52 protein-coding genes and 3 pseudogenes (1 of these 55 running past the window's edge) are annotated in these 55,105 nt (G+C 72.8%); 19 read left to right on the top strand and 36 right to left on the bottom strand.

Features of this window, described 5'->3' with window-relative positions:
- Positions 1-118, bottom strand: the 5' portion of a protein-coding gene (locus tag ACOTKD_RS32375; protein WP_424892554.1) for an amidohydrolase. Its footprint begins 1,526 nt before the window's first position; only the first 118 of its 1,644 coding nucleotides appear in the window; it begins with the start codon at positions 116-118; the stop codon falls past the left edge of the window.
- 77 nt (positions 119-195) lie between these two features.
- On the bottom strand, positions 196-639 hold the full coding sequence (locus ACOTKD_RS32370) for an Lrp/AsnC family transcriptional regulator (RefSeq protein WP_030365423.1): 444 nt from the start codon (positions 637-639) through the stop codon (positions 196-198).
- 208 nt (positions 640-847) lie between these two features.
- Here ACOTKD_RS32370 and ACOTKD_RS32365 point away from each other — a divergent pair, with 208 nt between their 5' ends.
- Positions 848-1,225, top strand: coding sequence for a hypothetical protein (locus ACOTKD_RS32365; RefSeq protein WP_364899967.1), 378 nt, complete (start codon positions 848-850; stop codon positions 1,223-1,225).
- 54 nt (positions 1,226-1,279) lie between these two features.
- On the opposite strand, the gene ACOTKD_RS32360 is transcribed toward ACOTKD_RS32365, so the two are convergent.
- Positions 1,280-2,452, bottom strand: coding sequence for an acyl-CoA dehydrogenase family protein (locus tag ACOTKD_RS32360; RefSeq protein WP_424892553.1), 1,173 nt, complete (start codon positions 2,450-2,452; stop codon positions 1,280-1,282).
- A 346-nt stretch (positions 2,453-2,798) separates the two neighbouring features.
- Between ACOTKD_RS32360 and ACOTKD_RS32355 the strand changes: the two genes are divergently transcribed.
- The gene (locus ACOTKD_RS32355; RefSeq protein ID WP_424892552.1) at positions 2,799-4,037 is read left to right on the top strand and encodes a glycoside hydrolase family 18 protein; all 1,239 of its coding nucleotides are present in this window, start codon (positions 2,799-2,801) and stop codon (positions 4,035-4,037) included.
- 124 nt (positions 4,038-4,161) lie between these two features.
- Here ACOTKD_RS32355 and ACOTKD_RS32350 read toward each other — a convergent pair whose 3' ends face one another.
- From ACOTKD_RS32350 to ACOTKD_RS32340, 3 genes are all read right to left on the bottom strand, one after another.
- Positions 4,162-5,019: an ABC transporter ATP-binding protein gene (locus tag ACOTKD_RS32350; RefSeq protein WP_424892551.1), complete on the bottom strand. Its 858-nt coding sequence runs from the start codon at positions 5,017-5,019 to the stop codon at positions 4,162-4,164.
- A gap of 22 nt (positions 5,020-5,041) precedes the next feature.
- Complete coding sequence (locus ACOTKD_RS32345) at positions 5,042-6,046, bottom strand: FecCD family ABC transporter permease (protein WP_424892608.1); 1,005 nt, start codon at positions 6,044-6,046, stop codon at positions 5,042-5,044.
- A 78-nt stretch (positions 6,047-6,124) separates the two neighbouring features.
- Entirely contained in the window at positions 6,125-7,189 is a 1,065-nt protein-coding gene (locus tag ACOTKD_RS32340; RefSeq protein ID WP_424892550.1) for an ABC transporter substrate-binding protein, read from the bottom strand.
- Between the two features lie 303 nt (positions 7,190-7,492).
- On the opposite strand from ACOTKD_RS32340, the gene ACOTKD_RS32335 reads away from it, so the two are divergent.
- A complete protein-coding gene (locus ACOTKD_RS32335) occupies positions 7,493-8,203 on the top strand; it encodes a PIG-L deacetylase family protein (RefSeq protein WP_424892607.1) in 711 nt (236 codons plus the stop codon).
- Between the two features lie 20 nt (positions 8,204-8,223).
- On the opposite strand, the gene ACOTKD_RS32330 is transcribed toward ACOTKD_RS32335, so the two are convergent.
- From ACOTKD_RS32330 to dhaL, 3 genes and pseudogenes are all read right to left on the bottom strand, one after another.
- Complete coding sequence (locus ACOTKD_RS32330) at positions 8,224-9,384, bottom strand: PP2C family protein-serine/threonine phosphatase (protein WP_424892549.1); 1,161 nt, start codon at positions 9,382-9,384, stop codon at positions 8,224-8,226.
- Between the two features lie 155 nt (positions 9,385-9,539).
- A complete protein-coding gene (locus ACOTKD_RS32325) occupies positions 9,540-10,040 on the bottom strand; it encodes a PTS-dependent dihydroxyacetone kinase phosphotransferase subunit DhaM (protein ID WP_424892606.1) in 501 nt (166 codons plus the stop codon).
- Positions 10,014-10,634: pseudogene (dhaL, locus tag ACOTKD_RS32320) on the bottom strand (dihydroxyacetone kinase subunit DhaL); the annotation flags it as partial. The gene ACOTKD_RS32325 and the pseudogene dhaL, both read right to left, overlap by 27 nt.
- A gap of 336 nt (positions 10,635-10,970) precedes the next feature.
- Between dhaL and ACOTKD_RS32315 the strand changes: the two are divergent.
- Complete coding sequence (locus ACOTKD_RS32315) at positions 10,971-11,543, top strand: esterase/lipase family protein (RefSeq protein ID WP_424892548.1); 573 nt, start codon at positions 10,971-10,973, stop codon at positions 11,541-11,543.
- A gap of 252 nt (positions 11,544-11,795) precedes the next feature.
- Here the strand turns inward: ACOTKD_RS32315 and ACOTKD_RS32310 are convergent, their stop codons facing one another.
- Together ACOTKD_RS32310 and ACOTKD_RS32305 are read right to left on the bottom strand one after the other, a co-directional pair.
- The gene (locus ACOTKD_RS32310; protein WP_424892547.1) at positions 11,796-12,755 is read right to left on the bottom strand and encodes an L-tyrosine/L-tryptophan isonitrile synthase family protein; all 960 of its coding nucleotides are present in this window, start codon (positions 12,753-12,755) and stop codon (positions 11,796-11,798) included.
- 8 nt (positions 12,756-12,763) lie between these two features.
- Entirely contained in the window at positions 12,764-14,071 is a 1,308-nt protein-coding gene (locus tag ACOTKD_RS32305) for a cytochrome P450 family protein (protein ID WP_424892546.1), read from the bottom strand.
- Positions 14,072-14,306: 235 nt separating this feature from the next.
- On the opposite strand from ACOTKD_RS32305, the gene ACOTKD_RS32300 reads away from it, so the two are divergent.
- The 3 genes from ACOTKD_RS32300 (at position 14,307) to ACOTKD_RS32290 (ending at position 17,661) form a co-directional block, all read left to right on the top strand.
- A complete protein-coding gene (locus tag ACOTKD_RS32300) occupies positions 14,307-14,540 on the top strand; it encodes a hypothetical protein (RefSeq protein WP_424892545.1) in 234 nt (77 codons plus the stop codon).
- 71 nt (positions 14,541-14,611) lie between these two features.
- Positions 14,612-17,173 carry a heavy metal translocating P-type ATPase gene (locus ACOTKD_RS32295; protein ID WP_424892605.1) on the top strand — a complete coding sequence of 854 codons (2,562 nt, stop codon included), beginning with the start codon at positions 14,612-14,614 and terminating at the stop codon, positions 17,171-17,173.
- Complete coding sequence (locus ACOTKD_RS32290) at positions 17,170-17,661, top strand: copper chaperone PCu(A)C (protein WP_424892544.1); 492 nt, start codon at positions 17,170-17,172, stop codon at positions 17,659-17,661. The genes ACOTKD_RS32295 and ACOTKD_RS32290 overlap by 4 nt, the downstream gene beginning before the upstream one ends.
- 196 nt (positions 17,662-17,857) lie before the next feature.
- Here the strand turns inward: ACOTKD_RS32290 and ACOTKD_RS32285 are convergent, their stop codons facing one another.
- Positions 17,858-18,433, bottom strand: coding sequence for a sigma-70 family RNA polymerase sigma factor (locus tag ACOTKD_RS32285; RefSeq protein WP_424892543.1), 576 nt, complete (start codon positions 18,431-18,433; stop codon positions 17,858-17,860).
- Positions 18,434-18,494: 61 nt separating this feature from the next.
- On the opposite strand from ACOTKD_RS32285, the gene ACOTKD_RS32280 reads away from it, so the two are divergent.
- On the top strand, positions 18,495-18,671 hold the full coding sequence (locus ACOTKD_RS32280) for a zf-HC2 domain-containing protein (RefSeq protein WP_424892542.1): 177 nt from the start codon (positions 18,495-18,497) through the stop codon (positions 18,669-18,671).
- 187 nt (positions 18,672-18,858) lie between these two features.
- Here ACOTKD_RS32280 and ACOTKD_RS32275 read toward each other — a convergent pair whose 3' ends face one another.
- The gene (locus tag ACOTKD_RS32275; RefSeq protein WP_424892541.1) at positions 18,859-19,650 is read right to left on the bottom strand and encodes a hypothetical protein; all 792 of its coding nucleotides are present in this window, start codon (positions 19,648-19,650) and stop codon (positions 18,859-18,861) included.
- Positions 19,651-19,924: 274 nt separating this feature from the next.
- Complete coding sequence (locus tag ACOTKD_RS32270; RefSeq protein ID WP_424892540.1) at positions 19,925-20,329, bottom strand: holin; 405 nt, start codon at positions 20,327-20,329, stop codon at positions 19,925-19,927.
- Between the two features lie 125 nt (positions 20,330-20,454).
- Between ACOTKD_RS32270 and ACOTKD_RS32265 the strand changes: the two are divergent.
- From ACOTKD_RS32265 to ACOTKD_RS32255, 3 genes and pseudogenes are all read left to right on the top strand, one after another.
- A pseudogene (locus tag ACOTKD_RS32265) lies at positions 20,455-21,681 on the top strand (GAF domain-containing protein); the annotation flags it as partial.
- A 172-nt stretch (positions 21,682-21,853) separates the two neighbouring features.
- Entirely contained in the window at positions 21,854-23,377 is a 1,524-nt protein-coding gene (gene exaC / locus ACOTKD_RS32260) for an acetaldehyde dehydrogenase ExaC (RefSeq protein ID WP_424892539.1), read from the top strand.
- Between the two features lie 191 nt (positions 23,378-23,568).
- Positions 23,569-23,970 carry a hypothetical protein gene (locus tag ACOTKD_RS32255; protein WP_424892538.1) on the top strand — a complete coding sequence of 134 codons (402 nt, stop codon included), beginning with the start codon at positions 23,569-23,571 and terminating at the stop codon, positions 23,968-23,970.
- Between the two features lie 115 nt (positions 23,971-24,085).
- Here the strand turns inward: ACOTKD_RS32255 and ACOTKD_RS32250 are convergent, their stop codons facing one another.
- Positions 24,086-24,493: a hypothetical protein gene (locus ACOTKD_RS32250; protein ID WP_424892537.1), complete on the bottom strand. Its 408-nt coding sequence runs from the start codon at positions 24,491-24,493 to the stop codon at positions 24,086-24,088.
- A 364-nt stretch (positions 24,494-24,857) separates the two neighbouring features.
- Here ACOTKD_RS32250 and ACOTKD_RS32245 point away from each other — a divergent pair, with 364 nt between their 5' ends.
- Together ACOTKD_RS32245 and ACOTKD_RS32240 are read left to right on the top strand one after the other, a co-directional pair.
- Positions 24,858-25,304, top strand: coding sequence for a hypothetical protein (locus ACOTKD_RS32245; RefSeq protein ID WP_424892536.1), 447 nt, complete (start codon positions 24,858-24,860; stop codon positions 25,302-25,304).
- A gap of 34 nt (positions 25,305-25,338) precedes the next feature.
- On the top strand, positions 25,339-26,376 hold the full coding sequence (locus tag ACOTKD_RS32240) for a hypothetical protein (protein WP_424892535.1): 1,038 nt from the start codon (positions 25,339-25,341) through the stop codon (positions 26,374-26,376).
- 327 nt (positions 26,377-26,703) lie between these two features.
- Here the strand turns inward: ACOTKD_RS32240 and ACOTKD_RS32235 are convergent, their stop codons facing one another.
- The 14 genes from ACOTKD_RS32235 to ACOTKD_RS32170 all read right to left on the bottom strand — a co-directional run bounded on the left by ACOTKD_RS32235 (position 26,704) and on the right by ACOTKD_RS32170 (position 41,779).
- Positions 26,704-27,960, bottom strand: a complete 1,257-nt coding sequence (locus tag ACOTKD_RS32235; RefSeq protein WP_424892534.1) for a hypothetical protein — start codon at positions 27,958-27,960, stop codon at positions 26,704-26,706.
- A 5-nt stretch (positions 27,961-27,965) separates the two neighbouring features.
- A complete protein-coding gene (locus ACOTKD_RS32230; RefSeq protein ID WP_424892533.1) occupies positions 27,966-29,465 on the bottom strand; it encodes an MFS transporter in 1,500 nt (499 codons plus the stop codon).
- Positions 29,462-30,289, bottom strand: a complete 828-nt coding sequence (locus ACOTKD_RS32225; RefSeq protein WP_424892532.1) for a methyltransferase domain-containing protein — start codon at positions 30,287-30,289, stop codon at positions 29,462-29,464. Before ACOTKD_RS32225 ends, ACOTKD_RS32230 begins: the two co-directional genes overlap by 4 nt.
- Complete coding sequence (locus ACOTKD_RS32220; protein WP_424892604.1) at positions 30,286-31,737, bottom strand: amidase; 1,452 nt, start codon at positions 31,735-31,737, stop codon at positions 30,286-30,288. Before ACOTKD_RS32220 ends, ACOTKD_RS32225 begins: the two co-directional genes overlap by 4 nt.
- Before the next feature lies 1 nt (position 31,738).
- The gene (locus tag ACOTKD_RS32215) at positions 31,739-32,017 is read right to left on the bottom strand and encodes a hypothetical protein (RefSeq protein WP_424892531.1); all 279 of its coding nucleotides are present in this window, start codon (positions 32,015-32,017) and stop codon (positions 31,739-31,741) included.
- Positions 32,007-33,515, bottom strand: a complete 1,509-nt coding sequence (locus ACOTKD_RS32210; protein WP_424892530.1) for an aminopeptidase P family protein — start codon at positions 33,513-33,515, stop codon at positions 32,007-32,009. The genes ACOTKD_RS32215 and ACOTKD_RS32210 overlap by 11 nt, the downstream gene beginning before the upstream one ends.
- A 35-nt stretch (positions 33,516-33,550) precedes the next feature.
- The gene (locus tag ACOTKD_RS32205) at positions 33,551-34,543 is read right to left on the bottom strand and encodes an ornithine cyclodeaminase family protein (RefSeq protein ID WP_424892529.1); all 993 of its coding nucleotides are present in this window, start codon (positions 34,541-34,543) and stop codon (positions 33,551-33,553) included.
- Complete coding sequence (locus ACOTKD_RS32200) at positions 34,540-35,805, bottom strand: aminotransferase class I/II-fold pyridoxal phosphate-dependent enzyme (protein WP_424892528.1); 1,266 nt, start codon at positions 35,803-35,805, stop codon at positions 34,540-34,542. Before ACOTKD_RS32200 ends, ACOTKD_RS32205 begins: the two co-directional genes overlap by 4 nt.
- Complete coding sequence (locus tag ACOTKD_RS32195) at positions 35,802-36,761, bottom strand: alpha/beta hydrolase (protein WP_424892527.1); 960 nt, start codon at positions 36,759-36,761, stop codon at positions 35,802-35,804. Before ACOTKD_RS32195 ends, ACOTKD_RS32200 begins: the two co-directional genes overlap by 4 nt.
- 8 nt (positions 36,762-36,769) lie before the next feature.
- Entirely contained in the window at positions 36,770-37,699 is a 930-nt protein-coding gene (locus ACOTKD_RS32190; protein ID WP_424892526.1) for a hypothetical protein, read from the bottom strand.
- Between the two features lie 61 nt (positions 37,700-37,760).
- Positions 37,761-38,609: an HpcH/HpaI aldolase/citrate lyase family protein gene (locus ACOTKD_RS32185; protein WP_424892525.1), complete on the bottom strand. Its 849-nt coding sequence runs from the start codon at positions 38,607-38,609 to the stop codon at positions 37,761-37,763.
- Positions 38,606-39,559, bottom strand: coding sequence for an isopenicillin N synthase family dioxygenase (locus tag ACOTKD_RS32180; RefSeq protein ID WP_424892524.1), 954 nt, complete (start codon positions 39,557-39,559; stop codon positions 38,606-38,608). The genes ACOTKD_RS32185 and ACOTKD_RS32180 overlap by 4 nt, the downstream gene beginning before the upstream one ends.
- Before the next feature lie 13 nt (positions 39,560-39,572).
- Entirely contained in the window at positions 39,573-40,106 is a 534-nt protein-coding gene (locus ACOTKD_RS32175; protein ID WP_424892523.1) for a MaoC family dehydratase, read from the bottom strand.
- A complete protein-coding gene (locus ACOTKD_RS32170; RefSeq protein WP_424892522.1) occupies positions 40,103-41,779 on the bottom strand; it encodes a 2-isopropylmalate synthase in 1,677 nt (558 codons plus the stop codon). Before ACOTKD_RS32170 ends, ACOTKD_RS32175 begins: the two co-directional genes overlap by 4 nt.
- Positions 41,780-42,408: 629 nt before the next feature.
- On the opposite strand from ACOTKD_RS32170, the gene ACOTKD_RS32165 reads away from it, so the two are divergent.
- Together ACOTKD_RS32165 and ACOTKD_RS32160 are read left to right on the top strand one after the other, a co-directional pair.
- Positions 42,409-43,176 (top strand): 2OG-Fe dioxygenase family protein, encoded by a 768-nt coding sequence (locus tag ACOTKD_RS32165; protein WP_424892521.1) that lies wholly within the window; start codon positions 42,409-42,411, stop codon positions 43,174-43,176.
- Positions 43,176-43,625, top strand: a complete 450-nt coding sequence (locus ACOTKD_RS32160; protein WP_424892520.1) for an N-acetyltransferase family protein — start codon at positions 43,176-43,178, stop codon at positions 43,623-43,625. The genes ACOTKD_RS32165 and ACOTKD_RS32160 overlap by 1 nt, the downstream gene beginning before the upstream one ends.
- A 23-nt stretch (positions 43,626-43,648) precedes the next feature.
- Here ACOTKD_RS32160 and ACOTKD_RS32155 read toward each other — a convergent pair whose 3' ends face one another.
- Positions 43,649-44,089, bottom strand: a complete 441-nt coding sequence (locus tag ACOTKD_RS32155) for an Lrp/AsnC family transcriptional regulator (RefSeq protein WP_424892519.1) — start codon at positions 44,087-44,089, stop codon at positions 43,649-43,651.
- Between the two features lie 80 nt (positions 44,090-44,169).
- Between ACOTKD_RS32155 and ACOTKD_RS32150 the strand changes: the two genes are divergently transcribed.
- Both ACOTKD_RS32150 and ACOTKD_RS32145 read left to right on the top strand, forming a co-directional pair.
- Positions 44,170-44,934 (top strand): AzlC family ABC transporter permease, encoded by a 765-nt coding sequence (locus ACOTKD_RS32150; RefSeq protein WP_424892518.1) that lies wholly within the window; start codon positions 44,170-44,172, stop codon positions 44,932-44,934.
- Entirely contained in the window at positions 44,927-45,271 is a 345-nt protein-coding gene (locus ACOTKD_RS32145; protein WP_424892517.1) for a branched-chain amino acid transporter permease, read from the top strand. The genes ACOTKD_RS32150 and ACOTKD_RS32145 overlap by 8 nt, the downstream gene beginning before the upstream one ends.
- 18 nt (positions 45,272-45,289) lie before the next feature.
- On the opposite strand, the gene ACOTKD_RS32140 is transcribed toward ACOTKD_RS32145, so the two are convergent.
- Both ACOTKD_RS32140 and ACOTKD_RS32135 read right to left on the bottom strand, forming a co-directional pair.
- Complete coding sequence (locus ACOTKD_RS32140; protein WP_424892516.1) at positions 45,290-46,783, bottom strand: PQQ-binding-like beta-propeller repeat protein; 1,494 nt, start codon at positions 46,781-46,783, stop codon at positions 45,290-45,292.
- A gap of 113 nt (positions 46,784-46,896) precedes the next feature.
- Positions 46,897-47,571, bottom strand: a complete 675-nt coding sequence (locus tag ACOTKD_RS32135; protein ID WP_424892515.1) for a GGDEF domain-containing protein — start codon at positions 47,569-47,571, stop codon at positions 46,897-46,899.
- A gap of 209 nt (positions 47,572-47,780) precedes the next feature.
- On the opposite strand from ACOTKD_RS32135, the pseudogene ACOTKD_RS32130 reads away from it, so the two are divergent.
- Positions 47,781-48,164 (top strand): annotated as a pseudogene (locus ACOTKD_RS32130) (DUF779 domain-containing protein); the annotation flags it as partial.
- Positions 48,165-48,196: 32 nt separating this feature from the next.
- Here the strand turns inward: ACOTKD_RS32130 and ACOTKD_RS32125 are convergent.
- The 4 genes from ACOTKD_RS32125 to ACOTKD_RS32110 form a co-directional block, all read right to left on the bottom strand.
- A complete protein-coding gene (locus tag ACOTKD_RS32125) occupies positions 48,197-50,404 on the bottom strand; it encodes a putative bifunctional diguanylate cyclase/phosphodiesterase (protein ID WP_424892603.1) in 2,208 nt (735 codons plus the stop codon).
- A gap of 245 nt (positions 50,405-50,649) precedes the next feature.
- Complete coding sequence (locus ACOTKD_RS32120) at positions 50,650-51,474, bottom strand: SAM-dependent methyltransferase (protein WP_424892602.1); 825 nt, start codon at positions 51,472-51,474, stop codon at positions 50,650-50,652.
- A gap of 236 nt (positions 51,475-51,710) precedes the next feature.
- Positions 51,711-52,253, bottom strand: a complete 543-nt coding sequence (locus tag ACOTKD_RS32115; protein WP_424892601.1) for a GNAT family N-acetyltransferase — start codon at positions 52,251-52,253, stop codon at positions 51,711-51,713.
- Between the two features lie 173 nt (positions 52,254-52,426).
- Positions 52,427-53,815 carry a peptidase C39 family protein gene (locus tag ACOTKD_RS32110; RefSeq protein WP_424892514.1) on the bottom strand — a complete coding sequence of 463 codons (1,389 nt, stop codon included), beginning with the start codon at positions 53,813-53,815 and terminating at the stop codon, positions 52,427-52,429.
- A 189-nt stretch (positions 53,816-54,004) separates the two neighbouring features.
- On the opposite strand from ACOTKD_RS32110, the gene ACOTKD_RS32105 reads away from it, so the two are divergent.
- Positions 54,005-54,640 (top strand): uridine kinase family protein, encoded by a 636-nt coding sequence (locus ACOTKD_RS32105; protein WP_424892513.1) that lies wholly within the window; start codon positions 54,005-54,007, stop codon positions 54,638-54,640.
- The last annotated feature ends 465 nt before the right edge of the window (positions 54,641-55,105 follow it).

Genomic DNA, 55,105 nt, shown 5'->3' with positions numbered 1-55,105 from the left:
CGACGGCGCCGCGCTCGACGACCATGGCCGTGGCGAACGGGTCGGCGGGGCTGTGCACGTCGCCGTTGCGCAGCAGTACGGTGCGCGGCTTGTCCTGGGATGCGTGGGGCTCGGTCATGGGGATCAGTCTCTCCCACCCGGGGCTCCGCCCCGGACCCCGGTCCGCAGTGGCCGGACGGGCCCGTCACCGGGCGGTCAGCCGACCCTCGGCGGCCGCGCCTCGTACGGCGTCGACAGCACGATCGTCGTCCGCGTGGACACCCCCGCCAGCGACCGGATCCGCGCCAGCAGGTGCTCCAGCTCCAGCGGCGTGGCCACCCGCACCTTGAGGATGTAGTTCTCGTCGCCGGCGACGCTGTGACACGCCTCGATCTCGGGGATCTCGGCGAGCCGGTCGGCGATGTCGTCGGGAGCGCTGGGGTCGAACGGCTTCACCGAGATGAACGCGGTGAGCGGCAGCCCGACCGCCTCGGGGTCGACGACGGCCGCGTAGCCGCGGATGACGCCCCGCTGTTCGAGCCGGCGCACGCGCTGGTGCACCGCCGAGGTGGACAGGCCGGTGGCCTTCCCCAGGTCGGTGTAGCTCATCCGCCCGTCCTTGACGAGCAGTTCCACGATTTCTCTGTCCAGCTCCTCCACGCGGATCAACCTACTGGGTCCGGGCCGGAGCGGCACAGTCGACGGCTCCACGGGGGCGCATGACCACGCACAAAGGCATGTGACGAACAACACAGATATGCACCCGTGTCCTCCGTGATGCGGAGATTACCCGGCTCGTGACGCGGGAAGTGCTTGCTGTGGCCGAGGCCGAGACGCCTGGCCGGCCAATCCGAGGGGGAGAAAGACTATGCCCAGCCTGGAACGCCTGAACGAAGGCGACGGCAGCCCGTACGAGCCCTATGAGGTCGACACCACCACGATGTTCCGGGTGACGTGCCCGGACTGCGCGCGCCCGATCGCGCTGCTCCCCGACGAGGACGTGCTCCCCGAGCACGCGCTGTGCCCCTCGCCGTGGAATCCCTTCGGGCTCACGGTGTGCCCCGGCTCGGGCCGCGCCATGGAGGACGCGGCCGCGGCGGACGAGTCGCCGGACGGCCTGGAGTTCGACGCCGCGCTGATGCTCACGCTGCCGGAGAGCCTGGACTGGCGGACGCAGCCGTTCTCCCACATCGGGGGTCCCGGCTCGCGCCCGGTCCGCGTTCCGGAGATGCGCCGGCCGTCCTGACGCGGGAGCGTCGCCGGCGGGCGGGCCGTGCGGGCCCGTCCGCCGTGCCGGTGCTCAGCGGCTCTCGGGGCCGGCCAGGTGACGGGCGATCACCATGCGCTGGATCTGGTTGGTGCCCTCGACGATCTGCAGGACCTTGGCCTCGCGCATGTAGCGCTCGGCCGGGAAGTCCGCCGTGTAGCCGTAGCCGCCCAGCAGCTGCACGGCGTCGACGGTCACGCGCATCGCGGCGTCGGTGCAGAAGAGCTTGGCCATCGCCGCCTGCCGGGAGAACGGCAGGCCCGCGTCGCGCAGCCGGGCCGCGGCGAGGTAGAGCGCGCGGCCGGCCTCGATCTGGGTGGCCATGTCCGCGAGCATGAAGCGCAGGCCCTGGAAGTCGGCGACCGGCCGGCCGAACTGCCGCCGCCCGGCGGTGAAGGCGAGCGCCTCGTCCAGCGCGGCCTGGGCGACGCCGATCGCGCAGGCGGCGATGCCGAGGCGCCCGGAGTCCAGCGCGGACAGGGCGATCGCGAAGCCCTGCCCCTCCTCGCCGATGCGGCGGGCGTCCGGCACCCGCACGCCGTCGAAGTGCAGTTGGGCCGTCGGCGAGCCCTTCATGCCCATCTTGCGCTCGGGCGCCGCGGCGGACAGGCCGGGGGCGTCGCCGGGGACGAGGAAGGCGGTGATGCCGTGGGCGCCCTCGCCTCCCGTACGGGCCAGCACGGTGTAGAAGTCCGCGATGCCGCCGTGGGTGATCCAGGCCTTGGTGCCCTCGATGGTCCAGGTGTCGCCGTCGCGGGTGGCACGGGTGCGCAGCGAGGCGGCGTCGGAGCCGGAGGAGGGCTCGGAGAGGCAGTACGCGCCGAGGAGGCCGCCGCCGAGCATGCCGGGCAGGTGCTCGGCCTGCTGCTCCTTGGTGCCGTAGCCGGCGAGCGCGTGGCAGGCGAGGGTGTGCACGCTGACGCCGAGGCCCACGGTGAGGCGGGCGGCCGCGAGCTCCTCCAGGACCTGGAGGTAGACCTCGTAGGGCTGGTCCCCGCCGCCGAACTCCTCGGCGTAGGGCAGCGCGAGCAGGCCGGAGGCGGACAGCAGCCGGAAGACCTCGCGGGGGAAGCGCCCGGCTTCCTCGTCCTCGGCCGCGGTGGGTTCGATCTCCCGCTGCACCAGGTCGCGTACGAGCGCGAGCAGGTCGCGGGCCTCCTCGGTGGGCAGCTGTCGTTCCACCGGCTGCGGGCCGTGGTCGGTCATGGCGGCGCTCTCCTCCCTGTCGGGCGCTGCGGCGTAGGGCGCGCAAGGGTGTGGCGCCGTCGCCGGTGATGCCCAGCCGATGATCCCGTGCCGGGTCGCGGCACCGGATGACCTGCGGCTGTGGCGGCTTGGAGTATGCCCGATCGGCGGGCCGACGTCACGGGTTGACAAGTCGCGCACCAGGCACAACGGGCTTGTGACGGAGTCGTGAACGGGGATGGTCCAAACCATTGACCGCACTGGTCCAGACCTTCTATGGTCCTGGACACGCTTAGCGCGTCCATGTCAGTTCATGCCCAGGTCACCCCCGCAGAGCAGCTCTCCCCACCCCCACCGAGGAGAACCGATGCCCGCACGACCGCGTACCCTCCTGGCCGCCTTCGCCGCCGCCGGGGCCCTGATCACCACGACGCTCCTCACCGGTCCGGCGAACGCCTCCCCCGCCGCACCCCCGGCCGCCGGAGCCGACGACACCGCCGCAGGCCGCAAGGTCGTCGGCTACTTCACCAACTGGGGCGTCTACGAGCGCAATTACCACGTCAAGAACATCGAGACGTCCGGCTCGGCCGACCGGCTCACCCACATCAACTACGCCTTCGGCAACGTCGCGGGCGGCAAGTGCGCCATCGGCGACTCCTGGGCCGACTACGACAAGGCGTACGACGCCGCCGGCAGCGTCGACGGCAAGGCCGACACCTGGGACGACGGCGCCCTGCGCGGCAACTTCAACCAGCTCCGCAAGCTCAAGAAGCTGCACCCGGGCCTCAAAGTGGTCTGGTCCTTCGGCGGCTGGACCTGGTCGGGCGGCTTCGGCGAGGCCGCCCGCAACCCGGCCGCCTTCGCCGAGTCCTGTTACGGCCTCGTCAAGGACCCGCGCTGGGCCGACGTCTTCGACGGCATCGACATCGACTGGGAGTACCCCAACGCCTGCGGCCTCACCTGTGACACGAGCGGACGCGAGGGGTTCGTGAAGCTGATGGCCGCGCTGCGCGACAAGTTCGGCACGCGCAACCTCATCACGGCCGCCATCACCGCCGACGCCTCGGACGGCGGCAAGATCGACGCCGTCGACTACGCGGGCGCCGCCCGCTACGTCGACTGGTACAACCCCATGACGTACGACTTCTTCGGCGCCTGGGACGCCAAGGGCCCCACGGCCCCGCACTCCCCCCTCACCTCCTACAGCGGCATCCCGAAGCCCGGCTTCACCACGGATGCCACGATCACCAAGCTCAAGTCCCTCGGCATCCCCTCCTCCAAGCTCCTGCTCGGCATCGGCTTCTACGGCCGCGGCTGGACCGGCGTGACCCGGTCGGCCCCCGGCGGCACGGCCACCGGCCCCGCGAAGGGCACCTATGAGGCGGGCTTCGAGGACTACAAGGTCCTGAAGGCCAAGTGCCCGGCCAACGGCACGGTGGCGGGCACGGCCTACGCCAAGTGCGGCAGCGACTGGTGGAGCTACGACACCCCGTCGACGATCGCCGGGAAAACGGCGTACAAGAACCGTCAGGGGCTCGGCGGCACGTTCTTCTGGGAGCTGAGCGGCGATACGGCGGACGGCGAGCTGATCAGGTCGATCGGCTGACGCCGGGCGCCTCCGGCGGGGGACGACCACCATGCGGCGCCCCCCGCCGGAGCGCTGATCGGCTCCGGCCGCCGGCACGCAAGGCCGGCGCTGTCGGGCGGAAGTCCCGCCGCCGGAGCGGTGATCAGCCCCTTCCGGAAAGAGCGCCGGTGCCGAGCGGGAGGTCCGCCCTGCCCCTGCCCTCCTCGTCCTCCGCACCCCGCCGGAGGCGACCGGGCGTGCGGTGGTCGAAGGCGATCAGGGGATCGCCCGTCAGCGGGTGGTCGACGACCGCCGCCCGGACGCCGAAGACCTCGGACAGCAGCTCCGGGGTCAGCACCTCCCGCGGCGGGCCCGAGGCCACGAGCGCGCCCTCGTGCAGGACGTGGAGGCGGTCGCACAGCGACGCCGCCGCGTTCAGGTCGTGCAGGGACAGCAGCGTCGTGCGGCGCTGCGCGCGCAGCAGGGCCAGGAGTTCGACCTGGTGCAGGACGTCCAGGTGGTTCGTCGGCTCGTCCAGGACCAGCACCTGCGGGTCCTGGGCCAGCGCCCGCGCCAGCAGCACCCGCTGGCGCTCGCCGCCCGACAGCGCCGAGAAGCGCCGCTTCTCCGCCCCGGCGAGCCCGACCCCCGCCAGCGCCGCCGCCACGATCTCCGCGTCGGCGCGGTCCTCGCCCGCGAACGCCCGCTTGTACGGGGTGCGGCCCATGGCCACCACCGCCCGGACCGAGAGTTCGAAGTCGCTGCCGCGCTCCTGCGGGAGCGCGGCCACCCGCCGGGCCGACTCGGCGGGGGTCAGCGACGTGATGTCCGTACCGCCGACCAGCACCCGGCCCGCATGCGGCCGCAGATAGCGGTAGACGGTGCGCAGGACCGTCGACTTGCCGCTGCCGTTCGGCCCGACCAGCCCGGCGATCTCGCCCTCCTCCGCGACCAGGTGCACCCCGGAGACGACCGTCCGCCCGGACAGGGACACCTCCAGGTCCTCGATCGCGATCCTCATTCCGCCCATCCCCTAGCCCCTCTCAGCCTCTCTCCACCAGGCGCCGGTCCAGCAGGTACAGCAGCGTCGGCGCACCGACCAGCGCCGTGACCACGCCCACCGGCAGCTCCTGGTCCGGCAGGGCCGTACGGGCCACCAGGTCGACCACGACCAGCAGGACCGCGCCGAACAGCGCGGCCACCGGCAGCAGGACGCGGTGCGCGCCGCCCACGACCATCCGGCACACGTGCGGCACCATCAGCCCCACGAAGCCGATCGCGCCCGAGACGGACACCAGCACTCCGGTGAGCACGCTCGTCACCACGAACAGCTCGCGCCGCAGCCGCGTCACGTCCACGCCCAGCCCCGCCGCGGTCTCGTCGCCCATCAGCACTGCGTCGAGCGCCCGGGCCCGGGCGAGGAGCGCGGCGAGGCCGAGCGCCACGGCCGCGGCGGGCACGCCGAGCGTGGCCCACTGGGCGCCGCCGAGGGAGCCCATCAGCCAGAACAGCACGCCGTGGGTCTGCTGGTCGTCGCCGGCCTGCAGCACCAGGTAGTGCGTGAAGCCGGACAGGAACTGGCCGATGCCGACGCCCGCCAGCACCAGCCGCAGCGGCGAGAACCCGCCCCCGCGCCGCGCCATCGCCCACACCAGCGCGAACGACGCGAGCGCGCCGGCGAACGCGGCCGCCGAGAGCCCGAGCCCCAGCAGGCCGCCCGCGCCCGCCCCCAGCACGATCGCCGAGACCGCGCCGAGCGAGGCTCCGCTGGAGATGCCCAGCAGGTACGGGTCCGCGAGCGGATTGCGGACCAGGGCCTGGACGGCGGTGCCCACCAGGCCCAGGCCCGCGCCCACCACGGCCGCCAGCAGCGCCCGCGGCACCCGCAGCCGCCACACGATCAGGTCCTGCGTGCCGGGCACCGGATCCCGGCCGCTGATCCCGCGCACCACCGAGGACCACACGTCGGCGAGCGGCACGTCCGAGGAGCCCAGGCACACCGAGGCCGTCAGCCCGGTCAGCAGGGCCAGCCCCAGCACGGCCGCCACCCAGGGCGCCCGCGCCCCGGGCTCGCGCTCCTCCGCCCGGTCCGCGGCGACCGCGGCGGGCGCCCCCACCGGGCCCACCTACTTGACCCGGTCCGGGTACAGCGTGTGCGCGATCTCACGGACGGTGTCCGCGCTGCGCACGCCCCCGATCGTGGTCCGCTCGGAGCCGATGCGCAGGAAGCGCCCCTCCTTGACGGCGGTGAGGTCCTTGGTGGCGGGGAAGTTCTTCAGGAACTCCGCGGCCTCGTCGAAGGCCTTGGCGTTGGCCTCCTCGCTGCCGCGGTTGCGGACGCCGAGCTGGATCCAGTCCGGGTTCTTGGCGACGACGTCCTCCCAGCCCACGGGCTTGAAGTCGCCGTCGCAGCCGTCGAAGACGTTGCGGCCGCCGGCCATGCCGATCACGGCGTTGGCGACCTGCCGGTTGCACACGGCCATCGGCTGCTTGGTGCCCGCGTCGTAGTCGAAGAAGAAGTACGAGGGCCGCTTGTCCGCGGGGACGTCCTTGAGGGCGTCGCGCACCGCGCCCGTCTTCTTCCGCATCTCCTGCACCAGTTCGGCGGCGCGCGCGGAAGTGCCGGTGACCTTGCCGAGCTCCTCGATGTCGGCCTCGACGCCCGAGAGGTCCGTGCGCGGGGTCTTGCTCATCGCCGCGCAGGCCGTCGACTTCAAAAAGACGTGCTTGATGCCGGCGGCCTTGAACTCCTCCGCCGTCGGCGCGTCGCCCATCTTGCCCATGTTCTTCATGGACGAGAACGCGTCGACGTAGAGGTCCGCGCCCGAGCCGAGCAGCTTCTCCTTGGGGATCGCCGTCTTCCCCAGCACCGGCACCTTCGCGGCCCGGTCCGCATACCGGCCCGGCATGGCGCCGTTGCCGGGCGGGAAGCCCGTGCCGGCCGCCTTGTCACCCGCGCCCAGCCACATGAGCAGCTCCAGGCCCGCGGCGTTGCTGGTGACGATCTTCTTCGGCGCGGCGTCGAAGGTGGTCTTCGCGCCCATGCAGTCCGTGACGGTCACCGGGAAGCCGGACCGCGCGCCGGCCCCGGCGTCGTCGGTCTTCTTCGCCTCACCGCCACCGCCGCCACCGCAGGCCGTCGCCGACAGGGCCACAGCGGCCAGAACACCGCACCACGCACGAGGGCGCATCAGACAACTCCAGGAATTTCGGTTTCGCCACGGGCCCGCCGGTGCGGTCCCGGATCAGGTAGTCGGACCACGGGAGCGCCGGGTTCCCGCGTGTCGCGAAGAACTGCGACGTACGCTTCGTCGAACGCCCTGCCGACGGCGCGCGGCGCGCCCCGGGGCGGATCCGACAGGCTGAGGGAGACCGTGATGGCGGATGCGACGGACGTGACGGGTGCGACGGCCACGGCGGGGACGGAAGGTACGGCGCAGGGAACGGCGGAGGCCGCGCCCGGGGCCGTGCGGCCCGCCGGTCAGCTCAAGGAGATGCCCACCGACTGGCGGCGCGCCCTCGCGATCGTCGCCCACCCCGACGACCTCGAATACGGCGCCTCCGCCGCCATCGCCGGCTGGCTGGACGACGGCCGCGAGTGCGTCTATCTGCTGGCCAGCCTCGGCGAGGCCGGAATCGACACCCTCTCGCCCGCCGAGGCCGGCCCGCTGCGCGAGCGCGAGCAGCGGGCGAGCGCCGCCGCCGTGGGGGTGACGACCGTGGAGTTCCTCGGCCACCCCGACGGCGTCATCGAGTACGGCACGGCCCTGCGCCGCGACTTCGCCGCCGCCATCCGCCGCCACCGCCCCGAGCTCGTCCTGACGCTCAACCACCACGACACCTGGGGCGGCACGTACTGGAACACCCCCGACCACCGCAACGTCGGCCGGGCCGTCCTCGACGCCGTCGCCGACGCCGGCAACCGCTGGATCTTCCCCGAGCTCGCCGAGGAGGGCCTCGTGCCCTGGGACGGCGTGCGCTACGTGGCGGTGGCCGGCTCCCCGCAGCCCACCCACGCCGTCGACGCGAGCAGCGGCCTGGAGCGGGCCGTCGCCTCGCTCCTTTGCCACCGCACCTACATCGAGGCGCTGACGAAGGACGACCCGGAGACGTACTGCCGCACGTTCCTGGAGGGCAGCATGCGGGGCGTCGCGGAGCGGTTCGGGGGGCGGCCGGGGGTGTCGTTCGAGCTGTTCAGCCGCTGACGGACGAGCGGGACGGGCCCCTACGGGTCCGTCCCGGGGTACTCCGCCGCCCGCTCCATCACCAGCACCGCCACGTCGTCCTGCAGCCGCCCGCCCGTGTGCGCGTCGAGGTCCGCGCGCAGCCGCCCCAGCAGCTGCGGGGTGGGCAGGGCTGCCCACGCGTCGAGCCGCTCCGCCAGCGGATAGAAGCCGCCGCCCGGCGACCGGGCCTCGGTCACCCCGTCGGTGCAGGCCAGCACCCGGCAGCCGGGCGGCAGGGCGACGCGCTGCGCCGTCCGCGGCGCGGCGGCCAGGTCGCCGAGGCCCAAGGGCAGCCCCGCGTCGGCCGGTTCCAGCTCGCGCACCCCGCCGTCCGCACCGATCAGGTACGGCGCGAGGTGCCCGCAGTCCACGAACACCACCGGCACGTGCCCGTTCACACCGGGGTCGCCCGGGCCCTCCTCCGTGCCGAAGACCAGCGCCGTCACGAACTCCTCCGCCGCCCGCATCCGCGCGTCCTCCGGTCGCCCGCCGTGCCGCTCCGGCTGCAGCCGCGCCTGGTACTCCGCCGACCGGTGGTAGCGGTACAGCCCCTCCTCCATGGCCACCACCCCGCCCTCCAGGTCGCGCCGGTGGTAGGCCGCCTCGCGGAAGGCGGTCAGCACCGCCGCCCCCGCGCCCAGCGTGCCGAGCCCCTTGCCCCGTACGTCACCGATGAGCACGCGCGTCCCGTACGGCGTGTCCACCACCTCGTACAGGTCGCCGCCGACGAGCGCCTCCCGCTGCGAGGACACGTAGAAGCCGTCGACGACCACGCTGTGCGTGCGCAGCGGCAGCGGTCGCAGCAGCGCCCGCTGCGCGGCCTCACCGGTGGCCCGCACGCGCTCCAGCAGGGACTCCGCGTCGCGCCGCAGCCGGGCCACGGCGATGCTCGCGCCGACCATCAGGGCGTTGCCGACGAACGAGCCGACCCGGTTGACGGCCACCTCGCCGCCCACCACGCCGTGGTGCGCCACCATCAGGCAGAAGTCGAGGACGCCGACGAACACCGTCTGCCGGTACGTGCACAGCGCCGCGGCCGTCATCGGGGCGAGGGCGGCGTAGACGTCCAGCCGGAGGTTCGACGGTGTCATCAGGTCGACGGCGACGACGGCCCCCAGGTAGGCCAGGACCAGCGCGAAGGGGAGTCTGCGCGACGACACCGTGGCGGGACCTCCACGCCGGGACGATGCATACGGGGCGATGCATGGGAGACGGCACATAGGGAACGGCACATGGGGGGATTTGTGCCGTTACACCCTGGCATGAGTGATACGCCCTGGCCAACGCTACGATCTGGATGCCGCCGCCTCTTGACTCAGAGTTTGCGGTAGGTGCGGGCGTCGTCCGCCGCGGCGAGCACGGCCGCGAGGTCGCCGCCGGCCGAGGCCGTCACCAGGGCGGCCACCGCGCCCTCCACGAAGGGGGCGTCGGCGATCCGCACGTCGGAGCCGCCGAAGCCGTCGGCGAGCAGCGCCTTGACCGTGAGGACGGCGCTGCCCATGTCGCAGAAGACCGCCACCCCCCGCCCCTGGTCCGCGGCCCCGACCGCCCGGCGCACCAGCTCGGCACTGGTGCCGACCGAACCGTCCGGCAGCCCGCCGGCCGGGGCCGCCGGGGCGGGGTCGCCCGTGCCCGTCAGGGCCTTCGCGAGCTCGGCCGTCGAGGCGGCGACCTCGCGGCTGTGCGAGACCAGCACGATGCCGACCCGGCCCGCGGGCGCGGCCTGCGCCGGGGCCTCGGCGGCCGCGGTCTCCCGCTCCGGCGGCACCGCGCACAGCTCCGGGTCCGTGGCCTCGTACAGCGCCGTCACCAGCATTGCGGACGACGTCGCGCCCGGATCCTGGTGACCGATGCTGCGCTCGCCCAGATAGCTCGCCCGGCCCCGGCGGGCCTGCAGCGGGATCGTCGCCTCGGCGCCCTCACGGGCCGCCCGCGCGGCGGCGTCCAGCGCGGCCACGACGCCCTGCGGCAGTGCGGCGGCGTACGCGTCGGCGGCCGGCTGCAGGGCGTCGACCATCGTCTTGTCCCCGGGCGCCGAGTCCCCGAGCCGCCGCACACTCGCCACGGCGGCCCCGAGCGCCCGCCCCAGCGCCTCGGGTTCAACCACCGCTTCCTCGCCCAGCACCTTCCCCATGCGCCGCAGCACCGTCCCGTACAACGGCCCCGACGCCCCGCCCACGGTGTTCGTCAGATGCACCCCGACGGCCGTCAACAGCGCCCCCGGCGTGGCGGGCGGCTCCGCGGCCACCGCCCCGGCGGCGGAGGTGAACCCGCGCTTGAGGTTCGCGCCGTGATCGGCGTCGCCGATGGCGGCGTCGAGTTCGGTGAGGTACGCCGACTCCGCGACGATCACGCGCGTGGCGCGCTCGAGAAAACGACGGAAGAAGGCGAGGTCGAGCGGGACGGTCATGTGCGGTGACTCCTCGGTGGACGACTCCGTGAACAACTCCGTGAACAGCAGGGCCCGGCCCGGCTCAGCGTAATGTGCGAGCGTCGCCCGCGTGATCGCCCCGGGGGGGCGGGCGTGTGTCCCTCGGTGCCCGGCCGCCGTCGTGGCGCCGGGCGGCTTCCCACGGTGAGGGGCCGGTGGGACAGTGCCGGGTGGTCCGGTCGTGTTCCGGTTGCTCAGGAGGCGTGCTGATGCGGCGGGTTTCCGTGCTCTTGCTGTGGGCGGTCGTGGCCGCTCTCCTTCCGCTCGGCACCGCCCCCCGCGCGGGCGGAACCCCCGCCCCGTCCCGTGATCTTCGTGCACGGGCGCAACGCCGGGCCCGGCGTGTGGGACGGGATGCGGGCGGACTTCGCCGCCGCCGGGTATCCGCAGGACCGGCTGCACGCCTGGTCGTACGACACGAGCCGGTCGTCGAACGAGACGCTCGCCGGGGAGTTCGCCGCGTACGTGGACGGCGTGCTGGCCCGGACCGGGGCGGTGCAGGCGGACGTCGTCACGCACAGCCTGGGCGGCCTGCCCACGCGCTGGTACCTCGCGTTCGGCGGCGGTACGCGCAAGGTCGCGCACTGGGTCTCGCTCGGCGGGCCCAACCACGGCACCGGCCTGGCGTACTTGTGCGCGCTGTGGGACCAAGGGTGCAAGGACATGACACCGGGCTCGTACGTCCTGTCCCGTCTCAACTCCGGCGACGAGACCCCCGGCCCCACGCGCTACGCGACCTGGTGGTCGTCCTGCGACGAGCAGATCGCCCCCGTGTCGAGCACGGCGCTCGACGGCGCGGACAACCATCCGGCGGCCGGGTGCCTCAAGCACAACGATCTGCTCACCGATGACACGGTGTCACAGCAGGTGCTGGCGTTTCTCCGCTGACGGCCCCGGCGAACGCCCGTGGAATGATCACGGTCATGTGGAACCACGGGGGTACGTGCAGGAGCTGCGGCCGAAACGGCCGCTTCCGGCGGGGTCAGTGCCGGCGGTGCCGGCGCGGCGAACGGGCCGAGCTGGCCGTGGACGCCGCGGACACCGCGATCGAGCTGGGAGCCCTGGGCTGGCTGTGGCGCGTGCTCCGGGCCGTGGCGAGGGTGCTGACCGACTGAGCACTCGCCGGACGCCCGGCAGTGGTCACGGGCGTTCCTCGAAGTGGCTCGGGCGGCCCCCGCGGAGGACCAGGCGCCCCAGCCGCTCCGCCTCCGCCCGGTGCACGAGGCGCGCCTCTCCCCCGCGCCCCCGCAGGACCGCCGTGTGCCACGGCGTGGCCCACGCGTCCGCCGCCTCCAGCAGGCGGATGCCGAACTTCTCCGCGCCCGGGCGCTGCGGGTGGATGGACAGGCGGACGGACCGCGGGTGGCGGTCGGCGATGAGGTCGCCCCAGGCGCGGCTGCGCGCGATGACGCCGTACGCGCGGGACCGGCACTCGCGCTGCAGTGCCGAGCGCGTGCCGGCGAAGTCCGCGGTGTCCTCGACGAGGAAGCGGGTGATGCCGCGGTAGAGCCGTGCCGTCTCCTCGTCCCCGCGCACCAGGGCCCGCAGTGCGTCGACCGGCGGCGCGTAGGCCTCCGTCACGAGCCGCCGCTTGGTGTCGTGGTCCAGGTCCCCGTGGACGTCGCGCAGGTCGAAGGTGTCCAGCCGGCCGAGCCCTTCCCCGGCGATCAGGGCGCGCAGTGCGTCGCCGTAGGCGTCGATGTGCTCGTCGGGCACGTGGATGAGGTCTCCGAAGATGTGGCCGTCGGAGCAGATCAGTATCCGCGCACCGGGCGCGTAGGTCTCGCCGATGCGCGCGCAGAGCCGGTCGAGGAAGGCGAGCGAGAGGCGTTCGCCCTCGTCGGGCAGGTGCCCGAGGACCTTGGCGGGGTTGGGGGACTTGCACGGGAAGCCGGGCAGGGTGAAGAGGACGGGCTCACCGGCGTCCGTGAACTGCCGTATCTGGCGCAGCTGCTCCGGGAAGTCGGCGGGGTCCGCGGACCCCGGCCCGGTGGTGCGGTGGTACGGCAGGAGGAGGCGGAGGATGTGCTCCTCTACGGGCGTGGGTGCCGGGACCGAGTGAGCGGATGCCGCCGGAGGGGTCAGGGTGGCCTGGGACATGACCGCGTTCACCCCCGCCCGCGCGGGCAGACGGGCCGGTCGAAGGCGACGGGCAGCTCGGCGGTGCCGCGGCCGAGGACGGCGGGGATCCAGGACAGCTCCTCCTCGGGCACGGCGAGCCGCAGGCCGGGCAGCCGGGCCAGCAACGTTCCGAGGGCCACCTGGAGTTCGATCCGGGCGAGGGCCGCACCGGGGCAGAAGTGGATGCCGTGGCCGAAGGCGAGGTGCGGGCCCTGGGCCCGGTCCAGGTCGAGGGTGTCGGGGTCGGGGAAGCGCTCGGGGTCGCGGTTGGCGGCGCACAGGGAGACGATCACGGAGTCGCCGGCGGGCACCCGCGTGCCGTGCAGGTCCGCGTCCTCGGCGAGGAACCGCCAGGTCGTCAGCTCGAAGGCGCTGTCGAGGCGCATGAGTTCCTCGACGGCGGCGGGCATGAGCTCCGGTTCGGCCCGCAGCCGCGCGAGCGCGTCGGGCCGGCGGAGGAGGGCCACCATCGCGGTGGTGATCTGGTTGGTGACGGGTTCCTGGCCGGCCACCAGCAGCTGGAAGATCATGGAGTCCAGCTCCTCCTGGGTCAGTTCGCCGCCGTCGCGGGCGGCGACCAGCCGGCTCAGCAGCCCCTCGCCGGGCGCGCCGCGGCGGTCGGCGACGACCTCGGCGATGTAGCCCTGGAGTTCGCGGAGCAGCGCCTCGTAGGCGGGCCGCCCGGGGTCCGCGGGGCCGACGGGCGCCACGACCTTGCCCCACTCGCGGCGGAAGCGGGTGGCCAGGTGCGGCGGCAGGCCGATGACCTCGGCGAGGACCTGGAAGGGGAAGCGGGCGGCGAAGCATCGTACGAGGTCGAGGGGCTCGGCGGGGCCGGTGGAGCCGGTGGCCGCGTCCGCCGGCATCGCGTCGACGAGCGCGTCGGCCATCTCCTGGAAGCGGGCCCGCATCCCCTCGACGCGCCGCGGCGCGAAGGCGTCCGTCACCAGGCGCCGCATCGTGGTGTGCTGGGGCGGGTCCTGGTGGAGCAGGTGCACCTGCAGCTGCGAGTGCTGCGGCTCGGGCATGATCGAGGCGCGCTCGCGCCAGCGGTCGTTGCCGCGGTCGTGGTTCTTGCCGAGCCGGGGGTCGGCGAGGGTCTTCTGGGCGGCCTCGTGCCCGGTGACGAGCCAGGCGGTGACCCCGCTGGGGAAGAGGACCCGGTGGATCGGGCCGGCCTCCCGCATGCGCGCGTACAGCGGGTAGGGGTCCCGCTTGTACCCGGGCCCGTAGAGGGGGACGGGATCGGGCAGCTCGGAAGCCTCGGACGGCCGGGGCGGCTCGGGCAGGGACACGGTGAAGGGCTCCTCGCGAAGTCGTGGACCCCTGAGAAGTCGGACGGGCGGCGGGGTGAGTTCCCGCCGGTGCGGCGAAAGTTCGTACGGGTGTCCTGTCGCCTACGGGTTCCGTATCTCCAGGTAGTCGGCCGCGGAGGGCACCTGGTTCCCGCGGACAGAAGGGACAATCCTCACGCGCCGAGAGCCGGTTGCGGGCGGCCGGACGGACCGCGCCGCGTGCCACGATGACCGGATGACCGTTCGTCGTCACCCCCTCAGTCCGTACGGAGCCCTCGCCGGTTTCGTCCTGCTCCTGGCGGCCCTCTTCGGAGTCGCGTACGCCGCCGGCACGGCCGCCGGGCCGGCCGCTCCCGGGATACACCGCACCGGCGGTGGCTCCGGCTCCGGCTCCGGATCGGGTTCCGGCGGCGGGATGGACGGCATGAACGGGATGGGCGGGATGCACGGCACGGGCGGTGGACGGTGAGCACGAGCACGACTGCAACCACGACCACACCCGCTACCGCGACCGCGACCACCGAGCTGATCGTCGGCGGCATGACCTGCGCCGCCTGCGTCGCGCGCGTGGAGAAGAAGCTGGGCAGGGTGGACGGCGTCAGCGCGACCGTCAACCTGGCCACGGGCCGGGCCCGCGTCTCCCACCCCGCCGGGGTCACCGCGGCCGAGCTGATGGCGGTCGTCGAAGGCGCCGGGTTCACCGCGGCACTGCCCGAGCCGGAGGCCGGTTCCGAACCGGAGGACGGCAAGGGCGAGGACGCCGGGATGACCGCCGGCGCGCTCACCCGGCTGCTGATCACGGCACTGCTGTCCGTACCCGTACTCGTCCTGTCCATGGCGCCAGGCCTGCAGTTCCGCAACTGGCAGTGGCTGTGCTTCGTGCTCGCGACGCCGGTCGCCGTGTGGGGCGCGTGGCCCTTCCACGAGCGGGCGCTGCGCGGGCTGCGGCACTCGGCCGCGACCATGGACACGCTCGTCTCGCTCGGCGTGCTCGCCTCCTACTCCTGGTCCGCGTACGCCCTGTTCTTCGGCGGCGCGGGGCGGCCGGACATGCGGATGCCGTTCACGCTGGTGCCCTCGATGGCGGGCGGCACGGCGGACGTGTACCTCGAAGCGGTCGTGGGCGTCCCCCTGTTCGTGCTGATCGGCAGGCTGCTGGAGGCGCGGGCGCGGCACAGCACGGGGTCGGCGCTGCGGGCCCTGGCCTCGCTCGCCGCGAAGGACGTGCTCGTCCGGGACGCGGACGGTAGGGAGCGCCGGGTGCCCGTCGAGCGGCTGCGGGTCGGCGACCGCTTCGTCGTCCGGCCCGGTGAGCGCGTCGCGACCGACGGCGTCGTCGTCGCGGGCAGTTCGGCGCTGGACCTGTCGCTGGTGACCGGCGAGAGCGCGCCCGTGGAGGCCGGTCCGGGCTCGTCCGTCGTCGGCGGCGCCGTCAACTCCGGCGGGCTGCTGGAGGTGCGGGCCGAGGCGGTCGGCGCGGACACCCGGCTCGCCCGGATCGCGAAGCTGGTGGAGGAGGCGCAGGCGGGCAAGGCGAAGGCGCAGCGCGTGGCCGACGCCGTCGCCGGCGTCTTCGTGCCGGCGGTGCTGGCCGTCGCCGTGACGGTGCTCGGCTTCTGGCTGGGCGCGGGCGCCTCGCCGCAGGCGGCGGTCACCGCCGCGGTCGCGGTCCTCGTGGTCGCCTGTCCGTGCGCGCTCGGGCTGGCCACACCCACGGCCCTGCTGGCGGCGACGGGCCGCGGCGCGGGCCTGGGCATCCTGGTCAGCGGGCCGCAGGCGCTGGAGGGGCTGCGCCGCGTGGACACGGTCGTCCTGGACAAGACGGGCACGCTGACGACGGGTTCGATGGCGGTGACGGGCGTGACGGCACGTCCGGGCGGCCTCGGCGCGGAGGAGGCGCTGCGGCTGGCCGCGGCGGTCGAACGCGGTTCGGAGCACCCCGTGGGGCGCGCGGTGTGCGCGTACGTGCGGGGCGCGGCGGGCACGGCCGGGCCGGGGGGTGCGGAGCCGGGAGTGCCACGGGCGGCGGAGACGCCGGGGGCGTCCGCTGCCGCTGCCGCTGCCACTGCGGCGGCATCGGTGGCGGCCGAGACGCCGTCGGCGAAGGCGGCAGGAACGGGCGCTCCGGCAGCCGAAGCCCCGGAGGCGCCGGATGCCGCGGATCGCGCACCGCGTCTCCCGGAGGTCACTGATTTCACCGCCACCCCGGGCAAGGGCGTCGCCGGTCGGGTCGAGGGACGGCTCGTGGAGGTCGTACGCCCGGACACGGCGGCCGGACGCCCGCAGCGTGCGGAGCGCGCGCCCCGCACGAAGGGCCGCACCACCCCGGCAGGGGCCCCGCTCCCCGAGGCGCTGGCCTCGGCCGTGCGCGACGCCGAGCGGGACGGGCGCACCGCGGTCCTGGTCCGCGTCGACGGCACGCCCGAGGCCGTGATCGTCCTCGGCGACACCGTCCGCTCCGGCTCGTACCGCGCCGTCGACCACCTCAAGCGGCTCGGCCTGCGGCCCGTCCTCGCGACGGGTGACAGCGAGGGCGCCGCGCGGGCCGTCGCCGCCGGACTCGGCATCACCGAGGTGCACGCGCGGGCCACGCCCGAGGACAAGGCCGCGCTCGTCCGCGAGCTGCGCGCCCGGGGCCGCCGGGTGGCCGTCATCGGCGACGGCGTCAACGACACGGCCGCGCTGGCCGGCGCGGACCTCGGCATCGCGATGGGCGGCGGCACGGACGCGGCCATCGGCGCCGCGGACGTCACCCTGGTCCGCGAGGACATGGGCGCCCTGGCCGACGCCGTCCGGCTGGCCCGGCGCACGTCCGCCACGGTACGGGCCAACCTCGCGTGGGCGTTCGGCTACAACCTGGTCACGCTGCCGCTGGCGGCGGTGGGCCTGCTCAGCCCGATGGTCGCGGCGGCGGCCATGTCCGTCAGCTCGGTGCTGGTGGTCGCGAACAGCCTGCGGCTGCGCGGCTGGCAGCCGGTGCCCTCGCGGGCGGCGGCCGGCAGGGGCCCGCGGCGCGGCACCACGGCCCCTGGTTCCCGCGGTTCCCACGGTTCCCACGGCCGGCGCGCTGCCGCCCCGGCCTCCTCGCGAGGTGACGCATGAAGCTCTCGGTTCCCTCCACCCTCGCCTCCGCCGGGCGCGCCGCGCTCGTGCCGGTCGTCGCCGGCGCCGTCGCCCTCGGCGGGCTCTGCGCCTGGACGGCCTCGGGCGCGGCGGTCCGGCCGCCGGCCGTCACGGTCGAGGAGGCGCGGGTGCTGCTGCCGCTCGGCCGGGACGACACCGCCGCGTTCTTCCGCGTACGGAACGAGGGCGACGCCGACGACGAGCTCATCGGTGTCGACGCGCCCACGGCCGGGGGCGCGATGCTCAGCCGCACCGTGGTGCGGAAGGGCGCGGGCCACATGGAGATGGTGCGGTCCGCTCCCCTGCCGGGCGGCGGCACGCTGGAGATGTCCCCGCACGGCCTGGACGTCATGGTGTGGGCCCCGCCGCGGCTGAAGCCCGGTGACCGGCTGCCCGTCGTCCTGCGCTTCCGGGCGGCGGGGACGGTACGGGTGGCGGCGGAGGTCGTCCGGCCGGGCAGCCGCTGACGGGTGGGGGTGGCGGGCGGTAGGCGCCCGCCACCCCCTTCACCTTTGCGCACCGCCGCAGCGGCGAAATGTTCCCGCCGTCACGGCGCGGAACCGCAGCGGCGATGGAGCGGCGAGAGTCCGAGCGGCGAGAGTCCGGCGGAATGCGCGGCTTCCGCAACCAGTGCGTTCCGTTCGCGCCGTCCGCCGGAAGGGCCTACGCCGCGACCGGTACGCGCACCGCGTCCCGCTCCGCCGTCTCCAGCTGGCAGATCAGCGACTCGCGGGCCCGCGCGACACGCGACCGCACGGTGCCGACGGGGCAGCCCGCGACGACGGCCGCCTCCGCGTAGGGCAGGCCCAGCATCTGGGTGAGTACGAACGCCTCGCGACGCTCGTACGGGAGCCGGTCCAGCAGCTGCGACAGCGCCACGCCCTCGTCGAAGCCGGGCAGCTGCGCCGTCTGGGCGCGCTCGGCCGCCGACTGCCAGTCGTCGGTGTCCGACACACGCGGGCGCGCCGCGTTGAAGCGCAGCCGGTCGACCACCGTGCGGCGGGCGATCGTCAGCAGCCACGTACGGGCCGACGAACGGCCCTCGAAGCGGGGCAGCGAGCGCAGGGCCCGCAGGTACGTCTCCTGGACGAGGTCGTCCGCGCCCTGCGGGTCGTTGCTGAGCCGTGCGACGTAGCGGCGCACGTCGTTCTGCGTGGCCCGGATGAAGCGCTCGACGGCTTCGCCGTCACCGCCGCGGGCGGCCAGCGCCCAGGCGGTCACCGTCTCGTCGTCACGCACGGCGGCCTCCCGCACGGGGGGTGCCGCACGGGGCAAAAGCGGCACCGGGGACGATGGCGGGGTGCATTGCAGTGAGTTCCGTACCGCCCTGTCCGCCCGCGTCGACGGCGAGGACCTGCCGCCGGGGGTGAGCGGCGCGGCCCTCGACGCGCACCTGCTGGGCTGCGCCGAGTGCCGTGCGTGGGGCGATCGGGCACGCCGGCTGAGACTTCTCGCGGCGCGGTTCGACCTGGGCTGAGGGGGCCGGGAGGGCCGAGGGGGCAGCGGCGGCCGAAGCGGCCGTGGGGGTGGCGGGAGCGGTGTGCCGGCGTGGCACGCCTCCCGTACGGGCAGGGGTCATCGCCCTGTGTCCTTCCTGGGATCCGGGCAGCCCGGTGAGCGGGGCGGGCCCGGTGACGTGATGTGGTGCCGGAGGTCGCCGTCGGTCAGCTGACGGCGACGCGGGCCGGCGGACCACGTCGGGAGAGGACATGCGCGTACAGCAGCTGCCGCAGGCGCTGCGCGGCGCGGCTCCGGCCGGCGCGGACGCGCGGCGGTCCGGAGGGCGCGGGTACGGTGCCGAGGACGACGAGGAGCGGGACGAAGAGGCTGCTGCGGACGGTGCGGGCGACCCGGAAGGCTGCCTGTTCGCCACCGGCGAGCCACATCCCGCAGACGACGGCGACGAGGACGTGCGCGGACCACATGCCGAGGGCGCCGTGGCCGGCGTGCATGGACATGGAGTGGCCGGCCATGCCGCTCATGGAGGCCATGGCGCCGTGCTCCATGCCCATGGACATGGAGTGACCCATGCCCATGCCCATGCCCGTGGCCATGGCGTTGCCGGCCATGTCACCCGCGGAGGTCATGTCGCCCATGGAAGTCATGTCACCCATGGAGGTCATGGCACGGTGATCCACGGGCATGCCCGGGTCCAGTCCCAGCCGGGCGGCCCGGGCCGTGTTCACGGCGACGTTCTGCGCGAGGGCGAAGAAGAAGTGCAGGCCGGTCTGGGCGCCGACGGTGGCGAGCGTGATCAGCAGCGGTCCGCGCTCGCGGCCCGCGAGGAACCACGCTCCGCTGCCCGTGCCGCACAGCGCGACGGCGACGGCCCACCACGGGACCGTCGTGCCGGACATGACCGCGTGGCCCAGGGCAGCGAGCAGCACACAGACCGCTGCGAACACCGCGGCTCGCAGCGCTCGCGGTCCCTGTTCCGGCTGCGGCCCTGCTCTCATGACGTGGACATCGTTGCACCCGCGCCGCGCGGCGCGACGGCGGGGTGCGCACTGACGCCCGTACGACCCCCCGCACGGGCGCACGGGCCCGCCCCGTACCGTCCGCCCGGCGGTACGAGGCGGGTGGGTCGCCGGCTCGGGGGAAGGACCGACGGCCCGGGGTCCCGTCGCTCCATTGGGACTCGCGGAACCAAGTCAAGCGCGGTGCGGGCGGGCGCGGGAGCGTGTGTGCGGGGGCGATCGCGGGTGCGCGGTTCACACCCCGTGTGAACGATCAGCCTCCGGTCGTGCCGGCGGAGCTGTCCGTGGCCTTCGTGGCCTCGCTCGTCTTGGCGGCCTCTGCCGTCTTGGCGGCCTCCGTCGCCTTGGCGGCCTCTGCCGTCTTGGCGGCCTCTGCCGTCTTGGCGGCCTCTGCCGTCTTGCGGGGCTTGCGGCTGCGGCCGCGACCGCCGCCCGGCAGCCAGGCCGCGCTGCCCTTGTCGCCGAAGCGGGTGCCTATCGCGCCCTTGATCACCGAGAGGGCGGCGGGCAGGGCGGCGACGGCCGCGGCCTTGAGGGCGGAGACGTCGGTGAGGTCGAACCCGTCGGCGAGGAGGAGACCGAGGAAGGTAGTGATGTAGGCGGCGGCGGTGCGCTCGAGGATGTCGAGCAGGATTTTCTGCGCTTTCGCTTTCTGCATGACTGTTTCTTCGTCTCTTCCGTTCGTGTCCGATGGGTAAGGGAAGCGTCGTGGCGGCGCGGCCCGCGCCGCAAGCCCCGGAACCGCACGTGAGGAGGGACCAGGTGGCCGATTCCCGGCCGGCGATGGGCTCCGGCGACGACCCTGCCGAGCGCAGCCGTACGGTCCGCGGCGCGCACGAGGAGTTCGTGACCACGGGCACGGTGGGAGCGGGCGTCCGCCCGGTGGTCGCCGGCTCGTGGCGGCGCTCGGCGGCCGCGCTGCCTGCGGCCGACTTCCTCGCGCCCGTCGAGCTGGACGGCGCGGAGCTGGAGGAGTACCGCCGGTCGCACCCGCTGGCCTCCGTCATGCCGCTCTTCAGGGAGCTGCTCGGCACGATCGCCGACGACGGGGCGCACCTGCTCGCGGTCTGCGACGCGTACGGCCGGATGCTGTGGGTCGAGGGGCACCGGGGCGTACGGAGCCGGGCCGAGGCCATGAACTTCGTCGCCGGTGCCCGCTGGGACGAGCGGCACGCGGGCACGAACGCGCCCGGCACGGCCCTCGCCCTCGACCACGCGGTGCAGATCTTCGCCGCCGAGCACTACAACCGCGCGGTCCAGCCGTGGACGTGCGCGGCGGCGCCCGTGCACGACCCGCGGACCGGGCGGCTGCTGGGCGCGGTGGACCTCACCGGCGGCGACCAGCTCGCCGCTCCGCACAGCCTGGCGCTGGTCCGGGCGACCGCGCTGGCGGCCGAGGCGAGACTGGCGGCCGGCGCCGGGCAGGGACCGTTGCTTTCGGCCCTCGGCCGTGACGAGGCGGTCCTGGCGACGGCGGACGGCCGCCGGGTGCACCTGGGCCGGCGGCACAGCGAGATCCTCGTCCTGCTGGCCGCCCATCCGGAGGGGCTGACCGGGGATCAGCTGGCGACGGCGCTGTACGGGGAGCGCCCCGTGCCGCCGGTGACGCTGCGCGCCGAGCTGTCGCGGCTGCGGCGGCTGGTGGGACCGCTGCTCGGCTCGCGCCCGTACCGGCTGTGCGCGCCTGTCGAGACGGACGTCTCGCGGGTGGAGCGGGAGCTGGCGGCGGGCGACGTGCGCGGGGCGCTCCGCTCGTACGACGGGCCGCTGCTGCCCTCCTCCGAGGCGCCGGGGGTGTGCCGGGTGCGGCGGGTGGTGGAGGGGCGGCTGCGACGGGCGGTCCTGAGCTGCGGGGACGCGTGGGCGCTGCAGCTGTGGGCGGACAGCGCGTGGGGCGAGGAGGACCTGGAGGTGTGGGAGAGGCTGCTGGCGGCGCTGCCGGTGAGTGCGCCGCAGCGGGGCGGGGTGGCGGCGGAGGCGCGGAGGTTACGGGAGACGTACGCGGCGGGAGGGCCAGGGGGGGCAGAGGCGGCCGGGGACGCGTCCGGGCGAGGCAACGTTCGCGCAACGTCCCGGGTTCTAGCGTCCTGCCGGTCACTGTCCGCGCCGAGAGCGGACGGCGACGAACCGCACCAGCGAACCGGAACCGAACCGGAAACCGGAAGGGAAGGCGACCGTCTCCATGCCTCGCTATGCCAGCCCCGGCTCCCCCGACGCGGTGGTCTCGTACCGCCCGCGCTACGACCACTGGATCGGCGGCGAATACGTACCGCCCAAGCAGGGCGGCTACTTCGAGAACCCGACGCCGGTGACCGGGCAGCCCTTCACCGAGATCGCCCGGGGCACCGCCGAGGACGTCGAACGCGCCCTGGACGCGGCGCACGCGGCGGCCCCGGCCTGGGGCCGCACCCCCGTGGCCGAGCGGGCCGCCGTGCTGAACCGCATCGCCGACCGCATGGAACAGCACCTGGAGGCGCTCGCGGTCGCCGAGTCCTGGGAGAACGGCAAGCCCGTCCGCGAGACCCTCGCCGCCGACATCCCGCTCGCGATCGACCACTTCCGCTACTTCGCGGGCGCGATCCGCGCCCAGGAGGGCGGCCTGTCGGAGATCGACGCGGACACGGTCGCGTACCACTTCCACGAGCCGCTGGGCGTGGTCGCCCAGATCATCCCGTGGAACTTCCCGATCCTGATGGCGGCGTGGAAGCTCGCGCCGGCCCTCGCGGCGGGCAACGCGGTGGTGCTGAAGCCGGCCGAGCAGACTCCGGCCTCGATCCACGTCTGGCTGGACCTGGTGGCCGATCTCATCCCCCCGGGCGTGGTCAACATCGTCAACGGCTTCGGCGCCGAGGCGGGCAAGCCCCTGGCGTCGAGCCCCCGCGTGGCCAAGATCGCCTTCACCGGGGAGACGACCACGGGCCGCCTGATCATGCAGTACGCCTCGGAGAACCTGAAGCCGGTCACCCTCGAACTCGGCGGCAAGAGCCCGAACATCTTCTTCGACGACGTCTCCGCCGCGGACGACGACTTCCTGGACAAGGCCCTCGAAGGCTTCGCCATGTTCGCCCTCAACCAGGGCGAGGTCTGCACCTGCCCGTCCCGGGCCCTGATCCAGCAGGGCCACTACGCGCCGTTCGTGGAAGCCGCCGTCGCCCGTACCGAACAGATCGTCGCGGGCCACCCCCTGGACACCGCCACGATGATCGGCGCCCAGGCCTCCAACGACCAGCTGGAGAAGATCCTCTCCTACCTCGACATCGGCCGCCGGGAAGGCGCCCGCACCCTCACCGGCGGCCACCGCGCCGACCTCGGCGGCGAACTGGCCGGCGGCTACTACGTCCAGCCCACGATCCTCGAAGGCCGCAACGACATGCGCGTCTTCCAGGAGGAGATCTTCGGCCCGGTAGTGGCGGTCACGCCCTTCGCCGACTTCGACGACGCGATCTCGATCGCCAACGACACGCTCTACGGCCTGGGCGCCGGCGTCTGGACCCGCAACGGCACCACGGCCTACCGCACCGGCCGCGCCATCCAGGCCGGCCGCGTCTGGACCAACTGCTACCACGCCTACCCGGCCCACGCCGCCTTCGGCGGCTACAAACAGTCAGGCATAGGCCGCGAGACCCACAAAATGATGCTGGACCACTACCAGCAGACGAAGAATCTCCTCGTGAGCTACTCCCCGAAGAAGCTGGGCTTCTTCTAGCGGCATAAGAAAGGCGCCTGAACCGGTCATTTGCACATCAGGCGCCTTTCTCCGAGTCTCCATATCCGGTCACCGGAGATACAGCGGGCAACGTCTGCGTGACGACACGTCAGCTCTCTCTGAATTGGCGTCAACAACCCTTTCTCCTCTAGACTTTACTCGCACACCAGCAAAGAGGAGAGGCGCCGTCCATGGGCACCAAATTCATTGAGGTAGACGAAACCCACAAGGGTCAGCCCGGCGTGGAAGAAGGGGTGAAGACGATCGAGGTCGGTGGTCAGACGATCACGACGCCGATTTTCGTTCAGCGGATCGATTTCGATGACCTCGCGCCCGAGGTGACCGACAATCTCACCACGGTCAAGTTCGCCGTGACGGTGACCGAGGAAATGGAGGACCTGACGGGGGAGGTGGATGAGGACGGCTCCCCGGTGACGGAGATCAGGGAAATCCAGGTGCCCAAGTGGCTCGAGATCGACCTGGGGTCCGAGTCCCTGAAGCAGTACGAGGAGGTCATGGCGCCCTTCTTCGCTGCCGCCCGCGAGACCGAGGCGCCGGCCATTCCCGCGCCCCGCAAGCGCCGGAAGAAGTGATCCCGCGGCCCCTCTCCTGTCGCCAGGAGAGGGGCTCCGTCATATCCCCCGGGGCTCGCGCCGCCGGGGGGCCATCGGCTGGGCGTCCTGCGGGGCGCCCAGCCGATGCGGTGTTTTACCAGCTGCCGCCCCACACGGCCCGCGTCCCGGCGGGGCAGGTCAGGCGGAAGTCCCACTGGCCCGAGAAGACCTGCGGGAACAGGTGGCGGCCGTCCGTGCAGTCCACGTACACGTGGTACGAGGTGCCGTTGCACGTCATGTAGAAGTTGCGGCCGCCGTCCGTGCGGCCGTTCCAGCAGTTCGCGGCCAGCTCGCGTTCGGTGGAGCTCGATGCGCGCTGGACCGGGGTGTCCGTCGCCGACGACGCCAGTCCGGCGGTGCTGGTCTTGCTCTGTCCGTCGGTACTGGTCGCCTGGGCTTCGGCGATGTTAGGCACCGGGTCGGCGCCGGCTGGTGCGGCGAGGCCGGCGACCGCCGTGACGGCGATCGCTGCGGCAGCTGCGGCGTTCCTCAGGAACGTCACGTTCTCCTCCGAGTGGTGGCTGTTGACGTGGTACGGGGGGTTCCCCGACCTTTCGGTGACATCGTGGATGATTGCCGCCTCTAGGGGGAGTTGGTCCAGTTTGGGGGGCGCGCGGAGAGAAACGTCCCCAACTGGGCAGGAGCGGGCGCGCCGTTGGGGCGCGCTCCTGCGAAGGAGTGGTCAGCGTCGTTGAGTTGCCCATCCGGGTGAGGGAACGGAGGCCGGGTCCCCGGCCCCAGGGGCCGGAGCAGCTCATTTGACGGGGCCTTAACGGGATTTCGGCCGCTGTGACGGCTACGTCACATACCCCTCGGCCCCACGTTGGTAGCGTGCTTGGGGGCGTATCTATCACTTGGGGGTATGGATGTCGTTCGAGGAGGAATGGGGACGGCTTGTCGCCGAAGCCAAGGCCGAGCACGCCCCGCGCATGCGGCTCGACGGTGCGGGTGGCGGCGCCGGCGGTGGAGGGAAGGGGAAGCTCCACGTGACGGCCGCGTTGCTGCGCGATCGTGCGGACAAGGCGGAGAACAAGGCGGCCAAGGAATTCCGGGAAGCGCACAAGGACGCGGTGTCGAAGACGTCCGACGCTTCGGGGTCGTTGACGGGGTTCGCTTCCAGCGGGGCGTTCGGCGACTTCGCCGATTCCTGGAAGAAGGGGGCCGCTTACGTGGCGGGGCAGATCGGCGGGGAAGGGCTGGCGAAGGCCCTGCGGGCGGCCGCCGACTCGTTCGGGCACACGGACAAGCAGGTGAAGAAGGACCTGCAGGACGCCCGCTCCGCTTACAAGTACAAGCCCGGCGACATCATCTGAGTACGAGTACGAGTACGGGGGGAACCACCGCACCATGTCCTTGAGCTACCGGGACCTCAGGCACGTGAATCTGGAGAAGCTCTCCTCCGCAGTGGGCGCCTGGGGGAAACTGCCCGAACGCGTCCATGGCGCGGGCGAGACCTTCCGCACCCAGGTCGCCAAAGGGCTGCAGGAGTCGGACTGGCAGGGGGAATCGGCACAGGCCGCGTCCACGGCCATCACGGGCCTGTCCTTCCAGCTGGCCAATGCGGAGCAGGAAGCGCACAGCGTCCACGACTTCCTCAACAACTGCCTGGAGTCGTTCCGTTCCGCGAAGAAGGCGCTCGACGACATCGCCACGGAACTGGCCGGCCACGAGCACCTGACCCTGAACGCGGACGACGGTTCCGTCCGCGTGGACACCGGGAAGGTGAAGCCGGAGGACCTGGAGCACCTCCGCAAGGCCTACGAGCCCTCCATCAGGTCCTACAAGGAGCGGACGCGCCAGGCCGTCGAAGACGCCCGGGAGACCGACGAGACGCTGAGCTGGGCGCTGCGGAGCATGAAGCAGAGCTACGACATCGGCTTTCTGCCCACCGCTCCGACCAGCCTCGCGGACGCCCGGCAGATGCGGCGGGAGGAGGGCCGGGAGAGCGACAAGAAGATCTCGCTCAAGCTGCTCTCCGACCAGGAGATCGCGTACAAGATGGAGCACGCGTCGGACGGCAAGTTCGGCAACGGCACGATCAAGCCCGCCGCCGAGTTCCTCGGCTACCGGTCCTGGATGAACAGTGCCGACAGCATCCAGAAGCGGGACTGGGAGAGCGCGAAGACGTATTTCATCGGAGGCACGCCGGCCTACGCGGCGGGCATGGAGGCGTGGCTGATGGAGACCTCCGGCGGCGGAGGGCGGCACCGCAAGCCCACGATGATGAACAAGGCCGGAAAGTTCGGCGGCAAGGTCTTCGGATTCCCCGCCGCCGTCGTCGCCACCGGCCTGGACTTCTACTACACCCCCGCCATGCACGCCTCCGAGCGCCCTGATGCGAAGATCATGGCGCCGAAGGATCCCGGGCGAGTGCACTGGAAGTGAGGCACAGATCGATGCGGCAACGAAACGCTCCGGCCGGCGGGCCGGGTGGCAATCCACCCGTTTCCCACGTGCTCTTCGGGAACCACCGGACCCTCATCATGGGGATCCTGGGCACGATGGCCGGGGTCGTGGGCTCCGTCGGGGGGATTTCCGCCGGAGCCGGAGTACTCGAAATCCTCGGCTTCGCCGGGATCGGGATCCTCGGCCTGGCCCTCGCCGTGGGCTACGTCGTGGTCGCTTCCCGGGCGGGCGCTACCCGGGCAGGTGCTTCCCGGGCGGGCGCTTCCAAGAAGCCGCCCCGGTCACGTCCGTGACGAAGCCCCTCGGCTACACCACGAACGCCCACGTCATCCCCGCGCTGCGCGAACCGTTCACCACCGGTGAGTCCGCTGCGCCCCGCACCACCAGCCCGCTCGTCCGGTCCCCGTAGAGGTACATCCCGAGGACGAGGTGGTACGGCACCGGGGAGCCGTCCGGGCCCGGCAGGCCGACGGTCGAGGCGTGGACGCGGCGCTGGGCGTACCAGGTGGCGTCGTCGCGGGTGAGCAGGTCGCGCAGTTCGTCCGCGGTGTGCTGGTCACCGGCCAGGACGCCCTTGCCGCCGTAGAGGTAGCTGCGCTTGAACACCAGGCGGTCCTTGTCCGCGACCATCGCGTCGATGTCGCCGGGCCCGACGACGGCGGTGTGCGGCACGTACTGCTCGACGGCCGCCAGCTCCTCCGCGGTGAGCAGGTGGTGGTGGGCCGGGTCGCAGAGGAGGGCGAACCAGCGGCGGTGCATCTTCAGTTCGGCCTCGAACATGCAGGAGAGCGTGGCCCCGCAGGCCCGCAGCCGGGCCAGGAACGCGCCGTTGTCCGTGGTGTCGTCGAACGTGACGAGGCGGTGGACCAGGGTGCGGCCGGCCTCGGCGGGCTCCAGCCACTGTGCGGGGTAGGTGAGTTCGTCGTGGTACGCGAGCTCGATGTCGGCCGCCAGGAGGCGGACGTACTGCTGGAGCAGCAGGTGCTGCCCGTACCCCTGCGCCCGGTGCCCCGGCGTGTCGAGGACGACGATGCGGGTGAGGCCGGCGCGCCGGCACTCCGCCACGTACTGCAGGGCGAGCTGCCGGAACGGGGAGATGCCGGTCACCGGCCGGCCGAGGACCTCGGCGTGCAGGTGGGCGGCGTGGTAGGCCTCTCCCCCGCCGACGCCGGAGAAGTGGTTGAGCTCGCAGAACCAGTAGCCGGTGTCGGTGGGGATGATGTCGGCGCGCAGCATGCGCAGTCCGGACGAGGGCAGCGCCGGCCAGTCGACGTGGGCCGCCATCTCCGGCCGGACCTCGAACATGGCCACGAGCTCGTCGGCGGTCAGGGTGGCGCAGAGGTGGGCGAGCACCTTGTCCTGGGCGTCCGCCAGCAGGCGGGTGGCCCGCTCCAGGGCCGCGTGCTCCGCCGCGGCGATGCGGAAGTGGCAGGGCAGCATGGGGACCTTCATGCCCACGTCGCTCAGGAGCTGATTGCCCGCCTGCGCCGCGAGCGCGCGTTCCGGCGATCGGCGTACGTCGTACTGCCCGGCGAGGAACGCCCGGTTGTCTTCAGCGAACACGGAGATCACCCATCGGTGGTGAGGGCCGCGCGCCGTTCCCGGATCCGGCGGAGTGCGTAGCCGGCGACCAGGGAGAGCGCGAGCAGCAGGAGGATCGCGAACGCCACGGCGAACACGTCGTGCAGGGCGAGGCTGCGGCCCGCGTCGTCCGCACCGTCCGGGCCGGTGGCGGCCGCGTGGTAGGCCTCCCGGATCGTCAGGAACGCCGCGCAGCCCGCGGCTCCGACCGATCCGCCCAGGCTGCGCGCCATGTTGAACAGCAGTGAGCCGGATGCCGCCTGATGGGCGCTCAGCGCACGGGTGGCCATCAGGCCGAGCGCGGCGAGCAGCAGGCCGGAGCCGACGGAGCGGCACATCAGCGCGATGACGATCACGACGTAGGGCGGTGAGGAACCGGCGAGGAAGGGCAGCAGCGCGGCCGTCGCGAACATGAGGGCGCCCGTGCAGGACACGAGGTAGGTGTCGATGCGGCGCAGGAGGAGCGGCAGGCCGAGCGCGATGGCGAGCTGCACGGTGCCGCCGTAGAGCGAGACGGTGGCGATGTCGGCGGCGGAGAAGCCGAGCGTGGTCAGGTAGACGGGGATCAGGACGTAGCTGGAGTACACGGCCACGCCGCCGACGACGTTGAACACGCAGCTGGTCAGGAACGGCCGCAGCCGCAGCAGCCGCAGGTCGACGAGCGGGTGGCGGCTCCGCAGCTCCGTCACCACGAACAGGACGGCGGCGACGAGCGCCGCGCCCACGGCGAGGGTCACGACCGCGGAGGAGAACCAACGGCGCTCCTGGCCGGTGTCCAGTGCGTACTGCGTGCAGCCCAGGCCCACCACGGCCGCGGCGACGCCCACGGCGTTCACCTTGCGGCCGAGCGGGGAGGCGTCCGTGCGCATGTGCCGCAGCCCGGGCAGGGCGAGCCACAGCCCGAGCGCGCCGGCCGGCGCGGCCACGCAGTACAGCGCGCGCCAGCTGATCCACTCCCCCAGGGTGATGCACAGGACGGGGGCGAGGACGTACGAGCCGGTGACCAGGATCGAGAACGTCGAGATCGCCTTCGGGTGCTTGTCGCCCGGCAGGAGCACCACGATCGCGTAGTACGCGAACGGCATGATCGCCCCGCTCGCCGCGCCCTGCACGACGCGCGCCACGAGCAGGCTCTCGAAGCTCCACGCGCAGGCGGACAGCAGCGCGCCGGCCACGAACAGGCACACGAGGAGGACGAGATAGGTCCGTGCGGGGAACACCCGGGTGAGGAAGGCGCTCAGCGAGAGGGTGATCAGCTCGGCGGTCGCGTACGCCGAGATCACGAGGGCGCCCTTGGCGAGCGGCTCGCCCATGGTCTCCTGGATGCTGCCCAGCACGGTGCTGGTCATGGCCAGGTCCAGGACGGTCATGGCGGCGGCGATGATGCAGCCGAGGACGGCGCGCCAGGCGAGCGGGGAGGGGCCCGCCCGGTCCCCGGCCGCCGCCGGCCCGCCGAGGGCGGCCCCCGCCGGCTTCGGCTCCGTCACGACCCTCCCTCTGCCCCGGCGGGCTTGCGGCCCCACGCGTACACCGTGATCGAACGGATGTCGGTGAAGCCGGGGTCCGCGCACAGGTCGGTGACCGCGTCGACGTCGGCCTGGGTCAGGAGGCCGGTGCCGACGAGGTACGCGCCCTCCTGCCGGATGTTGGCGGCGGCCAGCGCACCGTAGGGGCCGCGCTCGCCGAGGCGGTTCGCCCGCGTCAGGACCTCGACGTCGCGCAGGCCGGCGCGCGCCAGCTGGGACGGGAGCGTCTGCGCCCACCGGTGCATGTCGGAGCCCTGGGCGGCCCAGCCCGTCTCCAGGGCGCCGAAGAAGCGGCGGACCGGCTCGTGCACCGAGCCCGCCGCCGGCATGAGCAGGGGCTCGCCGAGCGCGAGCCGGCCGCCGGGCTTCAGCCACCGCACGGCCCTGGCGACCAGTTGCTCGCGCTCGGGCAGGTGGCAGAAGGTGAACCGCGAGTGCACCAGGTCGAACGAGCCGGGCGCGAAGTCCAGCTCGCGGATGTCGCCGGTGCGCCATTCGAGGTTGGGGCGGTCGGTGTCGACCAGGTACCGGGTGTCCATGTCGACCGCGAGGACGGAGCCGTCCGGGCACTGGTCGGCGGTCCAGCGCGCGACGGAGCCGGCGCCCGCCCCGATCTCCAGGCACTGCCAGTCGCGGCCGAGCCCGAGCTTTCGCAGCACGGTGCGGGTGTCGGGATCGCCCCACGCCTGGAGCAGCTGCAGCCGCTCGAACTCCTCCGGTGTGTCCTTGCTGAGCGCGCCCGACGCGTAGTCGGTCGCCAGAGCCGCTTCGGTCACAGCACTCATCGGTTCCCCCCGGCGTCGTCGTTGTCCTGCGGTCGCGGACGGCGGTGCCGCTCCCCCAGTTCCGCCTCCAGCACCTCGGCCACGCGGAACACGGTGGCCTCGTCGTGCGCCCGCCCCACGATCTGCAGACCGATGGGCAGCCCGTCCGCGGCGAACCCGATCGGCAGCGACAGCGCGGGATGGCCGGTGACGCTGAAGGGGATCGTCTGCATGTCGTTGGCGAGCTTGGGCGGCGGCCAGTTCTCGGGGAAGTCGCTCCAGCGCGCCGCGGTGGTCTGGCCGCACACGGTCACCAGGACGTCGTGGCGGTCGAACACGGTCTCGTCGAGCCGCCGCTTCAGCCACTGCCGCACGTCCATGGCGCGCAGGTAGTCGGCCGCCGCGATCCCGGCTCCGGGCATGACCCGCTGGTACGTGTAGCGCCCGAACGAGCGCGGCCGGTCGCGCAGGTCGTCCTGGTGGACGGCGAACGCCTCCGCCGCGAAGACGACGCGGCCGCACGCGTTGAACACGTCGTAGGGCGGCAGCGTGACCTCCTCGACCGCCGCGCCGTGGCCGCCGAGCACGCCGAGCGCCCGCTCGATGCCGGTGGTGATCTCCGGCATCGTCAGGGGGTCGTCGGCGTACCAGCCCGGCGAGGTGGCCACGCGCAGCCCGGCGACCCCGCGGCCCAGGGCCGCGGTCCAGTCGTCCACCGGGGCGCCCGCGGTGCGCGGGTCGGCCGGGTCGGCGCCGGCGATCACCTGCAGCGCGGCGGCCGCGTCGGCGACGGTCCAGGTCAGCGGCCCGAAGTGGTCCAGCGTCCGCGACAGGGTCTGGGCGCCGTGGCCGGACACCCGCCCGTACGTCGGCTTGAGGCCGACCGCGCCGCAGTGGAACGCCGGCCCCCGGGTGGAGCCGCTGGTGTCGGAGCCGATGGTGACGCGGGTCAGCCCCGCGGCGACCGCCGCGCCCGAACCCGACGAGGAGCCGCTGGGCACGTGCTCCTCGCTCCACGGGTTGCGGGCGGGCGGGACGGGCAGGTCGAAGCTGGGGCCGCCGACCGCGAACTCGAACGTGGTCAGCTTGCCCAGCCCGACCGCGCCCCCGGCGCGCAGGCGGCGCTCCACCGTGCTGTCCGTGCGGGCCACGTCGTCGGTCCGCAGCCACGAGGCGTTCGTGGTGGGGACCCCTTCCGCGTCGAAGATGTCCTTCAGCGCGTACGGGATCCCGTGCATCGGACCGCGGTCGGTGCCGGCCCGCAGGTCGCGGTCGGCCGCTTCGGCCCGCTCCAGTGCGGTCCGCTCCGTGACGAGGATGAAGGCGTGCAGCGCGGGGTCGAGCCGCGCGATCCGGTCGAGGGCGTGCCGGGTGAGCTCGACCGAGGTGAGCTCACCCGACCGCAGGAGCGCTCCCGCCTCGGGAACGGACAGCTCGTGCAGTGCCGTTGCCTGCCGAGCCGAGGGCATGTCAGGCACCCGGTCTCTCCTCGTCGTTGCCCGTACGGTTGTCCCGGCCGCCCGGCCGGCCGCGGTGGCCGGTGTCCACGCCGCGCAGCAGCACGGTCATCTCCCGCAGCCCCCGGTAGCCGGCCAGGACACCGCCCTTGAGGTCGGCCGGGACGTCGATGCCCAGCCGGCCGGTCAGGGCGTCGAACTCCGCCTCGGCGGCGGACCGCACCGCGGCAGCGGGGTCCACCGCTGCCGCAGGGTCCGCCGCGAGTGCCGCGCCGGCGTCGTCAGTTGCCATCGAGGCCCGGCTCCCGCGGACCCGCCTCGCGCTGGGCGGCGAGCCAGGACTCGACCTCGTGCGACTCGGTCGGCAGCGCCGCGGTCAGCAGGGTGTTGCCCGTGGCGGTGATCAGGACGTCGTCCTCGATCCGCACGCCGATGCCGCGCAGTTCCTCGGGCACCAGCTCGTCGTGCGGCTGCAGGTAGAGGCCGGGCTCCATGGTCAGGACGTGGTTCTCGCGCAGGACGCCGCCGCCGTAGTACTCCGGGCGGGCGTGCCCGCAGTCGTGGACGTCCAGGCCGAGCATGTGCCCGAAGCCGTGCAGCGACCAGCGGCGGTACGCGATCGACGCCGGGTCCATCGCCTCCTCCACGCTGCCCTTGAGGATGCCGAGGCTGCTCAGGCCCTCAGCGAGCACGCGGTTGCAGGTGGCCTGGATCTCGGTGAAGGCGGTGCCGGGGGCCATCTTGGCGAGGCCCGCGGTCCGCGAGGCGTGCACGATGTCGTACACGTCGCGCTGGGCCTTGCTGAACGTGCCGGAGACCGGCAGGACGCGGGTGACGTCCGCGGTGTAGCCGTTGTTGTTCTCGATGCCCATGTCCATGAGCAGGATCTGGCCGGGCTCGACGACGGCGTTGTTGTGCGACCAGTGCAGGATCGTGGAGCGGGGGCCGCCGGCGGCGATGGAGCTGTAGCCGAGGCTGTTGCCGGCGATGCGCGCGCGCCAGGTCATGATGCCCTCGATGTACCGCTCGGGGGTCGGGGCGTCGGGGCGCAGGCGGCGGGCGATGTCCTCGAAGCCGAGGATGGTGGCGTCGACCGCCTCCTGCAGCTGGGCGATCTCCCACTCGTCCTTCTCCAGCCGCAGCTCGGAGAGGACGCTGGCGAGCATGGCGTCGCGCTCGGTGTTCTCGGGCGTGACGGGCAGCGCGCCGCGCTCCATCCCGCCGTCGATGTGCGTGTCGTAGCCGCGCAGGACGCGCACGCGGTCGGAGGTCGCCAGCGACGCGAGCACCGCGGGCAGTTCGCCCAGAGGGCGCGTGGCGATGCCGAGGATGGCGGACTTCTCCTGCGGGGAGAGGCGCCGGCCGTGCCAGATCTCGCCGTCCATCCGGTCCAGGTAGTCGGCGCCGGCCGTGTGGTTCAGGCGGGGCTGTACGTAGAGGACGGCGTCGTGGCCGGTGGCCGTCGCGTGCATGACCAGGACGGCGTGCGGCTCCTGATCGCCCGTCAGCCACAGGAAGTCGCTGCCGGCCCGGAACTCGAAGGGGGCGCCGAAGGTGCGCGAGCGGTGGCTGCCCGTGGGGATCACGAGGGTGTCGCCCGGGAAGGCCGCGGACAGCTGGTCCCGGCGGCGGGCGAGGTGCTTGACGTGCGGGACCGGGGTGAGGTCGAGGTCCTCCTCCTCGCGCCAGCCGGTCGCCATCAGGTCGAGGAACTTCTGCGGGATCCGCGCGTCGTGGGCGCCCGAGATCTCCTCGCGCCCGATGTTCGCCCGGTTCGCCTTGCTTGCCATGCGATTCCCTCCCTTGGTCGGGGGCGTACCGGCGGTCACGGGGCAGCACCCGTCAGCCGGAAACCCTCGAAGTCGTCGCGCCCTGCCAGATGGGCACAAGTGATCAAATCAAGATACGCGCACCCGGTCGAGGCGAAGATCGTCCCCTGCTGCGCGAACTCCTCGGCGCCCGGGGCGAAGAGGGCGTCGAGCTCGATCGCCCCGGCGTGGCTCTCGCCGGCCTCGGCGAGCGCGGTGCGCAGGTCCTCGACGATCACCACGTTGCTGCGGAGCAGCTCGGCGGACACCTCGCGCGACTCGGTGGTGTGGGCCCCCATGCAGTTGATGTGCACGTGGGCGGGCAGCCCGTCCGGGATCGGCAGCGGGCGGACCGAAGTGGTCGCCGTCGACAGGATGTCGGCGCCCCGGGCGGCCTGCCCGGCCGACCCGGCCACGACCACGTCGGTCTTCCGGCCCGCGGCGGCCGCGGTCTCCTCGATGTCGCGGGCGAAGTCCGCGGCGCGGGCCGGGTCGCGGGACCAGACCCGGACCTCGGCGAGGTCGCGCACCGCGGACACGCCGAGGAACTGCTGGCGGGCCTGGACGCCGGAGCCGATGATGCCCAGGACGCGGCTGTCGGGCGCTGCGCACCGGTCCGTCACCAGGGCCGTCACGGCGGCGCACTTGAGGTTGGTGACGGTGTCGCCGTCCAGGGTGCCGAGGAAGCGACCGGTGGAGGCGGAGAACACGGGCACGACCGAGGTGACGGTCGCGCGGCGGCCCGGCACGGGGGACGACACGATCGTCGCGACCTTGTTGACGTAGAGGTCGTGGTCGGGGGACACGGCGGGCATCGAGATGAACTTCGCGCCCGCCGCGTCCTCGACGGTCTCCCGCGGCGGGACCAGCATCCGGCCGACGGCGCCGCTGCGCAGCGCGTCGCGCATGGCCCCGGCCAGGGACCGCACGAGCGCCGTGGACGGCTCGGGGCCGGCCCCCGGAGCCGCGGTCGCCGCCGTGCGGTCCGCCATCCGCATGCAGTCCGTCATGCGGCCCCGTCCAGCACGTCGTCCAGGACGTCTTCGAGGACGGTGACGAAGTCCTCCGTCATGGCGGTGGTCATGTCGCCGCGGAGCATCAGCCGGACGCCGGCCTGACCGCGCGGCACGACCGGGAAGAACATCGCCGAGCAGTAGTAGCCGCGCCGGTAGAGCTCGGTGGAGAGCCGCACCGCCTTCTCGTTCTCGCCGACCGTGACGAACTTGATGTGCGATCCGGTGCCGCGCACGTCGCGGCCCTTCATGCGCCGGTCGAAGGTGGCGATGTTCTCGGCCAGTTGGCGCTGGCGCACGCCGAGCTCCGGGGAGCGGTGGACGGCGATGCTGCCCAGGGTCGTGCCGATGGCGCCGGTGCGCATCCCCTGGGACCAGCCCATCGGGCCGGAGCGGTAGAGGAAGTCGAAGACGCTGGACGAGCCGAGCATGGCGATGCCGCCGGTGCTGCCGAAGGCCTTGGCGGTCGAGGCGACGATCATGGTGCGTTCGTCGAGCTCGCGGAAGACCGAGCGGGCGTAGCCCTCGCCGTTCGGGCCCTGCGTGGAGAGGGCGTGCGAGTCGTCCAGGTAGACGTACATCCCGTACTTCTCCTGCAGGGACTTGATGCCCTCCAGGTCGGCGAGGCCGCCGGTGGAGTACGCGCCCTCGCACACGTAGGCCACGCGCGGGTACTTCCGGCACACGTCCTCGAGGAACTGCATGTCGTTGTGCGGGCTGGTCAGCACCATCGTCTCGTCGGCGACGACCGGCTTGACGAAGTTCATGGAGAAGTGCGCGAACCGGTCGAACACCATGACCAGCGGCTCGCTGTCGGTGAGGTGTCCCGAGGCCAGCAGCGGCAGCACGGCGGCGCTGGTCACGCCGCAGGAGATCGACGGCAGCACGGGCCCGCCGAACAGGCCGGCGAGCTCCTCCTCCAGGCGGTGCGCGGCCTCCAGGCGGATCCGGAACTCGGCCATGGCCAGCCCCGTGATCTGCTCCTCCCGCAGGGCCGCGACGCCGGCCTCGACGACGGTCGGGTGGCTGTTCAGGCCGAGGTAGGAGCAGGAGGAGAGGTTGAGGAACTCGTGCCCGGTGCGGACGTCGCGCAGCCGGTTCTGGCCGTTCGTGGCGTCGACGCGGATGTCGAGCATCCCGTGGTCCCCCGCGAGCTTCCACGCCGCCTCGCCGGCCGGGACCATGCGCTGGTTGTTCCGGAACCGGTGCGGTCCCATCACCGTCTCGGCCTCCGGGCCGGTCACGGTGCCGTCGCTCATGAGTTTCCCTCGTTCCGTGCGCCCTCGCGGGGCGCCGCCGTGCCGGGCTCGCGCAGGAAGGCGCCCAGGCGCGCGAGCGCCTCGCGGGCCTTGGCCAGGCGCGAGTGGTGCAGGTGCCAGACGTGGACCATGCCCGGCCAGACCTCGATGGAGACCGGGGAGCCGGCGGCGGCGAGCTTGGCGGCGAACCGCTCGGAGTCGCTGTGCAGCATCTCCCGCTCGCCGACCTGGATGAGCACCGGCGGGAAGCCGTGGGGGTCGCCGTAGTGCGGGGAGGCGTACGGGGTCTCGGGGGCGGTTCCGTCGAGGTAGGCCTCGGCGACGTCGTCGACCACCGACCGGGACAGCAGCGGGTCGATGTCCTCCTTCGTCGTGAAGGTCTCCCCCGTGCCGGCCAGGTCCGTCCAGGGCGAGACGACGGCGGCGGCCGCGGGCATCGGCAGCCCGCGGTCCCGGGCGGCGAGCAGGGCCGCGAGCAGCAGGCCGCCGCCGGCGGAGTCGCCGGCCATGACGATCTGCTCCGGCGCCCGCCCCTCGTCCAGCAGGGCCGCGTAGACGGCCACCGCGTCCTCGACGGGCGCCGGGAACTTGTGCTCCGGGGCCCTGCGGTACTGCGGGTGCAGGAACGCGCAGCCGGCGCTGCGCGCGGCCTCGGCGACCATGCTGCCGTGGCTGGTCTGCGAGCCGAACACGTAGCCGCCGCCGTGCAGCCAGATCCCGATCCGCGCGGGGTCGGCGTCCGGCGGGGTCAGCACGTACGCGGGCACGCCGCCCGCCTCGCGCTCGGTGACCCGGACGTCCGCCGCCACCGGGGTGCCCCACTGGTCGTAGAACGTGCGGCCCTCGAAGAGGTCCTCGGGCCACTCGTCGGCGTCCAGCAGGTCGAGCAGCGCCGCCAGTTCGGCCTCGTCGGCGGGGCTCATGGCCGGGGCGTCCGGCCGGTGCAGCAGTGACATGGCGTGCCTCACTTGCCGGACGCGGCGGGGCTCTGGGCCGCGAGGGCGGTGTCCACACCACGGTGGTAGCGGTTGTGGTCCGGGGTGTCCAGGTCCGGCACCTCGACCTTCACCTCGGGGATGTCCAGGCGGTAGTGGCGGTACCAGTTGTTGAGGTTCTCGCCGTCGGTGAACTGCAGCTCGATGTGGCGCAGCGGGCGCTTGCCGGGCTTCGCCGGGTCGGCCAGGCGCGGCGTGGAGCCGGCGTGCGCCAGGCCGCCGTCGACCTCGTTGTTGAGGACGACCATGACCATGTCGTCCTTGAGGTCGACGTCCACGGCGACCGCGTGGCGGGCGAGGACGGCCTCGGTGTGCTCCTGCTTGACCGCGACGTTGTAGCTGTGCGGCATGAGCTCGATCAGGTCGGCCGGGTCGACGCCGTTCTCGCGGCAGTACGCGCGGGTGTCGCAGACGATCGGCAGGCCGCCCTCGATGTTCGTGTTGGGGCCGTAGACGTTGCCGATGAACGTCGTGGCGGAGTCGAAGTGGACGCACTTGGTGGTCAGGAACTCGCGCGACTCGGTGTGGTCCGAGTTGGGCGTGAAGCTGGTGTTCTTGTTGAAGCCGTCCACGTCCATGCTCGCGACCTGGTCGTAGCCCATGGGCAGCGGCGAGTACGGGGTGGGGTCGACCGTCGCGGCGAAGGCGCGGAAGACGGCCTCGAAGTAGTCGCGCGCGGCGGCGGCGTCGGCCTCCTCGTGGATGTCCAGGCCGTGCCGGGCGAGCAGGGTGCTCGCGCCGTGGCAGACGGCCAGGCCGGCGCCGTCGGCGACCAGCTCCACGAGGCGCGCGACGAGCTCGCCGGGGACGCCGGCGAAGCGGCCGTCGGCCAGCTCTACGGGGTAGGCGGAGACGTCGACCATGGCCTGGTTCGCGACGTCCGTCATCGGGGTGCTCACTATGTCCTCCACGGGTGCCGGTCCGGCCGTACGGGGCCGGGGCCGGCGTAGGTTCGGTGGGTCAGCGGATCGGGCGGGCGATGCCGTCGTGCAGCTCGAGCATGCGCCGGGCCCGCAGGACGAAGGGCGGCGCAAGCACCCTGTCCTTGCTGACGGCGAAGCCGCGTTCGTTCGCCTCGTAGTCCTTGATCGTCTGCCGGTAGTCGTCCAGCTCCGCCGCGGGGACGCTGAACGTCTCGACGATCGTGTCGACCTGCTTGGGGTGGATGGCGGCCTTGCCGGTGAAGCCGCACCGCTTCGAGGCCTCGCACTGGGCCCGGACCAGGTCCATGTCCCACAGCTCGAAGGAGTTGGTGTCGATGACCGGCAGGCCGTAGCGGGAGGCGGCCACGCACATCCGGGACCGCGCGTGGGCGAGGTAGGCCTCGTCCTGGGCCCACATCTCCGCGACCAGGTCGGCCTGCCCGAAGCAGAGTCCCTCGCTGGCCGCGGCGATGTCGAAGGCGTTCTCGACGGCGTCCAGCGTCTCGATGAAGCTGCAGATCTCGGGCGGGTCGTCCAGGCGGGACAGCAGCGACCGGTAGATGGCGACGTCGCGGCCGGCGGCGACCTTGGGCACCAGCACCGTCTGCAGGGGCAGGCCGCCGATCCGCCCGCCGAGGGCCAGGATGGTCTGGATGTCGAGCAGGCCGTCGGGGGTCTCGATGCTGTTGACGCGCATGGAGACCCCGGTGAGCCCCGTCCCGGTCAGGTCGACGGTGCCGAGCCGCTCGCGGGCGGTGGGCTTGGCCTCCTTGGGGACGGAGTCCTCCAGGTCGAGCACGAGCGCGATCGAGTCCCGGGGCACGTTCTTGAGGAGGGTGTCCACGCGGGACGCCGGGACGTAGAACAGGCACGGGTCGACCTTCACGAGCGGGCCTCCCGTCCGAAGAGCGCGTCCATCTTCTGCAGCGAGAACGTCTCGTAGCGGATGGGCTCGTACGTCGCGGGGCGCTCCCGGGTGAACTTCGGGAAGGCCTCGATGACCGCGTCGTCGTTGGCCAGCTTGAAGAAGACGATCGACTGGCGCGGGCGGTCCACGAGCCGCACGCGGTGCGGTGTGGAGACGTACTCGTCGTTGGACCAGCGCGCCATCAGGTCGCCGATGTTGACGATGAAGTGGTCGCGCTCGGGGACGTCGACGTCGATCCAGTTGCCGGACAGGTCGCGCAGCTGCAGCCCGGGGCCGTCCTCGGTGAGGAGGGTGATGAGCGTGCCGTCGGTGTGCTCGCCCATGCCCTGGTCGTTGAGGAACTCCCGCTGCACACCCGGGTAGTACTGCGAGCGCAGCGAGTCGTTGGAGCGGTCGGTGCGGGTGGCGAAGAAGTCGCGCGGCAGTTCCAGGGCGATCGTCAGCAGCTCGGTCACCCGCGCGGAGACGGTCTCGCACGCGGCGAAGTAGGCCTTCAGCGCGGCGCGCAGCGCGCTCCCGGACTCGTCGGCGGGGAAGGGCAGGTCCTCGGCGTCGTCGAGGACGAGGCGGCCGACGCTGAACTTCTCGACGTAGTCGGCGGGCATGCCCTGCTTGCCGGTGTAGGCGTAGGCGTTCTCCGACAGCAGCGCGCTGTAGCCGTACGGGCTGTAGTCGTTGTCGCCGCGGGCCGTGCTCGTGCGCATCGGCAGGGCGTCCTTCTCGGCCGCGGGCCGGCCGAAGAAGCCGAGGGAGAGCTCGTAGGCGTCGTCGAAGACCTTCTTGCCGATTCCGTGGCCGCGGACGATGAAGAACCCGACCTCGGTGCAGGCCCGGGAGATCTCGTCGGCGACCTTCTCCTCGTTCCCGTCGAGGGCGTCTTCCAGGTTGATCACCGGTAGGACGGTCATGGCGTCTCCTGTCTCAGGACTGGGGGTCGGGGGCCGGGGTGCCCGCGTGGCGCATGGCCGCCAGGACGGTGCGGTCGAACTCGATGACCTGGACCCCGTCCTGGTTGCGGCCCACGGTGTGGACGGTGACGATGCCCTCGCCGGGCCGGGAGGAGGACGGCCGCTTGCCGGTGATCGTGGTCTCGGCGTAGAGCGTGTCCCCGACGAAGACGGGGGCGCTGAGCCGCACCTTGTCCCAGCCCAGGTTGGCGACGGCCCGCTGGCTGATGGTCTTGACCGTCATGCCGTTCACGATCCCGAACGTCACCAGGCTGGACACGAGCAGCTTCTTGAACTGCGTCCCCGAGGCGTAGACGTCGTCGATGTGGAGCGGGTGCAGGTTGAGGCAGAGCAGCGAGCTCCAGATGTTGTCCGTCGTGGTGATCGTGCGGCCGGGGCGGTGCTCGAAGACGTGGCCGACGACGTAGTCCTCGTAGGCCAGGCCCGTGTCCTCGCGGAACCGGCCGGGCTCCAGCTCGACGTAGGCCGGCAGCGCCGGGTCGCTCATCGGGTTCCTTCCTTGGGCCCGGCCGGCTGCGGCTCGGGCGCGATGTCCTGGGGGCGGGCCCCGCTGCGGTGCAGGGCCGACAACACCGCGTTCGCGGCCGCGCCTTGGGCCGTCCCGCCCAGGCCGACGCCCCACACGGGCCGGTCCTCGACGAGGATCCGGGCGTAGCAGGCGTGCGCGGCGCCCGTCGCGGGCCCGGCGCCGTCGTGGTCCAGCCGGTCCGTCTCGGCGTACACGCCGCGCTCGCGGGCCGCGGCCAGCAGGGCGTCCGCCGCGTCGCCGGGGCCGCTGCCGGTGTCCGCTCCGGGAGCCGTGAAGCCGGCCCAGGCGCCCGGGTCGCAGTACTGGGCGCGGAAGGCGTCCCAGATGCGCTGCGGTTCCAGCTCGGCACCGGTCGCGTTGGTGACCTGCTGGACCGCCGCGGCGAATTCGACGCGCAGCTCGACGGGCAGGTCGAGGCCCCAGCCGCTGCGCAGGACGTAGGCGATGCCGCCCTTGCCCGACTGGCTGTTGACGCGGATGATCGCCTCGTAGCTCCGGCCGATGTCCTGCGGGTCGATCGGCAGGTACGGCACGTCCCACGGCAGTTCCGCGGGCGCGCGGCCGGCCGATGCCGCCTGGTCGCGCAGGTGGGCGAGGCCCTTGGCGATGGCGTCCTGGTGGGTGCCGGAGAAGGCGGTGAAGACGAGGTCGCCCGCGTAGGGGTGGCGGGGCGGGACCGCCATCTCGGTGCACTCCTCGACGGTCCGGCGGACCGCCGGGAGGTCGGAGAGGTCGAGCTGCGGGTCGATGCCGCGGCTGAAGAGGTTCAGCGCGAGGGTGATCAGGTCCACGTTGCCGGTGCGCTCGCCGTTGCCGAAGAGCGTGCCCTCGACGCGGTCGGCGCCGGCGGCCAGCGCGTACTCGGCGGAGGCGACCGCGGTGCCGCGGTCGTTGTGCGGGTGGACCGACAGGATGACCGAGTCCCGCCGGTCGAGGTGGCGGTCCATCCACGCGATCTGGTCGGCGAAGACGTCCGGCGCGTGCATCTCGACGGTGCTCGGCAGGTTCAGCGTCAGCGGCCGTTCCGGGGTCGCGTCGACGATCTCGGCGACGGTGTTCGCGATCTCCAGGGCGAAGCCGGGCTCGGTGACGTTGAACGTCTCGGGCGAGTACTCGAAGCGGATGTCGCCGCCGGCCCGGTCGGCCAGCCGCACCATGCGCTCCGCGCCGTCGCGGGCCAGTTTGATGACCTCGGACGGCGTCATCCGGAAGACGACCTCGCGCCACAGGCACGCCGTGGCGTGGCAGAGGTGGACGACGGCGCGGTCGGCGCCGCGGATCGCCTCGAAGGTGCGGTCGATGGCGTCCGGGCGGGCCGCGGTGAAGACCGAGACGGTGACGTCGTCGGGGATGTGGCCGCCGGTGACGAGGTGGCGGACGAACTCGAACTCCGTTTCCGCTGCGGAGGGATAACCGACCTCGATGTCCTTGAGCCCCAGGCGGACCAGCAGGTCGAACATCTTCCGCTTGCGTTTGCCGTCCATCGGGTTCGCCAGTGCCTGATTGCCGTCCCGCAGGTCGACCGAGCTCCACAACGGCGCCCGGTCGAGCGGCCGGTCGAGCCACGGGCGCGGGGTGCCGGGCCCGGGCAGTTCCTGCGGTGCGGCGCGCCGGTAGCGGTGGACCGGCATTCCGGAAGGCTGCTGGGTATTCCACCAGGGTTGGCCGGCCGACCGGTCGACGGCAGACGACGACGCCCTCATAAATTCCCCCTCGGCGTACCTGTGCGCTGTTCATGAACATGGGAACTCCCGGGCTCTCGTACCACCCGAGCAGACGAACAGAAGGGGAAAGGCCGGGACTCCGGGCCATAGAACGGGCAGCCCGGACCGGCAGAAGAAAAAATTCCCCCGTACAGCGACGGCGGCGAGGCCCCATACCCTGCGCACTATTGCGCCCCGTTGGGGATGAATTCCCTCGCTCCCCAGCGAACGTATCGACAGCGGTTCAGCACTGTCAAGGGATCAGCGGCGCAGTACTTGCACCGTACTTAACACCCCGGCACGGGCCGGAATTTTTCGCGATACGAAAGCGGAATCAATTATTCAGGGCGTGTGATCCAAGCCACTCTGACCCATACAGTGTCACAAAGGCCGGTGGACATAGAGGGACATCCGCGCTTATTCCACTTTCCTGATGTCTCATCATGCGGACACGATCTTGTTGGCGTCCGCGGGCCCGCCCCTACCGTGATCTTGCCCATGCAGGAGAGGGAATCCCTCAATGACCACCGGCGGGGCAACGCCGGGGGAGGACTGTCATGTCGAATAGCAGCGTTCCCGAGTCCATTGCGCGGATCGGTGTCGACTGCCGCGAAGAACTGCGCGAGCAGCGGTACGCACTGATTCCCGCCGGAAAGCTCCGGCTGTCCGGCGAGCTCTCCGGAGCCTTCGCCGAGATGGCGGCGTCATGGGACCGGCTGGACGTCGACCCGCACTTCGGCGGCGGCGAGCTCGCCACCCGCACCCGCCGCTACAGCGACTTCGATTACGTGCCCGCCACCGGGGAATTGACCCCGCGCAACCACGTCGCGTACCTGCAGAGCGAGGAGATGAACTCGTTCGTCGGCGGCCTGGAGCGCCACTTCGGCGACGTCGAGCCCGCCATCGTCGAGAACCCGCTCTTCAAGGCGCTGGTGGAGTACGACTTCGACAGCCTGCCGATCGAGGAGGAATACCGCTCGCAGAAGTGGATCTGCCAGATCCACCAGATCCGCATCGTGGTCAACGCCGGCAAGACCTACGAGGTCGTGCCGGAGGGCATCCACTCGGACGGCTACCCCTTCGCCGGCCTGCACCTGATCGGCCGCATCGACATCGACGGCGGCGAGAGCACCGTCTTCACGTGGGAGGAGGAGCCGCTGGCGAAGGCCACCTTCCTCGACCCGCTGGACACGCTGATCTTCGAGGACCGGAAGATGAAGCACCACGTCACGCCGATCAGCGCACCGAGCGACCGGCAGGGACAGCGGGACGTGCTCGCCATCTCCTTCTCGCTGCCCGGCTCGCCCTACGAGACCGTGGTCTGATGAGCGCCACGGCAGTGCGCGAGACCGTCGGGACGGCCTCGCATCCGATGACCACCGGTGACATCCCGGATGTCATCGGCCTGCTGCGCGCGGCACCGCAGACGGCCTACTGCGAGTGGGAGGACGAGCGCCTGCTCCGGCAGCACCTGGCCCAGGCCTCCGACATCTGCCGGGTGATGCGGGACGGCGCGGGCGGCGTCGTCGCCGCCGTCATCGCGGGCAGCTTCGGCGTGCGCGGCACGATCAGCCACGCCGTGGTCGCCCCCGGGCACCGCCGCTCGCACCTGGCGCAGAAGCTGGTCGCGGACACGCTCTCGGCGTTCCGCGAGCGCGGGGTGCGCAGGGTCTTCCTCTTCGTCCACGACGACAACGAGGCCGCGGTGCGGCTGTGGTCCGCCGCGGGCTTCTCGCCCACCGCGGGCGAGAGCACGCTGGAGCGCGACCTGTAGCGGGGAGCGGCTGCGGCAGGGGGTCACCTGCGGGGCTTCACCACGCGCATGGTGAAGTGGGAGCTGACGCGGGCGACCGCCGGCAGGTCCATCAGCTTGGCCGTCAGGAAGCGCTCGAAGGACTCCAGGTCGGCCACGGCGACCCAGATGAGGTAGTCGGGCAGCCCGAAGAGGCGCCGGCACTCGACGACCTCGTCGAAGGAGGCCACCCGCTCCTCGAACGCCTCGACGTTCTCCCGGTTGTTGACCCGGAGCTCCGCGGTGACCATCACCTCGAAGCTCCGGCCCGCGGCGACGGGATCGATGCGCGCCTGGTAGCCGGTGATCACACCGTCCTGTTCCAGCCGCTTGACCCGTCGCAGCACCGGGGAGGGGGTCAGGCCTATTCGCTCGGCCAGCTGGCTGTGCGTCAGGCGGCCGTCCTCTTGCAGGTGCAGAATGATTGCGCGATCGAGCTCGTCCATGCAGGAATCATGCCCAGTGGGCTCCCCGAGCGCAATATTCCGCAATCAAACTGCGTCTGACCTGCACTAATATTGCCCGCATGGATACGACGTCGCCTGACATACGCCAGGTGCACACCGGCACCACCGCCTCCGAACCGGCCTCCGTCACCGCCCCCGAACCGGGAAATCTCGCCGGTGCGCTGCGGGACACCATTTCCGTGGGAATCGGCATGGTCCCGCTCGGCTTCGCCTTCGGCCTGCTGGTCATCCAGTCCGGTCTCGCATGGTGGTGGGCCCCGGTGTTCTCCCTGATGATCTATTCCGCATCGCTGGAGTTCCCCGCCCTCGCCCTCATCCTTTCCATGACGTCGTTGCCGCAGCTGGCCGTCACCGCATTCCTGGTGAATTTCCGGCACGTCTTCTACGGCCCGGCCTTTCCCCTGCACCGCGTCAAGGGAAAGGCCGCGAAGACCTACAGCATGTACGCGCTGACCGACGAGGCCTACGCCCTCACCGCCACCCGGCCGGCCGAATCGCTGACCAGCGGCCGCATCCTGTGGATCCAGGTCCTCCTGCAGTCCTACTGGGTGCTCGGCGGCATCACCGGCGCCCTTTTCGGCGCCCTGATCTCCCTCGACCTGGCCGGTCTCGAATTCTGCATGGCCGCCCTGTTCACGGCCCTCGCCATCGACACCTTCCGCGCCGGGCGCGACATCCCCTCGCCGCTCCTGGCCCTGGGCTGCGCCCTGCTCGCCCTGGCCGTCGCGCCCGGCCAGATGCTCGTCGTCGCCATGAGCCTGTTCGCGGCCACCCTGGTCGTCCGCTACCTGCTGCACCGGAGGAAGGAGCAGTCCCGTGCCTAGCGCCCCCCACATGATCGCCGCCCTGGCGACGATGCTCGCGGTCACCTTCATGCTGCGCGCGCTCCCCTTCGCCGTCCTGAAGACGCTGCGCAGCTCCGCCCTGGTGGCCGACGTCATCGACTTCCTCAACCGGTACATGCCCGTCGGCATCCTGGTCATCCTGGTCACGTACAGCCTGCGCGACGTCTCGCTGACCAGCGCGCCGCACGGGACTCCCGAGGCCCTGGGCCTCCTGGCGACCGCGGGCCTGCACCTGTGGAAGCGCAATCTGGTCCTCAGCATCATCGGCGGGACCGCGGTGTACGTGCTGCTGGTGAACCTGGTCTTCCCCGCCTGACCGCCTGACCGCCGGAATTCAGGATGCGGGGAGGGCGATCAGGGACTTCTGCCGGGACTTGATGCCGGTTCCCGGCTCTTCCGTCACATAGCCGGCCGAAAGGTAGAGCGTGCGGCCGTGGGTGACGGGGTAGGGGTCGGAGCCGATCCAGGCCTTCGCGGGGGTGGGACGGTAGCGGCGGACCGCGGTCCGGGCACCGGTGTCCGCGTCGAAGCGCACCAGGGTCGCCGCGTCGTGGATGTTGCCGGCGACGTAGGCGAGGACGTCGTCCGACTCCGAGGCCACCAAGTGGAACGTCTGCAGGTATCCGGTGGCCCGCTTCTCCCACAGGCGCTTTCCGGTGGTCAGGGACCAGGCCGCCATGCGGTTGTTGTCGTCGCCGGAGTCGTCCTCCTCCGCGTCCAGCGTCATGACCAGCTTGTCGCCCTTGACCTGGACGTCGGAGGCGGGCGCGCTGCCGTCGCCCCCCGAGAGGGCGTAGCGGCGCTCGGCGTCGCCTTCGAGACGGGTGCGGACGGTTCCGTCGTCCCCGAGGACGGTCAGGCGCATGCTCGCGTAGGGCCGGTCGGGGTCGTCGACGACGATCGGCGAGGTGGCGAGGACCTGGCCGTTCATGCCGTGCTCGCCCAGCCGGTGGCGCCACTTGGCGCGGCCCGTCGCGGGGTCGACCGCCTCCGCGTACGAGGCCGTGTCGGCGCTGCCGACCAGGCAGCGCCGGATGCGGACCAGCTGCTTGCCGCCGGTGTGGCCCTGGCCCCGGCAGGTGTCCTTGTCCTCGGCGCCCTCGTACAGGCCCTTGTCGCCGTCCTTCCACAGCTGCTCGCCGTCGCTCACCCGGAACGCCGTGGTGAGCCTGCCCTTGGCCGAGACGACCACCACGTCACCGCTGCGGGCGATCCGGGGCGTGTCGTCGGGCGCCCACTCGTCGGGGTCGAGGGAGTGCTCCCACAGGGTCCTGCCGGAGGTCAGGTCGACGGCGTAGAAGGTGTGGCATTCGTCCCCCGAACCGCGGGCCAGGACCGCGACGTTCCCCGTCGCGTCGGTCGACGCCTGGCACATGACGCTGCCCGATCCGGGCGTGGGAGCCTCCCACAGCTGCCGGCCGCGCTTCGGGTCGAGCCCGACGACGCGGTCCGGAAGCGCCTTGACCACCGCCTCGTCGGTGAACCACAAGCCGCGGATCATCCTGGGGTGTTCGAGCCCGGACCGGGTGTACGGCAGGCTCCACGACACGCTCCGGCCCTTGCCGGCGCGCACCGCCTTCTTGGAGGCCATGAACATCCAGACGCCCGCGCCCAGCGACGCGACGAGCAGCAGCGCGAGCGCCGCCGCGAGGACGATCAGCCCCGTGCGCCTGGGGGAGGAGGGGCGCACGGGTGACGGCGCGCCCATCGGCATCGGCGGTACCGCCGGCAGCTGTGGTGCGGGCGTGATCGGTGGCGCTATGACGAAGTCGTCCGCGCCGGTGCCCGCATCGGTGCTCGTGTCCTTCTGCTTCGGAGGCTCGCCCATCCGGCTTCGGATCTCCTTATTCTCCGTCAATAAAGGAACAGTCATACCAAGTCGGGTTTCCCGGCGGCCCGCCGGGCGGGTGCGGGCGCCGGGTGCTGCGGTGGCCGGGCCGCCTACGACGCGTTCCTGCGCATCGGTGCGAGCAGCGTGAGGTGCGCGCCGGGGCGGGTGCCCGGGCGGCCGTCGCGGCGGCCGTTGGTGGTGCGGTAGACGTCCACGGGTCCGGCGGGGCGCCAGTGCTGGCCGAGGCGCTTGGCGGTGTACATCGCCTCGTCCGCGCCCCGCAGCAGGTCCGACAGCTCCGCACCGGGCCGGTGGCTGGTGCGGCAGACGCCGATCGAGGCGCGCGGGGAGAGCGTGACGCTGTCGGTCTCCAGGGGCGCCGAGAGGCGCGCGGAGAGGCTGTACGTCAGCTCCGAGTCCAGGTCGGCGTCCGGCGCGAGGCGCACCACGGCGGTGAACTCGTCGCCGCCCAGCCGCGCCGCGAACCCGCCCCGCTCCCGGCACCACACGGACAGGCGCCGGCCGACGGCCGCGATGACCTGGTCGCCGACGGCGTGCCCGTGCGTGTCGTTGATCTGCTTGAAGCCGTTGAGGTCGAGCAGCAGCACGGCGGCGTGCGGCCGCTTCACGGCCCGCTGTGCCCGGTGGGTGAACTCCTCGCGGCGCATGAGGCCGGTGAGCGGGTCGGTGCGGGCGGTGCGCAGGCGGCGGGCGAGGACGAGGGCGTGGGCGGCCCAGCCGAGCGTCGGAGCGGCTATCGGTAAGGCCTGGAGCAGGAGGTTCATCGGGCACCTTCCGGAACGTAAGCGGCGGCCCGTCGCTTCCCTCGCCGTGGACGTCAACGCCGTCGCGGTGGGGCGCGAGCGGGCCGGTGGGTGGGTCCGGTCATGCTGGAGATCCCCCGTTTCCCCGGGTTCGCCTCTGGCGGGCAGGAGCCGTCCCCGGCAGGCTGGGCAGTCGCAGTCCGTGCCGTCCCACGGGAAGGAGATCCACCGTGAGCCCGCAGCCGACCCGCGTCTCACGCGTCGCCCTCACCCCCGGCGCCGCGCGCCTCCTGCGCCTCCTCCGCGAGCGCCACGGCCCCCTGATGTTCCATCAGTCCGGCGGCTGCTGCGACGGCAGTTCGCCGATGTGCTACCCCGCGGGCGAATTCCGGACGGGCGCCTCGGACGTGCTCCTCGCGGAGCTGGTGGTGGAGGGCGTCGCGGAGCCGGTCGGCTTCTGGATGTCCGCGGACCAGTTCGAGCGCTGGCGCCACACGCACCTCACCGTGGACGTGGTGCCCGGCCGCGGCAGCGGCTTCTCCCTGGAGGCGCCGGAGGGCCTGCGCTTCCTGGTGCGGTCACGGCTGCTGACGGACGACGAGGCGCGGCGCCTCGGCGAGGGCGCGGGCGTCCGCGGTCCGGTGCGTCAGGACGCCGCGTCCACCAGCGACAGCGTGTGCAGCCGCTCCGGCGGGCCCGGCCGCGCGTAGTACCAGCCCTGTGCCGTGTCGCAGCCGAGCACCCGCAGGTGCTCCGCCTGTGTGCCCGTCTCCACGCCTTCGACCGTCACGGACAGGTCGAGGGTGTGGGCGAGCGAGACGATCCCCTCGACGATCTTCACGTCGACCGGGTCCGCGGGCGCGCACTGCATGCCGCGGGTGAAGGAGCGGTCCAGCTTGAGCGTGCTGACGGGCAGCCGGCGCAGGTAGGAGAGGTTGGAGTAGCCGGTGCCGAAGTCGTCGAGGGCGATGTCCACGCCCAGGTCGGCGAGCTGGCGCAGCGGCCGCAGCTCCTCCTCGTCGGCGCCGATGAGGGCGTTCTCGGTGACCTCCAGGCACAGGGCCGACGGGTCCAGGCCGGAGCTGTCGAGGACGGCGACGGTGTCGGCGACGAGGGCGGGGTGGCGCAGCTGTGACGGCGAGAGGTTGACGTTGACGCGCAGGGGGCCCTCGCAGGTGCCCTCGGCGCGCCAGGCGCGGGCCTGCCGCGCCGCTTCCTGCAGCACCCAGCGGCCGAGGGGCACGATGAGCCCGGTGCTCTCGGCGAGGGGGATGAACTGGTCCGGGCCCAGCACGCCGTGGACGGGGTGCAGCCAGCGCACGAGCGCCTCGGCGCCGCGCACCGTGCCGTCGTCGAGCCGGACGAGCGGCTGGTACTCGATGAAGAACTCGCCGTTGTCGAGCGCCGCCGGCAGGCAGTTGGTGAGGCTGTGCCGGGCGATGACGCGGGCGTCGGAGTCGGCGTCGGCCAGTTCGTAGCGGTTCCCGCCCGCGGCCTTGGCGCGGTACATGGTGATGTCGGCGCTGCGGAGCACCTCCGCGGGGCCGCACTCGCCTGCCGCGCCGTCCACGATGCCGATGCTGGCCCGTACGGACAGATCCCGGCCGTCGAGGCGGACGGGTTCGGCGAGGGCGGCCAGCATGCGGCGGGCGAGGGCGGTGGCGTCGCTCTGCGCGGTGGGGCCGGTGAGCAGGGCCACGAACTCGTCGCCGCCGAGGCGGGCGACGAGCTCCGCGGGGGTGCCGGTGCAGGTGCGCAGCCGCTCGGCGACGGCGACGAGCAGCCGGTCGCCCACGGCGTGGCCCAGGCTGTCGTTGACGGCCTTGAAGCCGTCGAGGTCGAGGTAGCAGACGCCGAAGCGGTCGCCGCCGGGGGCGAGGGCGCGGTCGAGGCGCTCGAAGAACATGGTGCGGTTGGGCAGGCCGGTGAGGGCGTCGTGCGTGGCCTCGTAGCGCAGCTGCTCGTGCAGCAGGCGGCGTTCGGTGATGTCCTCCATGAGGGCCAGCTGGTACTGGGGCCGGCCGTGGGCGTCGCGCAGGAGCGCGACGGACAGGTCGGTCCACAGGACGCTGCCGTCGCCGCGGTAGTAGGCCTTCTCGACGCGGTAGTAGTCGCGCTCGCCGCGGACGAGCTCGCTGTAGAGGCCCCACACGTCGGGCGAGTCGTCGGGGTGGACCATCTCGCCCACGTTGCGGCCGGTGACCTCCGCGGGGCGGGTGCCGAACATCCGGCTGAGCGCCTCGTTGACGTCCATGATGCGGCCCTCGACGTCCGCGATGCCCACGCCTATGGCCGCGCCTTCGAACACGGCGCGGAAGCGTTCCTCGCTGGTGTGCAGCGCCCGCTCCGTCTCGGCCTGCGCGGCGAGGGCTGCGCGGGAGAGGGCCTCCTGTTCGGCGAGGGTCCGCTCGCGCAGCGCGCCGGCGAAGCCGGCGGCGACGGTGTGCTGCAGGCGGGCGCAGCGGGCCCGGGCCTCGTCGTCCGTCAGGTGGCGGCCCGGCGGGCAGTAGAGCAGGAGGTACGCGTCGATGGCGCCCAGGAGCGGGGAGAGGGCGTCGGGTTCGGTGCAGTGCGCGCGGACGATCGCGGCGCCGACCTCGGCGGCGGGGGCGGGGTCGAAGGGCTCGGAGCGCAGTGCGTCGCGGAGCCGGCCGGCGAGCGGGACGAGGTGCTCCTCGAACTCGGCGCGGGTCATGGACGTGGCCGTCGCGGGATAGACGGCCCGGCTCCAGACGGCGGCGAAGCGGCGCAGCGCGGCGTCGCCTCCCGGCGGGGGGACGACGGCCGCGGCGGTCCCGGCGGAGCCGGGCTCCGTGTCCTCCGGGCCCGGTGGCGCTCCCGCGTCCCGCGCCATGTGTGCGTGGGCGTTGCGCGCCCCCGGTCGCCTCGTGCCCGGAACCACGTCCGAACTCCCGATCCCCACCCCGACCTCGGTTCCGCTTCCGCTTCTGATTCCGTTTCTGGTTCCGCTTGCGCCGTCGGTTCCGGCCTCACTCCCCCTGTGAGGCCTTGTGACTTCTGCCCCAGTGGAACCGCCGGTAATCGAGCCCGGCGTTCCGTCTCCGGATCCGCTCGGCTTCCCGCCGTGCGGCGTCGAGGTCATGGTTTGCGCCCCACGCCCGCGAAGCCGACGTACATGGCGCGGTCCTCGTCCGCCGCGGCGGGAGCGTCCGCCGGGTCGGGCCGCCAGTCCGGCATGGCCACGAGCCCGGGCTCGGTCAGCTCGAAGCCGTCGAAGAAGCGTGCCACGTCCCGGTGCGTGCGCATGAGCAGCGGCGAGCCCACGTTGCGGTAGACGCCCTCCACTCCCTGCCCCTCCTCCGGCCTGATCGGACCGGTGTCGGTCGTCGCGTGCGTGAGGACGAGCAGGCTCCCCGGCGCGAGCGCGTCGCGCAGCTCGGCCACCGCCGCCCAGGGGTCGTCCCGGTCCTCCACGAAGTGGAGGACGGCCACGAGCAGCAGTGCGACCGGCCGGTCCAGGTCGAGGAGCCTGCCGACCTCGTCACTGGTCAGGATGTCATGGGGCTTGCGGAGGTCCGCGGGCAGGACGGCGGTGTGCGGGTCGCCCTGCAGCACGGCCCGGCCGTGGGCGACGGCCACGGGGTCGTGGTCGACGTAGACGACGTGCGAGCGCGGGTCCGCGGCCCGCGCGATCTCGTGGACGTTGCCGAAGGTCGGGATGCCCGAGCCGATGTCGAGGAACTGGGTGACGCCCTCGCTCACGGCGTGGCGGACGGCGCGCCGCATGAAGGCCCGGTTGGCCTGCATGATCTTCGGCAGCCCGGGATAGGCCTCCATGGCCCGCCGGGCGGCCTCCCGGTCGACCTCGAAGTTGTGCGAGCCGCCCAGGTAGTAGTCGTAGATCCGGGACACGCTCGGCACGGAGGGGTCGATGCCCGGGGGAACCCAGGTGGGGCGCTCCATCAGTCTGTTGCTCCAGCTCGTCTCGGGGACCTGTGAGCAGAGGCTACTGATCATTCGTTCGAATGGAAGCGTCAAGCGGAAATCAGCCATCCGCATGCAGCTGCCATCCGCCCGCGTCCGCACGGTGTCGATCATGCCAATAAATGACGATGAGGGGAAATATGCACCGATGCAGGCCCGCACCGGTGGCCGTCCCGGGGCGGCAGGGCGCCCCGGGCAGCCGCCGGGCACGCGCGTCAGCCCCGCGGCTCGCGCCACATGGGCCACATCCGCGGCCCGCTCTCCGGCAGGTCGATGGGCGTACCGGTGAAGACGAAGCCGAGGCGCTCGTAGAGCGCCTTGCTCCGGCCGTTGCTCGCCTCCAGGTACGCCGGCATGCCCTCGCGGTCGCACCGGTCGAGGACGGGTGCGAGCAGCGCCCTCCCCCGGCCCTCTCCGCGCCGCCCGGGGGCGGCGACGATGTTCGGCAGGTAGTAGTGCGAGCGGTGCCCGGGGTGCGCCGCGCCCGTGAGCTCGCCGACGATCCGCGCCCGGTCGTTGCCGGGGGCCGCCTGCGCCAGCCGCTCACCGATCCCGCCGTCGTCCGCGCCGCCGTGGCCGTCCTCGCCGGCCTCCTCCACGCGCATCGGTATCCACAGCGCCGCCGCCGAGAGGTCGTCCGTCACGTCGACCCACCCGGCCCGCAGCGCCGCGTCCAGGAACACCCCGAAGAAGCCGGGGTGGACGGCGCGCCGGTGCCCCTCGTCGGGGAAGACCCAGCAGCTGACCGGGTCCTCCATGAAGGCCTCGCCGAGCAGCAGGCTGATCGCGTCCCGCTCCTCCGGCCGGGCCCGGCGGATCTCCGGTACGACGGCGGCTGCAGCGCTCTGATGCACAGTCATGGTTCCTTCCGTACGGGGTACGACGCACACGTCTGTCCGCGCCGATCGTACGGAGGTCCACGCTCCGCGCGTCAGCGGATCCCCAGCTCCTGCAGCACCCGGCGCTGCCGCTCCTCCGGCTCCACGGGGAAATAGAGGTAACAGACGCCGCCCGAACCGCTCCTGACCTCGCCCTGGGCGTTGTGGCGCTTGGTCCGCAGCCAGATGTTCTCGAACTGCCGGCGCTTGTAGACCCGCCGGACCGCCGCGTCCGAGGGGCTCGCGGGGTCGTTGGCGACCACGTCGCCCTGCGCGGTGAAGCCGACGACGCACATCAGGTGGCCGGCGGTGCCGTAGCCCGCGCCGTCGAGCTCGGAGGCGAGGAAGGACTGGGAGGTGATGACGGGGATCCTCGCGCGGATCAGCTTCTCGGCGTCGCCGAGCGAGCGCAGCCGCGTGACGACCGCCTGCATGTCCCGGTACGTCGCCGCGTAGGCCGCGTTGAAGGGCCAGTTGCCGCACCCCTTGTACTGGTGGTCGTAGGTGAAGCGGGCGGCGTGGCAGACCTGCGGGTCCGCGTAGCCGGGGTCGACCCAGGCCAGGTCCGCGGCCGTGGGCCGCCGCCCCCAGTACTCCAGGACCATCTGCGAGGAGGTCGGGCTGCACCAGGCCTCGCCGCCGTTGTCGTACTCCGGGTACTGCCCCTTGTGGATCTCCTGCGAGTAGCGCGGCACGTGCAGTTCGTGTCCGGCGCCGGGCCCGGGCGCGGAGGCGGGCACGGTGAAGCGGTCGGGGACGTCGGAGCCCATCACGCCGAGCCGCCACACGGTGGGGGTGAGGCGGGTGCCGGGCCTGCGGAAGAGGGTCAGGCGCAGTTCGTACGCGGCGATGCGCAGTCCGGTGGCGGGCTTGTCGATGGCGAGCGTGTCGGTGGAGACGCTGCTGCGGCCGTCGCCCTGGCCGTCGACGGAGGTGCGGCGGATGTCGCCGGAGGCGTCGCCGGCCGTCCAGCGGCCCATGACGTACCAGGGCGTGCGCGTACCGTCCGGGTACCTGCCGCGCACCTCGGTCTGGAGCCAGGTGCCGGCGGGCGCGTGCGCGTTCCAGGACGCGATGACCTCGCTCGCGGGGGCGGGCGGGGTGTGGAGCGGGGAGGTCCAGGTGGCGTACTCCCAGGTGGCCTTGGTGCCGGTGTGCGGGTCGGTGTGCTCCAGGGTGCCGGCCGGGCGGTCGACGACCAGGCCCGGCCGCCGGCCGCCGGCGGCACGGGTGCCGTCGGCGGTGCCCCGCTGCCAGTCGCCGCGGGAGGTCCAGGCGTGGTAGTCGACGGCCGCGGCGCCCGCGCGGGCGGGCCGCGGGGCCCCGGAGGAGGCGAAGGCCGGCGAGGGCGAGGCCGCGAGGGACGTGGCCGCCGCGGCGCCCAGGGCGGCGGCGAGCACGGTGCGGCGGGGCGTGGGTCTGCTGGGCATGCTGCTGGACATGGCGCTGGTCCCCCAGTCGTCTGCGGATGGGGCGCGCGCACGGGTCCGCCGCGCGCCGGTGCGTGCCAGTGATTCCCCGTGCGGCCGGTCCCGATGCCGGCGGCCGGGGGGATGGGGCCGTTGGAGGGCCGCCCGGACCAACAGGGTCGTCAACACGACTCCCCTCGCGTCCCGCCATAGGGTGGTCCGGTGCGCGCCCACCCCCTTCACGGCCCCCACGGCCCCGCCTCCTTCGACGACCTCGCCCCCTGGCTGCTGACGCTCCCTCCGTCCCTGGGCCCCGTACGGCTGGTGGCCGTGGACGGGCACGCCGGCTCGGGAAAGAGCACGTTCAGCGGCCGGCTCGCGGCGGCGCTGGGCGGGGCGCCCGTACTGCATCTGGACGACCTCGCGACGCACGAGGAGCTGTTCGCGTGGACGGACCGGCTGCGCGAGCAGGTACTCGTCCCCCTGTCCCACGGGGAGACGGCGCGCTTTCGCGCGTACGACTGGGTGGCGCGGCGGTTCGCCCGGGAGCTGGAGGTCGGGCCGGAGCCGGTCGTGCTCGTGGAGGGCGTCGGGGCGGGCCGCCGGGCACTGCGCCCCCACCTCGCATGCCTGTTGTGGATGGAGTTGCCTCCTGAGCACTCCTGGGAAAGGGGTCAACTCCGTGACGGTGCAGAGCTGTCCGATTTCTGGGACGGCTGGATGCGGGCGGAGCACGAGCATTTCGCCGCGGACCCGACGCGCCCGTACGCAGAACTGCTGATTCTTCAGCGGGACGGGGGATACGAGGTGCTGCCGGGGCCGCACGGGGCGGCGCCGGCGGGCCCCGGACGGCCCTGACCATCACGCTCCGTGAGCGACTTCGAGCGGCCCGGCCGGCATCCCGGCCGGATCCCCGGGACTTACGCCAACTCGGCTTGACCGACGGGGCGTACAGGACTTACGTTCTCATTGTGCGGCCACTGGAGGCCGCCCGCGGACGCGAAGCCCCCGGTTGTTCCCCCGTGATCGGGGGCTTCGTACCCCTCCGGAATTCTCCTTTTGGGTCCTTTGCTCCACCGAGCCCCTCACCCTGGGTGACCATCCCGTGGAGGGGCCCGGCGCGCCTCCGAGGACGCCTTTCCCGCCGCTTCCCGCCGCCGTCCGCCGCGAACCGCGGTGCGGCACCCTTCGGCCCGGACCAACGGCGCAGGTACGATGCGACTCGGTGCACCTAATCGGCGGGTGCACTTGGCACACACTGGTCAACTCCCGTCCACAGCACAGCGGTTCGGCAAGGCGCGCCCGGCACTCGCCGGGCAGCAC

It is taken from the genome of Streptomyces sp. XH2 (assembly GCF_049725035.1).
In the GTDB taxonomy this organism is placed as follows: domain Bacteria; phylum Actinomycetota; class Actinomycetes; order Streptomycetales; family Streptomycetaceae; genus Streptomyces; species Streptomyces roseoverticillatus.
The sequence above is the reverse complement of the archived record's forward strand: the minus strand, read 5'-3'. Positions and strand labels throughout refer to the sequence as shown.

Excerpts from the sequence above, each read along its gene's own strand:
- ACOTKD_RS32155 (WP_424892519.1), bottom strand. The coding sequence starts at position 44,089 with ATGGACGAGCTCGATCGCGCAATCATTCTGCACCTGCAAGAGGACGGC.
- ACOTKD_RS32310 (WP_424892547.1), bottom strand. The coding sequence starts at position 12,755 with ATGTCCCAGGCCACCCTGACCCCTCCGGCGGCATCCGCTCACTCGGTC.
- ACOTKD_RS32360 (WP_424892553.1), bottom strand. The coding sequence starts at position 2,452 with ATGACCGACCACGGCCCGCAGCCGGTGGAACGACAGCTGCCCACCGAG.
- ACOTKD_RS32240 (WP_424892535.1), top strand. The coding sequence starts at position 25,339 with ATGTCCTTGAGCTACCGGGACCTCAGGCACGTGAATCTGGAGAAGCTC.
- ACOTKD_RS32180 (WP_424892524.1), bottom strand. The coding sequence starts at position 39,559 with ATGACCGTCCTACCGGTGATCAACCTGGAAGACGCCCTCGACGGGAAC.
- ACOTKD_RS32340 (WP_424892550.1), bottom strand. The coding sequence starts at position 7,189 with ATGCGCCCTCGTGCGTGGTGCGGTGTTCTGGCCGCTGTGGCCCTGTCG.
- ACOTKD_RS32275 (WP_424892541.1), bottom strand. The coding sequence starts at position 19,650 with ATGAGAGCAGGGCCGCAGCCGGAACAGGGACCGCGAGCGCTGCGAGCC.
- ACOTKD_RS32245 (WP_424892536.1), top strand. The coding sequence starts at position 24,858 with ATGTCGTTCGAGGAGGAATGGGGACGGCTTGTCGCCGAAGCCAAGGCC.
- ACOTKD_RS32160 (WP_424892520.1), top strand. The coding sequence starts at position 43,176 with ATGAGCGCCACGGCAGTGCGCGAGACCGTCGGGACGGCCTCGCATCCG.
- ACOTKD_RS32255 (WP_424892538.1), top strand. The coding sequence starts at position 23,569 with ATGGGCACCAAATTCATTGAGGTAGACGAAACCCACAAGGGTCAGCCC.
- ACOTKD_RS32335 (WP_424892607.1), top strand. The coding sequence starts at position 7,493 with ATGCCCACCGACTGGCGGCGCGCCCTCGCGATCGTCGCCCACCCCGAC.
- ACOTKD_RS32225 (WP_424892532.1), bottom strand. The coding sequence starts at position 30,289 with ATGAGTGCTGTGACCGAAGCGGCTCTGGCGACCGACTACGCGTCGGGC.
- ACOTKD_RS32170 (WP_424892522.1), bottom strand. The coding sequence starts at position 41,779 with ATGCCGGTCCACCGCTACCGGCGCGCCGCACCGCAGGAACTGCCCGGG.
- exaC (WP_424892539.1), top strand. The coding sequence starts at position 21,854 with ATGCCTCGCTATGCCAGCCCCGGCTCCCCCGACGCGGTGGTCTCGTAC.
- ACOTKD_RS32210 (WP_424892530.1), bottom strand. The coding sequence starts at position 33,515 with ATGGCAAGCAAGGCGAACCGGGCGAACATCGGGCGCGAGGAGATCTCG.
- ACOTKD_RS32150 (WP_424892518.1), top strand. The coding sequence starts at position 44,170 with ATGGATACGACGTCGCCTGACATACGCCAGGTGCACACCGGCACCACC.
- ACOTKD_RS32205 (WP_424892529.1), bottom strand. The coding sequence starts at position 34,543 with ATGACGGACTGCATGCGGATGGCGGACCGCACGGCGGCGACCGCGGCT.
- ACOTKD_RS32365 (WP_364899967.1), top strand. The coding sequence starts at position 848 with ATGCCCAGCCTGGAACGCCTGAACGAAGGCGACGGCAGCCCGTACGAG.
- ACOTKD_RS32270 (WP_424892540.1), bottom strand. The coding sequence starts at position 20,329 with ATGCAGAAAGCGAAAGCGCAGAAAATCCTGCTCGACATCCTCGAGCGC.
- ACOTKD_RS32195 (WP_424892527.1), bottom strand. The coding sequence starts at position 36,761 with ATGTCACTGCTGCACCGGCCGGACGCCCCGGCCATGAGCCCCGCCGAC.
- ACOTKD_RS32290 (WP_424892544.1), top strand. The coding sequence starts at position 17,170 with ATGAAGCTCTCGGTTCCCTCCACCCTCGCCTCCGCCGGGCGCGCCGCG.
- ACOTKD_RS32295 (WP_424892605.1), top strand. The coding sequence starts at position 14,612 with ATGACCTGCGCCGCCTGCGTCGCGCGCGTGGAGAAGAAGCTGGGCAGG.
- ACOTKD_RS32110 (WP_424892514.1), bottom strand. The coding sequence starts at position 53,815 with ATGTCCAGCAGCATGCCCAGCAGACCCACGCCCCGCCGCACCGTGCTC.
- ACOTKD_RS32220 (WP_424892604.1), bottom strand. The coding sequence starts at position 31,737 with ATGCCCTCGGCTCGGCAGGCAACGGCACTGCACGAGCTGTCCGTTCCC.
- ACOTKD_RS32175 (WP_424892523.1), bottom strand. The coding sequence starts at position 40,106 with ATGAGCGACCCGGCGCTGCCGGCCTACGTCGAGCTGGAGCCCGGCCGG.
- ACOTKD_RS32215 (WP_424892531.1), bottom strand. The coding sequence starts at position 32,017 with ATGGCAACTGACGACGCCGGCGCGGCACTCGCGGCGGACCCTGCGGCA.
- ACOTKD_RS32125 (WP_424892603.1), bottom strand. The coding sequence starts at position 50,404 with ATGGCGCGGGACGCGGGAGCGCCACCGGGCCCGGAGGACACGGAGCCC.
- ACOTKD_RS32115 (WP_424892601.1), bottom strand. The coding sequence starts at position 52,253 with ATGGAGGACCCGGTCAGCTGCTGGGTCTTCCCCGACGAGGGGCACCGG.
- ACOTKD_RS32350 (WP_424892551.1), bottom strand. The coding sequence starts at position 5,019 with ATGAGGATCGCGATCGAGGACCTGGAGGTGTCCCTGTCCGGGCGGACG.
- ACOTKD_RS32165 (WP_424892521.1), top strand. The coding sequence starts at position 42,409 with ATGTCGAATAGCAGCGTTCCCGAGTCCATTGCGCGGATCGGTGTCGAC.
- ACOTKD_RS32135 (WP_424892515.1), bottom strand. The coding sequence starts at position 47,571 with ATGAACCTCCTGCTCCAGGCCTTACCGATAGCCGCTCCGACGCTCGGC.
- ACOTKD_RS32300 (WP_424892545.1), top strand. The coding sequence starts at position 14,307 with ATGACCGTTCGTCGTCACCCCCTCAGTCCGTACGGAGCCCTCGCCGGT.
- ACOTKD_RS32325 (WP_424892606.1), bottom strand. The coding sequence starts at position 10,040 with ATGCTGGTGACGGCGCTGTACGAGGCCACGGACCCGGAGCTGTGCGCG.
- ACOTKD_RS32120 (WP_424892602.1), bottom strand. The coding sequence starts at position 51,474 with ATGGAGCGCCCCACCTGGGTTCCCCCGGGCATCGACCCCTCCGTGCCG.
- ACOTKD_RS32355 (WP_424892552.1), top strand. The coding sequence starts at position 2,799 with ATGCCCGCACGACCGCGTACCCTCCTGGCCGCCTTCGCCGCCGCCGGG.
- ACOTKD_RS32140 (WP_424892516.1), bottom strand. The coding sequence starts at position 46,783 with ATGGGCGAGCCTCCGAAGCAGAAGGACACGAGCACCGATGCGGGCACC.
- ACOTKD_RS32200 (WP_424892528.1), bottom strand. The coding sequence starts at position 35,805 with ATGAGCGACGGCACCGTGACCGGCCCGGAGGCCGAGACGGTGATGGGA.